Raw genomic sequence first — 56985 nt, forward strand, 5'->3', positions numbered from 1 at the left:
CGAAGTGACGGTCTATACCACCCGGCCGGACACGCTGTTCGGCGCCTCCTTCCTGGCGATCGCCGCCGATCATCCGCTGGCGAAGGATGCCGCCGCGAAGAACCCTGATATCGACGCCTTCTGCGACGAGTGCCGCCGCGCCGGCACCTCGCTCGCAGCACTCGAGACTGCCGAAAAGAAGGGCATGGATACCGGTATCCGCGTCAGGCATCCGCTTGATCCCTCCTGGGAGTTGCCGGTCTATATCGCCAATTTCGTCTTGATGGATTATGGCACGGGCGCGATCTTCGGCTGCCCCTCGGGCGACCAGCGCGACCTTGATTTTGCACGCAAGTATGACCTGCCGGTCGTGGCCGTCGTCATGCCGAGGGATGGCGATGCCGCAAGCTTCTCCGTCGGCGACACGGCCTATGACGGCGATGGCGTGATGATCAATTCGCGCTTCCTCGACGGCAAGACGACCGAGGAAGCCTTCAATATCGTTGCCGACCGGCTGTCGGCTGCTTCGCTCGGCAATGCGCCGCAAGGCGAGCGCAAGGTCAATTTCCGTCTGCGCGACTGGGGCATTTCCCGCCAGCGTTATTGGGGCTGCCCGATCCCGGTCATCCATTGCGACGATTGCGGTGTCGTGCCGGTGCCGAAGGCGGACCTGCCGGTCAAGCTGCCCGACGACGTCACCTTCGACCAGCCGGGCAATCCGCTCGACCGTCATCCGACCTGGCGCCATGTCTCTTGCCCGAACTGCGGCAAGGATGCCCGCCGCGAGACGGATACGATGGACACCTTCGTCGATTCGAGCTGGTATTTCACCCGCTTTACCGCGCCCTGGGAAGGAGAGCCGACCGATCCGGAGGCGGCAAACCGCTGGTTGCCGGTCGACCAGTATATCGGCGGCATCGAGCACGCGATCCTGCACTTGCTTTATTCCCGCTTCTTCACCCGCGCCATGCGCGAGACCGGTCACGTCGCCGCCACCGAGCCTTTTAAGGGTCTCTTCACCCAGGGCATGGTGGTCCACGAAACCTATAGCCGCGGCGCCGGCGCCAGCCGCGAATGGGTGGCACCCGCCGATATCCGCATCGACGAACTCGACGGCAAACGCCGAGCCTTCTTGTTGACGAACAATGAGGAAGTTGCGATCGGCTCGATCGAAAAGATGTCGAAATCGAAAAAGAACGTTGTCGATCCCGACGATATCATCGCCTCCTACGGCGCCGATACCGCCCGTTTCTTCGTTCTGTCCGACTCCCCACCCGAGCGTGACGTCATCTGGTCCGAAGCGGGCGTCGAAGGCGCTCATCGTTTCACTCAGCGTCTGTGGCGCTTGATTTCCGAAGCAGCCGACGCGCTCTCCGCCGTGGTACCTGCGCCGGCAACCGATGGGGAGGCGTTGTCGATCTCGCAGGCCGCCCACAAGACGCTGAAGGCTGTCGAGAACGACTATGACAAGCTCTGGTTCAACAAGGCCGTTGCCCGAATTTATGAACTCGTCAACGCACTGGCCGCCCCGATGACGAGGGTTGCGGCAGGTGAGGGTGATGCCACCTATCGCGCGGCGGTGCGCGATGCTGCCGAGATTCTGATTCAGCTCGTCTCTCCGATGACGCCGCATCTGGCTGAGGAATGCTGGGCCGCGCTCGGCAATGAAGGCCTGCTTGCCCGGACAAGCTGGCCGCGATACGACGAAACACTCGTCATCGAAAACGATGTCGTTATGCCGGTACAGATCAACGGCAAGAAACGCGCTGAATTGACAATTTCTCGCGATGCAGATCAGAATGCCGTCACCAACGCCGTCCTGGATCTGGATGCGGTGAAGAACGCGCTGAACGGACAGGCACCGAAGAAGATCGTCGTGGTTCCCCAAAGGATTGTAAACATTGTCGTTTGATATCGCTTGCAAGCTGGCCCGCAATGCCGGCATCGCCATGATCCTTGCCGCGGCGGCTTTTCTCTCCGCCTGCCAGGTCCGACCGCTTTATTCCGAGAATTCCGGTGTCGTCGAAAAGCTTTCCTCGGTCGGCTTTTCCCCAGCAAGCAGCCGCGTCGAGCAGCAGGTGCGCAATCGACTGATCTTCCTTGCGTCGCGCGGTGCCGGTGAAGCGGTAAACCCGCAATATCAGGTTGAGATTCGCGCTACCACGTCTGTTGCCGATACGCTCCTGAGGGATTCCTCGGACACGTCGCGCGCCGGCCGTGTGACCGTCAGCGTCACCTACACGCTGCGTTCGACGACCGACAATCACGTCATCAAGGCCGGCAGCCGCGCTACCACGGCGCTGGTGGATTTTTCCGAACAGGAATTCGCCAAGCAGCGGGCGATCCGTGATGCCGAGAACCGCGCGGCGGATCAGGTGGCGGAATTCGTGGGAGCCGATATCGCCGCTGCCCTCAGCCGCTGAGGGCGGGGATGTGGCAGAGATAAAATCCCACGAATTCGAGACATTCCTGCAGAAATCGGCACGGAATTATCGGATTTACGTCATCTACGGACCGGATCGCGGCCTTGTTTCCGAACGGGCAAGCCAGCTCGCCGACAAGAGCGGTGTTGCACTCGATGATCCCTTCTCGCTGACCAAGCTCGATATCGGCGACCTGCAGAAAGACCCCGGTCGGTTGGTCGACGAGGTCCAGTCGATCGGTCTGTTCGGCGGCGAGAAACTGATCTGGATCCGCGGTGCCGCCAACGAGAAATACCTCGTCGATTCCTTGGCGCTGCTGGCCGAAAAACCACTCGAAGCCGCCTATCTGATCATCGAGGCCGGTGACCTCAAGAAGGGTTCCCTGCTGCGCAAGGCCGCGGAAGCCGCCCGATCCGTCATGACGATCCCCTCCTACGCCGATGACAGCCGCGCCCTGAATGCATTGATCGATACAGAGCTCGGTGCAGAGAAGCTCGGCATTACGCCGGCCGCGCGACAAGCGCTGATCGCGTTGATCGGCGGTGACAGGATCGCTTCCCGAAACGAGGTGCGCAAGCTTGCTCTTTACTGCCGGGGCTTCGATACGGTCGAAGAACATCACGTTACCGAAATAATTGGCGACGCCAGCGCCATCTCGGTTGACGACGCCGTCGACGCCATCCTCGGCGGCGATCTCAACGCCTTTCTGCACGCCATGCAAAAGATCAGCAGTTCGAAAACCGCGATCTTTCTGGTTCTGCAGGCATGCCTGAAGCAATTCCAGCTTCTGGATGCGATGCGCGCCGAAATGGATGAAAAACGGCTGCAGCCACCTCAAATCATGCAGACAATGGGGCGGCATCTGCATTTCCGCCGCAAGCCGATCATCGAACAGGCGCTGCGCCAGTGGACAGCGGAAAGCATCGCCCGTGAATCCAATCGGCTACAGGCCGCTATTCTGCAAACTAGACGGCGGCAGGCGCTGGAAGACAGCGTTGCGATGCAAACGCTTCTGTCCACCACCCTTCAATCCGGCCGGAAATCCGCCTGACCAGCACAACGTCGGCCCAAAAAATCCTAACCGATTTTCGGAAAGAACGATGCGTTGTTTCAAGGAGTTAGAGCGTCGGTGCTCTGGAGCATGATGCCGAAAAGTGTGAGCGGTTTTCGGACGACATCATGCTCTGACTGTATAATGTAGAACAGGATTCAGATTTTAGGCCGACCCGGCCTAAAATCATCCTGTTCTAGCGCCTCTCGAGCAAGCGGCAGATTTCCTCGAGCTGCTCTAGCGACTTATAGGAAATTTTGATCTGGCCGCCGCTTGCCTTGTGATTGATCGCAACATCAAGGCCGAGCGCATCGGAAAGTGTCCGTTCCAGCGCCAGCGTGTCCGAATCTTTCTGATCTCGCCGCAAGGCCGCCTGCTGCGGCTCCGATTGGGCCTTGATATTGTTTTGCGCCAGCTTTTCCGCATCACGCACCGACATGCCCTTGGCAACGATCGTACGGGCAAGACTTGCCGGGTCGGATGTCGAAACCAGTGCGCGCGCGTGGCCAGCCGATAGGCTGCCGGCAGCAAGCAGATCGCGAACCGGATCAGGCAATTTCAACAGGCGCAACGAGTTGGCAACATGGCTGCGGCTCTTCCCGATGATTTCGCCGAGGTCGTTCTGGGTGTAGCCGTATTCCGCGATCAGCTGCTCATAACCCAAGGCCTCTTCGAGAGCATTGAGATCCGCGCGCTGCACGTTTTCGACAATGGCGATTTCCAGCGCGGTCTTATCATCCACATCACGGATAATGACAGGAATCTCGATCAGCCCGGCAAGCTGAGCTGCGCGCCAGCGTCGTTCACCGGCGATGATCTCATATCGATCCCGCGACATCGTCCGCACAACAATCGGCTGAACGATACCGTGTTGACGAATGGAGCTTGCGAGATCGTGCAGTTCGGAGTCATCGAAGAACCGACGGGGATTGCGGGGATTGCGGCTGACGAACTCGATCGGGATCATTCTGTCGGCGCTGATAGTCCGCTCGGCTTCCACCGGGACAGGCTGATCCATTTCACCAATCAGCGCCGCAAGGCCGCGGCCCAATCGCCTTTTTGATACATCGTCATTCATGATCTACACTCACCTACACCCCTAAAATGATATCACGCGGCCAGTCTTTGGCGTTCTCGCTGGATAACCTCGGAGGCCAGCTGCAGATAGGCCTGACTGCCCGCACACTTCAAGTCATAGAGAATAGCCGGCTTACCGTAGGACGGAGCCTCGGAAACCCGGACGTTGCGCGGAATTAGCGTGTGGTAAACCTTGTCTCCCAGATGCGTACGCACGTCATTGACAACCTGCTGGGCAAGATTGTTGCGCGCATCGAACATCGTCAAGACGATACCCTGAATATCCAGACGCGGGTTCACCGTCCGCCGAACCTGGCTCACGGTCTCAAGCAGCTGGCTCAGCCCCTCCAGCGCAAAGAATTCACATTGCAGCGGCACCAGGACCGAATGCGCCGCCGCCATAGCATTCATCGTCAGCAGATTGAACGACGGCGGGCAATCCAGAAGAATATAAGAAAACGCCATTGCTTCGGGCGAAGAGAGCGCCTTCCGCAATTTGAACACCCGATCGCTCTGCTGCGAGATTTCCATCTCGATGCCAAGAAGATCCATCGTCGACGGGACGATAAACAGATTAGGAACCGCTGTTTCGAGAGTCACTTCGGGAATCCCACGATCACCGACCATCAGATCGTAGGAAGACAGCTTGCGATCACGACGATCGATACCGAGGCCTGTGCTGGCATTGCCCTGCGGGTCGAGATCGACGATCAGGACGCGCTCGCCGATAGCAGCAAGCGCCGTTGCCAGATTGATTGCTGTGGTCGTTTTGCCAACGCCACCCTTCTGATTTGCGATGGTGATAATCCGATGTCGTTCGCCAGCCATTGCCGCAATATCCGATCTGTTAAACCAAGCGCCGGAGATTTGATATTTCCAGAATAACAGATTCCTGCTCGACGGCGCTCTTATGTTCTAACAGATCGAATTCCCACCGACCACGTGCTTTGTCAATTTCCCTCAGGTAATCCCGGCCTTTATGAAAGAAGCCACGACAATTTTCCTTGCCAAGCATCCAGGGGGATGAATAACCGATGAGCCCATCAAGATCCGTAAGGGCGCGCGCCGAAATCGCACCACATTCGCCAACCTCCGTATAAGCATCTTCGATTCGAATGCTATGGACGCTGCCGCGCGCATTTGTCTCCCGTAGCGCTGTCCGCAGAAACGCTGCCTTTTTATGGTTGCTTTCGACCAGATGGACCCATCCACCTCGCAGCTCGGCCAGAAAAATCGCCGTAATAACACCGGGAAAGCCGCCTCCGCTCCCGAGGTCAATCCAAGTAATCGGTCGAGGATGAATCTGGAAGACCTGGCTGCTATCAGCGATGTGCCGGTGCCACAGATCATCCAGTGTCGACGGCGCCACCAGATTGATTGCTTTTGCCCACTTCTGAAACAGCGCTGCAAAGTGTTGCAACCGCTCCTGTGTTTCACGTGAAACACGCAAACCGTTTAATTCCATTCTGAAAGACTCTCAAATCTTGTATCAAGCGCTATGGCGTTCGGCAGAGGATAGTCGACGCAAGTGCACGAGCAGCAACGCGATTGCCGCAGGCGTCATCCCTTCAACGATTGCGGCCTGGGCAATATTGAAAGGGCGAGCAGCGCTGAGCTTGACCTTCAGCTCGTTCGAGAGACCGGCCAGTGCATCATAGTTGAAATTTAGCGGTATCTGCCGCTCCTCGTCGCGTTGTTGATCGGCAATCGCCGAGGCTTGTCGATCGAGATAAACCGAATAGCCTGCCTCGATTTCCAACGCTTCCGCAACTTTCCGTCCAATCATGCCGAGCTTCTCCGGCCAAACCTGCCGAAGCGCGGCGAAATCATAATTCGGATAGGACAGTAAGTCATACGCGGTTCGGCGCTGCCCATCGAGATTGATATTCAAGCCCGCGCGGCGCGCCTCATTCGGTGTCACCACCAGCGACTGCAGCAGCGCCCGACTGGTTTCGATCTCTGCCTGATAGGATGTGAATCGCTGCACCCGCGCGTCACTGACGCATCCAAGCCGCATGGCCAGCGGCGTCAAGCGCATATCGGCGTTGTCAGCCCGCAAACTCAGCCGATACTCCGCGCGCGATGTAAACATTCGATACGGCTCCGTAACGCCTCGTGACGTGAGATCGTCGATCATGACGCCAATATAAGAACTCGTCCGGCTGAAATGGAACGGATCCGAATCGCTGCTTCGCAATGCGGCATTCAGCCCGGCTGCCAGTCCCTGCGCCGCCGCCTCTTCATATCCGGTGGTGCCATTGATCTGGCCGGCGAGAAACAAGCCTCTCAGCCGTTTGACCTCCAGCGATGGAGTAAGCTCTCTCGGATCCACATGATCATATTCGATCGCATAGCCCGGTTGCAGTATCCTTGCCGCTTCGAGGCCGGGGATCGTTTTGATGAAGTCTGCCTGCACCTCCGCCGGCAAGGAGGTAGAAATCCCGTTCGGATAGACCGTGTCATCATCCAGTCCCTCAGGTTCGAGAAAGACCTGATGTCCATCTCGCTCTCCGAATTTCACCAACTTGTCTTCGATAGACGGGCAATAACGAGGCCCGACACCTTCGATCTGCCCGGAATACATTGCCGAGCGCATAATGTTGTCGACAATGATGCGGTGGGTCGCTTCGGTCGTTCTGGTAACCCCGCATTCGATTTGTGGCGTGGTAATCGTGTCGGTCATGAAGGAGAAGGGGACAAGCTCCTCGTCAGCCCCCTGTCGACCGATGGATTGCCAGTCGATCGTCTTGCCGTCCAGCCGGGCGGGTGTGCCGGTTTTCAGACGTCCCAACCGCAGTCCCAGCCGGGCGAGGGTCGCAGATAATCCGATCGACGGCGCTTCACCGACACGTCCGGCCGGTGTCTTTTCCGACCCGATATGAATAAGACCGCGCAGAAAGGTTCCAGTGGTTAAAACCACCGCCGGCGCTTTCAGGGTCCGACCATCCTTCATGATCACGCCAGCGACGCAACCATCGACAACGTCCAGATCAAACGCATCGCCCTCGATGATATCCAGGTTCGGCGTCGCTTCGATCGCCGCCAGCATTGCTAGGCGATAAAGCTTTCGATCGGCCTGCGTCCGCGGTCCTCGGACAGCCGCGCCTTTCTTCTTGTTGAGCATCCTGAATTGAATGCCTGCAACATCGGCGATCCGACCCATCAGGCCATCCATCGCATCGATCTCCCGAACAAGATGGCCCTTGCCCAGCCCGCCAATTGCCGGATTACAGGACATGACTCCGATCGTGTCCCGCCTATGCGTAATCAGAGCGGTTTTTGCCCCCAGGCGCGCAGCTGCGCTGGCAGCCTCCGACCCCGCATGGCCGCCACCGATCACAATCACATCGAAGACATTATCCGTCATTCAAGACTCCATACCCGGTAGACGTTTCACGTGAAACCGTGCAGGGCCTTTGGCTCTAAAGGTTTCACGTGAATCATTTGCCAATACAAAATTCGGAGAAGATTACGCCGAGCAATTGTTCGACATCCACTCGACCAGTAATTCTGCCCAAATACTCAGCGGCAATTCGCAACTGCTCGGTCCGCAGTTCAAGATTCACATCCGGCTGCGATATGGCCGCATCAAGCGCCGCCAAGCATTTCGCGAGCGAATCCTTATGCCGCAGCCGGCTGGGAATTGCCATAGACAGGCCGGCAAAACGTCTCTCGACGATGTCGCCGATCAACCGCCGTAATTCCGATAGACCGTCACCCGTCGCCGTCGAAATCTGCAAATCATACCGACCCGAAGCGATTTCGGTCAGATCCTTCTTTGTCCCGACAGTAACATGCGGAGAGGACTGCTCCAAGTCGTCGGGAATCAGAGGATTCGTCATGTCGACCAGCAACAAGACAAGATCGGCATCACGGAGTGCTACGCGCGCGCGCCGCACACCTTCTATTTCGACTCTGTCGTCCGCCTCGCGAAGACCGGCAGTGTCATAGAGCTTGATCAGGTAACCATCAATGTCGAGATCAACCTGCAGGACGTCGCGGGTGGTTCCGGCAATCTCCGTCACGATGGCGACGTCTCGACGCGCCAAAGCGTTCAACAGGCTCGATTTTCCAGCATTCGGAGCACCGGCGATGACCACTTTGAAGCCGTCTCGGATAATCTCGCCGGCCGAAGCTGCTGCCAGGTGATCCCCGATATCGCTGCGAAGCTTCGCCATATCGGCCCAGACTGCATCCGATACCGACCCTGGAACGTCATCCTCGTCGGGGAAATCAAGTTCCGCCTCGATCAGCGCGCGGGCGCGCGTTAATCGTTCCGCCCACGAATCGTAAATTGCAGAAAGCCCGCCTGCGCTATGTTCGACCGCAAGGCGTCTCTGCATTTCGGTCTCGGCGCCGATGAGATCGGCCAGCCCTTCCACCTCGACGAGATCAAGCTTGCCGTTTTCGAAGGCCCGGCGGGAGAACTCACCCTCGACCGCCATCCGAACACCCGGAATATCGCCAAGGGTGTGAAACAGCGCCGCCAGCACGGCTCTGCTGCCGTGGATCTGCAGCTCGGCAACATCCTCGCCGGTAAACGAATTCGGAGCAGGAAAAAACAGCACCAGGCCGCTATCGATCGGCTGATTGTTACGAGTCCGAATCGTTCGGTGAGACGCAGACCGGGCTGCCGGAACGGATCCGACGAGCTTCACCAATATGTCTCTGGTCAGCGGGCCGCTGATTCGAACGACTGAAACACCCGAAGGCAGGGCGCCACTCGATAGTGCATATATCGTATCATTCAACATGGCCATATCGCCTGGTTCATCAGTTGGAATCGAAATCGATCCTCTCAAATAGAAAAGCTGGCGGCATCGCAAGATGCCGCCAGCTTCAAGGGGTGAATCCGGCTAAGGATTATGTGTTCATCGATTCGAAGAAGTCGGAATTATTCTTCGTCTGCTTGAGCTTGTCGATCAGGAATTCGACCGCATCGGTCGTGCCCATCGGCGCCAAGATACGGCGGAGCACGAAGATCTTCTGCAGATCCTGACGTGGGACCAGAAGGTCCTCCTTGCGCGTACCGGACTTCAGGATGTCCATTGCCGGGAAGATACGCTTGTCGGCGACCTTGCGGTCGAGGACGATTTCCGAGTTGCCGGTGCCCTTGAATTCTTCGAAGATGACTTCGTCCATGCGGCTGCCGGTATCGATCAGCGCCGTCGCGATGATCGTCAAAGAGCCGCCTTCCTCGATGTTACGCGCCGCGCCGAAGAACCGCTTCGGCCGCTGCAGAGCGTTGGCGTCCACACCGCCGGTCAGGACCTTGCCTGACGAGGGAACGACCGTGTTATAGGCACGGCCCAAGCGCGTGATCGAATCGAGCAGAATAACAACGTCGCGTCCGTGTTCGACAAGGCGCTTGGCCTTCTCGATGACCATCTCGGCCACCTGCACGTGACGCACCGCCGGTTCGTCGAAGGTCGAGGAGATTACCTCGCCGCGAACCGAACGCTGCATGTCGGTCACTTCTTCGGGGCGTTCATCGATCAGCAGGACGATCAGATAGCACTCCGGATGGTTGGCGGTGATCGAATGCGCGATGTTCTGCAACAACACGGTTTTACCGGTACGCGGCGGCGCGACGATCAATCCACGCTGGCCCTTGCCGAGCGGTGCCACCAGGTCGATCACACGTGGCGACAGATCCTTGGTGGTGGGAATATCCAGTTCCATCTTGAAGCGCTCATTCGGATAGAGCGGCGTCAGATTGTCGAAATGAACCTTGTGACGGATCTTTTCCGGATCGTCGAAATTGATGGTGTTGACCTTGAGCAGCGCGAAATAGCGCTCGCCTTCCTTCGGCCCACGGATGGGGCCTTCGACCGTATCACCGGTTTTCAGCGAGAAACGGCGGATCTGCGACGGGGAGATATAAATATCGTCCGGGCCCGGCAGGTAGTTCGCATTGGGCGACCGCAGGAAGCCGAAACCGTCCTGCAGCACTTCGACGACGCCTTCGCCGATGATTTCGACATCCTGGCTGGCAAGCATCTTGAGGATCGCAAACATCAGCTCCTGCTTGCGCATCGTGCTTGCATTCTCGACCTCGAGCGATTCGGCAAATGCCAGCAGATCCGTCGGGGATTTACTCTTAAGTTCCTGAAGCTTCATTTCAGCCATGAAGTGACCAATACTCTTTTCAATTTCAAAGGGGAAAGGCGATGTTGGGTCGTATTCGGTACCGCGAAAGGGCTCGCAGACGACTGAACTCTACACACATGCCACGTAGATGAGGTGCGCGGAAAATAGCGACTCGCAATCGCTGCCGCAAGAGGGCTGGTTAAAATGAAGCAAATTTAACCTGAGGACGATTTTCCTCAGAAAGGTTTCACCACGACGAGGATGACGATCAGGATCATCAGCACCGTCGGGGCTTCGTTCATGAACCGCCAATAGCGCGCCGAGCGGCGGTTTTCATCCCGATCGAAGGCCCTGACGGCGCGGCTGAAGAACATATGAACACCGGTCAGCAGTACGACGAGACCGATCTTGGCATGCAGCCAGCCGCCCTGGAATCCATAAACCGACCAGGCGAGATAGAGGCCAAAAATCCACGTCAGCATCATCGCCGGCGTCATGATGATTCGAAGCAGCCGACGCTCCATCACCTTGAAAGTTTCCGATTGCACCGAGCCGGGCTCCGCATCGGTGTGATAGATGAAAAGCCGCGGCATGTAGAACAGTCCTGCCATCCAGGAAATGACTGCAATGATATGCAGCGCCTTGATCCAGAGATAGAGATTATCGGGGTTCCAGGCAAAAAGCCCGACCGCCATCAGCGCAAAGAAGGCCAGCGCAAAATGAGCCCGGCGCCGGGCGTAGGCGCCGGATCTCCGATCGGTCTGCTTTTCCATCGTCACGCCCCGCCTCGCACGCGATCCACCAGCAGACGCACATGCTCTGGGTCGGCCTGCGGTGTAATGCCGTGACCGAGATTGAAGATCAGCGGACCATTGCCGAGATGCTGCAGAATATCATCGATGCCTTCCTCCAGCGCCCGGCCGCCGGCAACGACGCGCATCGGATCAAGGTTGCCCTGAACCGGTCCATCCTTTTGAAGTTCGGCTGCAAAGGCCAGCGGAACCGACCAGTCGAGGCCGATCGCATCAGCACCCGTCTTCTGGCGATAGGTCTTGAGCTGATAGCCGGCGCCCTTGGCAAAGGCGATGATGCGAGCATGCGGCCGTTGTGATTTGACGGAAGCGATCATCCGCGCAACCGGCTTGATCGCGAACGCCTCGAACTCCTTCTCGCCGAGAACACCTGCCCAGGAATCGAAGATCTGCACGGCATCGGCGCCGGCATCGATCTGGGCGACGAGATAATCGGCCGATACGTCGGCAAGCAGCATCAGCAGATGCTCGAAAGCGCGGGCATGCTTGTAGGCGAAGAGACGGGCAGGGGCCTGATCCGGCGTGCCGTGACCGGCAATCATGTAGGTGGCAACCGTCCATGGCGCGCCGCAGAAACCGAGCAGCGTCGTCTCCGCTGGCAGCTCTTCACGCAGCCGCCGTACCGTTTCCAGAACCGGCCTGAGATAATCGACAACCTCTTCGCCGTTCAAACTGCCGATCCCGGCTTCATCGATCGGATCCATCTCCGGGCCATGGCCCTCGGTGAACCGGACATTTCGCTTCATTGCGTCTGGAATGACCAGGATATCGGAAAACAGAATGGCCGCATCGAAGCCATAGCGGCGGATCGGCTGCAATGTCACTTCGACGGCGTGCTCAGGCGTGTAGCAGAGATCGAGAAAACTCCCTGCCTTTGCCCGTGTCTCCCGATATTCCGGAAGATAACGTCCTGCCTGTCTCATCAGCCAGAGAGGAGGAGGGGAGAGGCTTTCGCCACTCAAAACCCTCATGATCTTTCGCCGCGTATCGCTCAAGCGCTTCTTCCCTATAAAAAAACAAAGATCTTTTAAAAGGTTTCTATTTCTTAGAGTCGGTGACTATCAAGGATTAAAATCCATCCACCGCCGATGCCATTTATCGCGCGCCTGCAAAAGACCATCGGAAGGATTTGCCGATCTCCTCCGAATTTCGGGGAGAAGCCGAATCTGAAAGTGATTCCAGATCCTTCCAGCTCGGCGATTTTTCTCATAGCTGTGGATAGGCTGTGGACGAGCTTTCAGGAAATAGATCTCTTCCCCATCGTCCACAGGGCCAATCGAAACTGATCCGCAAAATCCGAAATGTGGATAAGGAGGCATGTTTTCCCTTGCCCGAGACTGCCTCGCCGCCGTAGCTCTGTTTCATCCAGTCTTTTCAACAGGCAGCGGAAAATAGCGTGGAGAACAGAACGAACTTCTTTCATCTGCATCTGATTTCTGACTCAACAGGAGAGACTCTGATCTCCGCCGGGCGCGCCGCGTCGGCGCAGTTCAGATCGGCGCAGCCGATCGAACATGTCTATCCGCTGATCCGCAATCGCAAGCAGCTGCTGCCGGTTCTACAGGCGATCGATGACGCCCCCGGCATCGTGCTCTACACTATTGTCGACCGGGAGCTTGCGAGCCTGATCGATGAACGCTGCATCGAGATGGGTGTCGCCTCGGTGAATGTGCTCGAGCCGGTGATGAATGCCTTCCAGATCTATCTCGGCGCCCCGTCTCGCCGCCGTGTCGGGGCCCAGCATGTGATGAATGCCGGCTACTTCGCGCGCATCGAAGCGCTGAATTTCACCATGGATCACGATGACGGCCAGATGCCCGACGATTACAACGAAGCCGATGTCGTGATCATCGGCATCAGCCGTACGTCGAAAACACCGACCAGCATCTACCTCGCCAACCGAGGCATCAAGACGGCGAACATTCCAATCGTCTATGGCGTGCCATTGCCCGAGAGCCTCTTCGTCGCGAGTAAACCGCTCATCGTCTGCCTGATCGCCACCACCGACCGTATTTCCCAGGTGCGAGAAAATCGTGTGCTCGGGGTGACGCAGGGCTTCGATCGCGAACACTACACCGATCGCGCCGCAATTTCCGAGGAGCTGAAATATGCCCGCTCCCTTTGCGCCCGTCACAACTGGCCGCTGATCGACGTCACCCGGCGCTCAATCGAGGAAACAGCCGCGGCAATCGTTGCCCTGCGGCCGAAGCTGCGCTAAGCGCTGACGAAAAGCCGGCACGCCGAGGAACCCATGACGCCGAAACTCATCCTTGCATCGCAGAGCCCCTTTCGCCGGATGCTGATGGAAAATGCCGGTCTGCCCTTCGAGGCGCATGCCGCAAGGATCGATGAACGGGCCATCGAAGCGCCGCTGGAAAAAGCCGGCGCTAAGCCTGATGCCGTGGCCCTCGTCCTGGCAAGAGCCAAGGCTGAGGAAGTCAGCCGCCGTTTTCCGGATAGCCTGGTCATCGGTTCGGATCAGACGATGTCGCTCGGCGACAGCGTCTTCCATAAGCCGAAGGACCTGGCCGACGCGGCTAGCCATCTTCAGGCACTTTCCGGCGTAACTCACCGATTGAACAGCGCCGTCGCCATCGTCAGCGATGGCGTGGTCTTGTGGGAACATCTCGCCCATACCGAACTGACGATGCGGCCGCTGACGGGGGAGTTCATCGCCAGACATCTGGCGCGGGTTGGCGAACGGGCGCTTTCCAGCGTCGGCGCCTATCAATTGGAGGGGGAGGGCATCCAGCTCTTCGAAAAGATCGAGGGTGATTATTTCACCATTCTCGGCCTGCCGATGCTGCCGCTCTTAAAAAAATTGCGAGAACTCGGAGCGATCGATGGGTGATTCACGTGAAACATTTGGGCCGAAAGCGTTTGTCACGGGCTTTCCCATCAAGCATTCGCGCTCGCCACTGATCCACGGATACTGGCTGAAGACGCTTGGCCTGCCGGGCAGTTATCGCGCTCATGAAGTGGCGCCCGGGGCCTTTGCCGATTTCATTCACTCGTTGAAGGATGGCAGTTCCGGCTTTACCGGGGGCAATGTCACCATTCCTCACAAGGAGTTGGCGTTCCGGCTCGCCGACAAACCGGACGCGCTATCGCAAGAGCTCGGCGCCGCGAACACGCTCTGGCTGGAGGACGGCGCTCTGCATGCGACGAATACCGACGGTCGCGGCTTCATCGCCAATCTTGATGAACGCCATCCGGGCTGGGACCGGCATGGCACGGCCGTCGTCTTTGGCGCCGGCGGCGCCAGCCGGGCGATCATCCAGGCGGTCCGTGATCGCGGTTTCAAGGAGATCCACGTCGTCAACCGCACCGTCGAACGCGCGCGTGAACTCGCGGATCGTTTTGGCCCGCGTGTTCGGGCCTACCCGATCGGGGCGCTTGCCGAAGTCATGAGCGGCGCCGGCCTCTTCATCAACACAACCTCGCTCGGCATGGACGGCGAGCCAGCGCCGCAACTCGATTTCTCGCCTCTTGCAGCCAATGCCGTCGTCACCGATATCGTTTATGTCCCCTTGAAGACCCCGATCCTGGAGCAGGCGGAAGAGCAAGGATTTCCCATCGTCGACGGTCTCGGCATGCTCTTGCACCAGGCCGTGCCCGGATTCGAGAAATGGTTCGGCCAGCGTCCCGTCGTCGATGCGCCGCTGCGCGCGCTGATCATCGCGGATATGGAAGCACACTGATGCTGAAGATCGGCCTTACCGGCTCCATCGGAATGGGAAAATCGACAGCGGCAAGGCTCTTCGCCGATGCCGGAATCCCGGCGAATGATTCGGATGCCGTGGTCCACGATCTCTATGCCGGCGAGGCTGCACCCCTGGTGAATGCTGCCTTCCCCGGCACGATGAAAGATGGAGCCGTCGACCGACATGAACTCGGCCGCCAGCTCGCTGTTGATCCTGCCGGCTTCAAACGCCTGGAAGCGATTGTCCATCCGCTGGTTCGCAAACGCGAGACGGAATTTCTGGAACGGCAACGCGCCGCCGGCGCCGACATGGTATTGCTCGATATTCCATTACTTTTCGAAACTGGCGCCGAGGCAAGAGTGGATGTCATCGTCGTCGTCAGCACTGATCCACAGATTCAGCGCCAAAGGGTGCTTGCGCGCGAAGGCATGACCGAGGAAAAATTCGAGATGATTCTCTCACGCCAGACGCCGGACACGGAAAAACGGCGCCGGGCCGATTATCTGGTCGATACCAGTCACAGTATCGCGACGACGAGGGAACGAGTGCTTGAGATCGTCGCCGACCTGAAAACGCGGATTGCCAAGGGAGATTTCCGGAATGCGTGAGATCATCTTCGATACGGAAACAACCGGCCTCGACAACCGCGCCGACCGCATCATCGAAATCGGCGGCATCGAGCTCTTCAATCATTTCCCCACGGGCAACACGATCCATATTTTCATCAATCCTGGAGATCAGAAGGTTCATCCGGATGCGCTCGCCGTGCACGGCATCACCGATGAATTCCTGAAGGACAAGCAGCCTTTCGCCGACATTGCCGAACAAATCCTTACCTTCTTCGGCGATGCGAAGTGGATTGCCCACAACGCCACCTTCGATATGGGCTTCATCAACGCGGAATTCGCGCGGATCGGTTTGCCGCCAATCCTGCCGGAACGGGTGCTCGACACGCTGTCAATGGCGCGGCGCAAACACCCGATGGGACCAAATTCGCTCGATGCGCTTTGCCGGCGCTACGGCATCGATAATTCGCACCGCACCAAACACGGCGCGCTGCTCGACTCTGAACTGCTTGCCGAAGTCTATATCGAGATGATCGGCGGCAGGCAGGCAGCCCTCGGTCTCGGCATGGTCGGCAAATCCAACCAGGCAGTGCGCGGTGACACGGGGATGGAAGACGACGTGGTGATTGCCGTGCTCGAGAGGCCCCGGCCGCTCGCCCCGCGCCTCAGCCAAACCGAGGAGCAGGCGCATGAGGCGCTCGTCGCCAAGCTCGGTGAAAAAAGCGTCTGGGCGAAATACGCCAACCTCGATTAAACCGGTCCTCAAATGAACCGGTCCTCAATTGAAGATGCCTGGGACCAGCCCGGGCATCCGCATTTCAGACAAGAAAGAGCCGGTCAGTTCGGGACGGCCTGAACCTTGGCGCGGGCCTGTTCTTCGGCAACGCGCTGAGCGAACATCTGCGTGAAGTCGATCGGGTCGATCATCAGCGGCGGGAAACCGCCGTTGCGGGTGACGTCGGCGATGATCTGACGGGCGAAGGGGAAAAGCATGCGCGGGCACTCGATGAACAGAACCGGCAGCATGTGTTCCTGCGGGAAACCGGCAACGCGGAAAACGCCGCCATAGGTGAGTTCGGCATGGAAAACCGTCTTGTCGCCGTCCTTGGCTTCGGCATTCAGCGACAGCACGACATCGAAATCCGTATCGGAAAGCGGGTTGGCATTGACGTTCACATTGATGTTGATCGTCGGCGCCTTGTCGCGGGCCTGCAGCGAACGCGGCGCACCGGGATTTTCGAAGGACAGATCCTTGGTATATTGCGCAAGGATCGAAAGGGTGGGGTTGGCCGCACCGTTGCTGTTGTTATCGTCTGCCATTGGCTTTTCCTCGAGGGGCATGGGAATGGTGCCGCCATCTAACATTTCAGGGAAGGGCTTACAACCCTGGGCGCTTGGCGCGGTTGATCAGCCGCAGTGCCTCAGTCGCCGAGATGCTTGCCGGACCAAGGCGAGTTGCGATCCGGCTCCCTATGATAGTCCTCCTCGTCGAGATCGACTACCTTCGAGTTCGGCTTGCGGTCGCGGAAATCGGGTTGCGGACCCGAGGAAGAGCCGCCCTTGGCATTGACGACGACGAAGCGTTTGGCGATCGCCCGCCAGACGAGATCACGCACCGGCGGAATGAGAATGAGGATCGCGATGATATCCGTGAGGAAGCCGGGAATGATCAGGAGCAGCGAGGCGATGACGTTCATCGCCGGCCGCAGCAGGTCGCGGCCCGGCATCACCCCATTTCGTCCTTCGCTCGACATGCGGCGCAAAATACCGATTCCCTGCCGGCGCAGCAGAACCACGCCGACAACGAAACCCAGCATGACCAGAACAAGCGTCAGCCACAATCCGATAGCCTGGCCGACGACGACGAAACCGGCAATTTCGGCGAACGGCAGCAGCAGAATGAAGGCTGGCAGTATCGAAAAACGCATGTCGGTCATGTCCCGGGCTCGCCGGTCTCCTCTTTGCGCCGGCGAAGATGCCAGCCATCATTTGAATCATCTGTATAGGCAGACTATATGGGAGTACAAATCAGAGATGTTAACGGCGGCTGCGATACGATATGAGTTCGAACGACTTCATCACATTATTTTTCCTGGTGGCGGCTGTGCTGATTTTCTTTCAGCTCCGCTCCGTGCTCGGGCGCCGTACAGGAAATGAGAAGCCGCCGCGCGACCTCTATACGCCGCGGGATGCGGCTCCGGCCGAAGCCGGCAAGGTCGTGACGCTGCCGCGGCGCGATGCGACGACGGAGGATGAGGATCGCTTCGCCGCCATCGATGCTTTCGCGGCGCCCGGAACGCCGCTCAACGAATCGCTGCGTGCGCTGAACAAGGCCGATCCCGCCTTCAGCCCGAAGGAGTTTCTGAACGGCGCCCGCATGGCTTATGAGATGATCGTCATGGCCTATGCGGATGGCGACCGGAAAACGCTGAAGAACTTGCTGTCTCGCGAAGTCTATGACGGCTTCGATGCGGCGATCGGCGAGCGTGAAGCCCGGGGCGAGAAGGTGAAGTCCACTTTCGTCGGCATCGACAAGGCCGAAATCACCCATGCGGAAACAAAGGGCAGCGAAGCGCAGATCTCCGTGCGCATCGTCAGCCAGCTGATATCGGCCACCTACGACAAGGCGGATGTGCTGATCGAAGGCGACGCCGAAAACGTCGCCGAGGTCAACGACCTCTGGACCTTTGCCCGCGACACCCGCTCGCGCGATCCGAACTGGAAACTCGTGGCGACCGAATCGGAACATGAGTGACCACGCATCGGACTTCGTCCTGCAGGCAATAAGCTTCGACACTCTGGAAGGCTGGAAGGATGATGATCCCTCCGGCCTTTTTGAAGTCATGCGAAGCTGCCAGCGGCAGATCACCGATGTCAAACCGTACCGCACCGGATCGCTGGGCCTGAGCTCGGAAGACCTGCTTCCGCTTCTCGCCGCCGCCGGAGATTTCATCCCGTCATCTCCGGCATCGGCACGCGCTTTTTTCGAGACGCACTGTCGGCCCTTTCTGATTCGCCGCAAGGACGGCAATGCCGGCTTCGTCACCGCCTTCTACGAACCTGATATCGACGTGTCGGAGCGGCCGGACGAAATTTTCCGTTTTCCCTTCTACCGGCGTCCGGACGATCTGATCGATCTCGACGACGCCAATCGCCCCGCCGAACTCGACAAGGCCTATGCTTTCGGCCGTCTGCATGAGGGCCACGTCACTGCCTATCCGGACCGCCGCGCCATCGATCAGGGATTTATCGAGGGCCGCGGCCTCGAAATCGCCTGGGCGAAGTCGAAGGTCGATGTCTTCTTCGTGCATGTGCAAGGCGCTGCCCGCCTGCGTTATGAGGATGGTCGTATCGGCCGCATCACCTATGCGGCGAAGGCCGGCCACGCTTTCTCGGCGATCGGCAAGCTGCTGATCGAGCGCGGCGAGATCGATCGGGCGGAGATTTCGATGCAGGCGATCCGTGCCTGGCTGGGGCGCAATCCCGAGCACGTCGATGAAGTGTTATGGCATAACCGCTCTTATATTTTCTTCCGTGAAGCGCCGGTTGCCGATCCGCAGGCAGGTCCGATCGCCGCCGCCAAGGTTCCGCTTCTCGCCGGGCGCGCGCTTGCGGTCGACCGGATGATCCATACCTTCGGCTTTCCCTTTTTCATTCGCGCCGAAAGCCTCACCCATCTCGACCAGGGCCGGCCGTTCCGCCGGCTGATGCTGGCGCTCGATACCGGTTCGGCGATCGTCGGGCCGGCGCGGGGTGATATCTTTACCGGTTCTGGGGATATGGCCGGGGAAAGTGCCGGCACCGTCCGCAACGAGGCCGATTTCGTCATCCTCATTCCCAATGCCGCCGCTGGACGATTCGACTGATGGCCAGGGATCGCAAGCTCAACACCGACGAGAGGATCCTCTGGGGCAAGGTCGCCCGCAGCACCCGGCCGATGCCCGGCAAGGCGGGGGCGTTGACCGAACTCGATGCTTTTCTTGCCGAAGCCGAGGCGGCGGCCGAACGGGAACAGGAAAAGCAGACGCCCGCCACACCCACGCCGCCGCAGCCGGCAGCACCGTCAATGGCGAAACCATCGGCCGGGGTGCATCATCCGCTGGAAAAGCCGGTCAAGCGGAAGATCGCCAAGGGCCGGCTGGCGCTCGAAGCGCGGATCGACCTGCACGGGCTAGTGCAGAGCCAGGCCCATGCCATCCTTCTCGATTTCCTGATCCGCGCCCATGAGCGCGGCATGCGCCATGTGCTGGTCATTACTGGCAAGGGCAGCTCCATGGGCAGCGACGGCGCGCTGAAGCGGGCTGTGCCTCTTTGGTTCTCGAAGCCGGAATTCCGCTACCTGATCTCCTCCTATGAACCGGCCGCACAGCATCATGGCGGTGAGGGCGCGCTCTACATTCGCCTGTCGCGGCGGCATGGGGAAAGGCCATGACACCCTTCGGAGAGGCGGTTCGCAGGCTGCGGGCGCGCAAGGGCGTCTCGCAGAAGGAGATGGCGGAGGCACTGAATGTCTCCCCTGCCTATCTCTCGGCGCTCGAACATGGAAAGCGTGGGCTGCCGACATTCGATCTGCTGCAGCGCATCGCCGGTTATTTCAACATCATCTGGGATGAGGCCGAGGAACTGTTTCTGCTCGCCCGTTCTTCGGACCCGCGCGTCGTGATCGACACCTCCGGCCTGCCCCCCGAATATACCGATTTTGCCAACCGGCTGGCCCGGCGAATCCGCAGCCTTGACAGCGCTGAGATAGGCCGGCTATCGGCTCTTCTCGAAAATGGCGGTAAAGGCGACGGAAAAGCGTCATAATCCCCTGTTTTATGCCTTGTTTTAGGGGCTTGCCATTGGGAAGTGGGTTCAAAAAACCTATATACGAGAGTGAAGAAAGCCGGTGATTCGCAAGGCGCACCGCAGCTTTACGACAACAGGGAAAATCTCGACAGAATGAGCGATACATCCGCGACGGAAAACGGCGTAAGCACCGAATATGGCGCAGATTCCATCAAGGTTCTGAAGGGCCTCGATGCCGTGCGCAAACGCCCCGGCATGTATATCGGCGATACCGACGACGGCTCCGGCCTGCATCACATGGTCTATGAAGTCGTCGACAACGCGATCGACGAAGCGCTTGCCGGCCATGCCGACATCGTCACCGTCACTCTCAATCCGGACGGTTCGGTGACCGTCACCGACAATGGTCGCGGCATCCCGACGGACATTCACACCGGCGAAGGCGTGTCGGCTGCCGAAGTCATCATGACGCAGCTCCATGCCGGCGGTAAGTTCGACCAGAATTCCTACAAGGTTTCCGGCGGCCTGCACGGCGTCGGCGTCTCCGTCGTCAACGCGCTGTCCGTCTGGCTGAAGCTGAAGATCCGCCGTCACGACAAGATCCATGAAATGAGCTTCACCCATGGCGTGGCCGATGCTCCGCTGAAGGTTACGGGCGACGCGCCGAATGAAACCGGCACGGAAGTGAGCTTCATGCCGAGCACCGGCACCTTCACCATGACGGAGTTCGACTACGGCACGCTGGAACATCGCCTTCGCGAGCTCGCCTTCCTGAATTCAGGCGTCCGCATCCTGCTGACCGACAAGCGCCACTCCGATATCAAGCAGGAAGAACTGCGTTATGACGGTGGCCTCGAGGCTTTCGTCGCCTATCTCGACCGCGCCAAGAAGTCGCTCGTCGACAAGCCGGTTGCCATCCACGGCGAAAAGGACGGCATCACCGTCGAAGTCGCGATGTGGTGGAACGACAGCTATCACGAGAACGTGCTGTGCTTCACCAACAACATCCCTCAGCGCGATGGCGGCACGCATATGGCCGGCTTCCGCGCGGCGCTGACGCGCCAGGTCGTTTCCTATGCCGACAGTTCCGGCATCACCAAAAGGGAAAAGGTGACGCTGCAGGGCGAAGATTGCCGCGAAGGCCTGACCGCGGTTCTGTCGGTCAAGGTGCCGGATCCGAAATTCTCCTCGCAGACCAAGGATAAGCTGGTTTCCTCGGAAGTCCGTCCTGTTGTCGAAAGTCTCGTCAACGAGGCGCTGAACACCTGGTTCGAAGAACATCCGAGCGAAGCCAAGATCCTCGTCGGCAAGGTCGTCGAGGCAGCCGCCGCCCGCGAAGCGGCCCGCAAGGCCCGCGAGTTGACCCGCCGCAAGGGCGCCCTCGATATCGCTTCGCTGCCGGGCAAACTCGCCGACTGCTCCGAGCGTGATCCGACAAAATCCGAAGTCTTCCTCGTCGAGGGCGATTCTGCCGGCGGTTCGGCCAAACAGGGCCGCTCGCGCGAGAACCAGGCGATCCTGCCGCTGCGCGGCAAGATCCTGAACGTCGAACGCGCCCGTTTCGACAAGATGCTGTCGAGCCAGGAAATCGGCACATTGATCACCGCGCTCGGTACCGGCATCGGCAAGGACGAGTTCAATGTCGAAAAGCTGCGCTACCACAAGATCATCATCATGACGGACGCTGACGTCGACGGCGCCCATATTCGCACCCTGCTGCTCACTTTCTTCTTCCGCCAGATGCCGCAACTGATCGAGCGCGGTCATCTCTATATCGCCCAGCCGCCGCTCTATAAGGTCTCGCGCGGCAAGTCGGTGCAGTATCTGAAGGATGAGAAGGCGCTCGAAGAATATCTCATCAGCCAGGGCCTGGAAGATGCTTCGCTGAGGCTCGGTAGCGGCGAAGTTCGCGCCGGCCAGGATCTGCGCGAGGTCATCCTCGATGCTCTGCGCATGCGCGCGCTGCTCGACAATCTCCATTCGCGCTACAATCGTTCCGCCGTCGAACAAGCGGCGATTGCCGGAGCGCTCAACGCCGAGCTCGCCAGCGACCCGGGGAGAGCGCTGGCGCTGGCAAACGAAGTGGCTGGGCGCCTCGACATCATCGCCGAGGAAACCGAGCGCGGCTGGCGGGGCGATGTCACAACCGATGGCGGCCTGCGCCTCGAGCGCATGGTCCGCGGCGTCAAGGAACTCGTTGTGCTCGACATGGCGCTGATCGGTTCCTCGGATGCCCGTCACATCGACCAGCTGACGGCACGCCTCAAGGAAATCTATCAGACGCCGCCATCGCTGCATCGCCGCGAAGGCGACGTCGAAATCTCCGGCCCGCGCGCCCTGCTCGATGCAATCTTCGCAAGCGGCCGCAAAGGCCTCACCATGCAGCGCTACAAGGGTCTTGGCGAGATGAATGCCGAGCAGCTCTGGGAAACGACGCTCGATCCGAACGTGCGCTCGCTGCTGCAGGTCAGGGTCAACGACGCCACCGACGCCGATGGTCTCTTCGCCCGCCTGATGGGGGACGAAGTCGAGCCGCGGCGCGAATTCATCCAGGACAATGCGCTAAGCGTCGCAAATCTCGATATCTAATTGATATTTCCGAAATAAATGGCCCCGCTATCTTTAGGATGGCGGGGCTTTCGTTTGCCCGATATCTGCTTGGCCTTTGGCTTCGCTCAATTCGCGACGAAGCGCCCGTTGAAGGCGACCTCGGAGAGCGGCTTGCGCTGGCTGGGGAATTCGCGCGCCTGATTGCGTTCGGAAAGAACGCTCTTGTCGGCCAGGCGGCCGATGGCGACGCCTGCTTCGACCCGGTATCCCTCGGGAATGGCGAAAGCCTGCCTGATCTCTTCATGCTTGATGCCGCCCATGCCATGGGCGTAAAGGTCGGAGAGGCGCGCCTGGATCGCCAGATGCCCCCATGCCGCACCGGCATCGAAGGAATGGGTGTAGCTCGGCTTTTCCTCAGCTGAGCCGGCAGCCCCGGTGAAGGCACGCGACACGACGAAGATCAGCGCCGACGCATTCCTGGCCCATTCCTGGTTGGCGTCGACGAGCAATGCGACGAATTTCTCCCAATGCCCTGAACCCTTGAGCGCATAAATGAAGCGCCATGGCTGGTGGTTGGCTGAGGACGGCGCCCAATGGGCAGCGTCGAGCAGACCGAGCAGCTGCGCCTCCTCGATGATTTCGCCGGTGAAGGCGCGCGGCGACCAGCGGTCGAGAAACATCGGATTGATCGGATAGTCGGATTCGCGGTGATTGCTCTTCGTCATGCTTGTTCCAGGGTTCGGGGCAGAAAATTTGGATCGGGGGCTGGGCTTAATCCGTCCAGACGATGTCGAGTTCTTCGCGGAAGGCAAAGCGCTTCAGATGATCGTCGATGACGTGCTGCATCCTTTCCTGTTGCGAGGGATCGGCGACGGAAAGTGTCATGGTCAGCGTCGCATCGTCGGCCGCAAACGTCACCTCGGCCGTATCGCTGAACGGCACCCGGCCCCTCAGAGGATCAAAATCGACGCTGAACTTGTGGCTCCAGTGTTTGCAGAGCTGCTGCAGGTAGCGGCTTGCATGTTCGGTCGGCACGACGGCCTTCGAGAGATGCATTTCGAACTCCACGTCATTTTGTATAGCAGAGACATATTTCCTGCTTCACCGGGCTTGGCAAGCGCAGCATCGTCGCAGTTTGGGTGTACAGACTGTCTTCATAAACGCGGCATCACGCCGGCGTCGAAGCAGGATAATGAACCATTTCGTCAATCGATCGGGGAGTTGCGCATGCTGGTGAACGGAAAATGGACGGAAGACTGGCAGCCCGTTCAGGCAAAGGACGAAAAGGGCGGCTTTATCCGCCAGACCTCGAGTTTCCGCAATTGGGTGACCCCGGGTGGCAGCGCCGGGCCGACCGGCGAAGCCGGCTTTGCCGCCAGCGCCGGCCGTTACCATCTCTATGTCGCCTATATCTGCCCCTGGGCCTCGCGCACCCTGATCGGCCGCAAGCTCAAGGGCCTGGAAGATATCATCTCGATCTCGGTCGTCGAGCCGCTGCTGGGCAAGCAGGGCTGGGGCTTCGGTGATTATCCCGGCGCGACGCAGGATCACGTCAACGGCGTAACCTATATGCATGAAATCTATACCAGGGCAGCACCGGATTTCACCGGCCGGGCCACCGTGCCGGTTCTCTGGGACAAACAGAAAAAGACCATCGTCAACAATGAATCCGCCGATATTCTGCGTATGCTGAACAGCGGCTTCGGCGGTCTGGCAAAAAATCCGATCGATCTTTACCCGGCGGAGAGGCGCACCGAGATCGATGCTTTCAACGATCGCATCTATCCTGCCCTCAACAACGGTGTCTACCGCGCCGGTTTCGCCACCACGCAGATCGCCTACGAAGAAGCCTTTGCCGATGTCTTTGCCTGCCTCGACTGGGTCGAGCAGCAGTTCGAGGGCCGGTCTTTTCTCTTCGCCGATCATCCCACCGAGAGCGATATCCGGCTTTTTGTAACGCTGGTGCGCTTCGACGTCGCCTATCACGGCATCTTCAAATGCAATCTGCGCCGGCTTTCCGACTATGCCAATCTGCGCGCCTTCTGCCGCCGAATGCTGGATTGGCCGGGCATCGGTGAAACGGTGAATCTCGATCATATCAAGCGCGGCTACTATTCGATCGAAAGCCTCAATCCGACGAAGATCATTCCCTCCGGCCCGGATCTGGCGGAAATTTTTAGAGCATGATGCCGGCAGGTACCGGCGGTTTTCGGCAGAAAATCATCCGAATCGCGGCAAAGCCGTACCGCTTCCTGGGAAAGCCGTAATGACACCGATGAATAATTCGTTCATAGGTGGCTGCAAATCCGTTTTCGATGAGGAGGAATTCCATGAAGCTGATGCGTGTTGGCGAAGCAGGCGGTGAAAAACCAGCACTTCTCGATGCCGATGGCAAGATCCGCGATCTCTCCGGTCATGTCGCCGATATCGGCGGTGAAGCGATCGGACCGGCAGGCCTTGCAAAGATTGCGGCCATCGATCCGAAGAGCCTTCCGGAAATCGCACCCGGCCGCATTGGCGCCTGCGTCGCGGGCACTGGCAAATTCATCTGCATCGGCTTGAATTATTCGGATCATGCTGCCGAAACAGGTGCGACCGTGCCGCCCGAGCCGATCATCTTCATGAAGGCAACATCCGCAATCGTCGGACCGAACGACAATGTCGTCATCCCCCGCGGTTCGGAAAAGACCGATTGGGAAGTCGAACTCGGCGTCGTCATCGGCAAAACCGCCAAATATGTGACGGAAGCCGAAGCGCTGGATTATGTCGCCGGTTATTGCGTTTCCAATGACGTTTCCGAGCGCGCTTTCCAGACCGAGCGTTCCGGTCAGTGGACCAAGGGCAAATCCTGCGACACGTTTGGCCCGATCGGCCCCTGGCTCGTGACCAAGGATGAAATTGCCGAGCCGCAAAACCTCGGCATGTGGCTGACGGTCAACGGTCAGAAGATGCAGAACGGTTCATCGAAGACGATGGTTTACGGCGTTGCTTTCCTCGTCTCCTACCTCAGCCAGTTCATGTCGCTGCGTCCCGGCGACGTGATCTCGACCGGTACGCCTCCGGGCGTCGGCATGGGCCTCAAGCCACCGCGCTATCTCAAGAACGGCGACGTGGTCGAACTCGGAATCGAAGGTCTCGGCACGCAGAAACAGACCTTCGTAGCGGATCGTTAACGACGCTTCCTGTTGAGAAACTTAAGTTTTCAGGTCAATTATGATGCCGGGGATCAATTCTCCGGCATTTCTTGTGCGGGTCTGGTGCGTCAATGTTGCTGTGCAACAAAAACCTGTTAGTCTGCGTTACGTGCCCGCGTTACGAAAAGAGTCGATGCCTCTCAATCGGTGTCATCTTTTCGATAGAGAAAGGTGGCGCCTTCCAATGTTTTATCAGCTTTATGAATTGAACCATGCCGCCATGGCGCCGTTTCGCGCCGCGGCCGATATCATGCGATTTGCCTATGCCAATCCGCTGAACCCGTTCTCCCATACGCCATTCGGCCGGACGATGGCGGCAAGTCTCGAAATGTTCGAACGCACGACGCGCCGCTACGGGAAACCGGAATTCGGACTGAAGCAGACGACGATCGGTGACAAGACGGTGTCCGTCCGCGAAGAGGTCGTCTGGTCGCGACCCTTCTGCAATCTTCTGCATTTCGCCCGCAGTATTCCAGCCGCCCGCGGCAATGATCCACGCATCCTGATCGTCGCGCCGATGTCCGGCCACTATGCCACGCTGCTGCGCGGCACGGTCGAGGCGCTGCTGCCGAGTGCCGATATCTACATCACCGACTGGATCGACGCCCGCATGGTGCCGATGACAGAAGGCACGTTCGATTTCGACGATTACGTCGACTACGTTATCGAGATGCTGCATTTCCTCGGTCAGGACACGCATGTCATCGCCGTCTGTCAGCCTTCCGTTCCGGTGCTGGCAGCCGCTGCCGTGATGGAACAAGCCAGGGATCCGCTTTCGCCGGCGTCGATGACGCTGATGGGCGGCCCGATCGACACACGCATCAATCCGACGGCGGTCAACAAGCTCGCCCAGGAGCGGTCGCTGCAGTGGTTCTCCGACAATGTCATCATGAACGTGCCCTGGCCGCAGCCGGGCTTCATGCGCCCGGTCTATCCAGGATTCCTGCAGCTTTCGGGCTTCATGTCGATGAATCTTGATCGCCATCTCGTCGCGCACAAGGAATTCTTCATGCATCTCGTGAAGAACGACGGCGAGCCGGAAAGACATCGCGATTTCTACGACGAATATCTCGCCGTCATGGATCTGACCGCCGAATTTTATCTGCAGACGGTGGAGGAGGTCTTCATCAAGCATTCGCTGCCGAAGGGCGAACTGATGCATCGCGGCAAACGCGTCGATCCGGCGGCCATTCGCAACGTGGCGCTGCTGACCGTCGAAGGTGAGAATGACGATATCTCAGGGGTCGGCCAGACGGAGGCGGCGCAGACCATCTGCGTGAACATTCCCGAAGATATGCGCATGCATTATCTTCAGCCGGATGTCGGCCATTATGGTGTTTTCAACGGCTCGCGTTTCCGCCGCGAGATCGCGCCGCGCATCATCGATTTCGTCCGCCAGCATTCCCGTTCCGCCGTCAAGCCTCCCATCCCGCGTGTCATCAAGGGCGGCCGGACGGGCTGAATCAGGGACAGCTGAATTAGCAAAACGGATTCAAAGCCTTGTCCGATTTCGTGGGCAATCGTCTTGAAGGCGGTTATTGTGGTAACCACATCGATTTCAGCGTTCGGTATTCTGCCGGGCGCGGAAAGCGAGGGATACCCGCACGATGAACCAGTCAGCATTGCTTCGACCGGATTGGACTCCGGCTACCATTGCCCTGATGATTCTCGGCTTCATGGTTTTCTGGCCTCTGGGTCTTGCCATGCTTGCCTACATCATCTTCGGCGACCGTCTGCGCGGCTTCAAGCGTGACGTCAACCAGGCGACCGATGGCTTCTTTGCCTCCTGCCGCCGCCCGCATGGCCGTCACCGCCCGCATTTTTCGACCGGCAACGTCGCCTTTGACGACTGGCGCAAGGCCGAACTCGACCGCATCGAGGAAGAGCGCCGCAAGCTTGACGAAATGCGCGAGGAATTCGACTCCTATCTTCGCGAACTCCGCCGCGCCAAGGATCAGGAAGAGTTCGATCGCTTCATGCGCGACCGCAGGAACGCCAAGCGCGATGACAACGGCCCGGTCGCTGAATATCAGACGCCGTAAACGCCTGAACGATGAAATGATGACCGGCATCTCTCGATGCCGGTTTTTCCATGTCTGCCCTTCCGGCGATCATTTAGATTTGCCGGCGAATCGTATAGAAAACACGCATGTTCTCGCTTCTGAAAACAAGGTCGAAGGCGCGAAAGCCGGCTCCGCCCGAAATGCGGACGCTCGATGTCGCCGGCCGGCTCATGCCGCTGACGATCAAGCAGCATGACCGGGCGACACGCATCACGCTGCGCATCGAACCGGGCGGTCGCGCCTTGAAGATGACGGTGCCGAAAGGCCTTGCGGCGCGTGAGGTCAATGCCTTCCTCGATCGTCACCAGGGCTGGCTCCTCACCAAGCTTGCTAAGTTTTCGACCGATACCGGCCTGCGTGATGGCGGCGAGATCCTCCTTCGCGGCGTTTCTCACCGCATCCAGCATAGCGGCAGCTTGCGCGGGCTGACGGAGGTGGTTTCCACAGGCGGCATCCCGGTGCTGCGCGTCAGCGGCATGCCGGAACATGTCGGACGGCGCATTGCGGCCTTTCTCAAGAAGGAGGCGCGCGCCGATCTCGCAAGACTGGCGACGATGCATGCCGCAACGATCCGGGCGCCGATCCGTTCGATCTCGATGAAGGATACCCGTAGCCGCTGGGGCTCCTGTTCGTCGGAGGGAAATCTGAGCTTTTCCTGGCGTATCGTCATGGCGCCGCCGTCGGTGATCGATTATCTCGCCGCCCATGAGGTAGCCCACCTCAAGGAAATGAATCACGGCCCGCACTTCTGGGCCCTCTGTGGCAAACTTTGCCCCGGTATGGACGAGGCGAAATCCTGGCTCAAGCGGCATGGCAGCCAGTTGCATGCCATCGATTTCGACTAGCGCGTAACCCCGAAATCGGAATCGATTTTTCGGAAAGCATTATGCGCAGATTTAAAGTGATAGAGCGTCCTTAGCGCGTCCTTTGGATGCGCGGCGCTCTAGCCGAGAGCCGCGCTAAATTCAGTGTTCGTCGCAAATTGGCTCGACTCTTTCCGCATTTCGTGTCACTTCGCTGCCATGAGACCGGATATCAAGATCTGTGGTTTGAAGACGCCTGAGGCTGTCGATCGTGCGCTGAAACGCGGCGCGACCCATATGGGTTTTATCTTCTTCGAAAAGAGCCCGCGCTATATCGAGCCGGACCTGGCGGCAAAACTGGCCGAACCTGCGCGCGGCAAGGCGAAGATCGTCGCCGTCGTCGTCGATCCGACCAATGACGAACTCGACGAGATCGTATCGTTGTTGAAGCCGGATATGCTCCAGCTTCATGGTAACGAGAGCCCTGAACATGTGCTGACCATAAAGGCGCTCTATGGTCTGCCTGTGATGAAGGTCTTTTCGGTCCGCACGGCAGACGACCTGAAGCGCGTCGAGGCCTATATCGGCATCGCCGACCGTTTCCTCTTCGACGCCAAAGCGCCGAAGGGTTCGGAACTGCCTGGCGGCAACGGTATTTCCTTCGATTGGAGCCTTCTCAGCTGGCTTGACGGCAGCGTCGATTACATGCTTTCCGGCGGGCTGAACAAGGACAATGTCGCCGAGGCGCTTTTCATCACCAAGGCACCGGGTATCGACGTCTCCTCGGGAGTCGAAACTGCGCCTGGCGTGAAGAGCGTCGCGAAGATCGATGAATTTTTTGACGCGGTCGAAAAGGCGAATGCGCCGATGATGGCCTCAGGGAGTTGAGAGTGAACGAGACGCCTAAACCGAATTCCTTCCGTTCCGGCCCCGATGAAGATGGCCGTTTCGGCATCTATGGCGGTCGTTTCGTGGCCGAAACATTGATGCCGTTGATCCTTGATCTGCAGGACGAGTGGAACAGGGCAAAGAACGATCCGGCGTTCCAGGCCGAATTGAAGCATCTCGGCGCGCATTATATCGGCCGCCCGAGCCCGCTCTATTTCGCCGAGCGGCTGACGGCCGAACTCGGCGGCGCCAAGATCTATTTCAAGCGCGAAGAGCTGAACCACACCGGCTCGCACAAGATCAACAACTGCATCGGCCAGATCCTGCTCGCCAAGCGCATGGGCAAGACCCGCATCATCGCCGAAACCGGTGCCGGTCAGCACGGCGTCGCCTCCGCAACCGTTGCCGCCCGCTTTGGCCTTCCCTGCGTCGTCTATATGGGCGCCACCGACGTCGAGCGTCAGGCGCCGAATGTTTTCCGCATGAAGCTGCTCGGCGCGGAAGTCAAGCCGGTCACGGCGGGCAGCGGCACGCTGAAGGACGCCATGAACGAGGCACTTCGCGACTGGGTCACCAATGTCGAGGATACCTATTACCTGATCGGAACGGCAGCCGGTCCGCATCCCTATCCGGAGATGGTCCGTGATTTCCAGTCGGTGATCGGCATCGAAGCGAAAGAGCAGATGCTGGCAGCCGAAGGCCGTCTTCCGGATCTGGTCATCGCTGCCGTCGGCGGCGGCTCGAACGCCATCGGCATTTTCCATCCTTTCCTGGATGATCCCTCTGTCAAGATGGTCGGCGTCGAAGCCGGCGGCAAGGGTCTGCAGGGCGACGAACATTGCGCCTCGATCACTGCCGGTTCGCCGGGCGTGCTGCACGGCAACCGCACCTATCTGCTGCAGGATGGCGACGGTCAGATCAAGGAAGGCCATTCGATTTCGGCCGGTCTCGATTATCCTGGCATCGGCCCCGAACATTCCTGGCTGAACGATACCGGCCGCGTCGACTATGTGCCGATCATGGATCACGAAGCGCTCGAGGCTTTCCAGACCTTGACCCGCCTCGAAGGCATCATCCCGGCGCTCGAGCCCTCGCACGCGATTGCCGAGGTGATCAAACGCGCACCGACGATGGGCAAGGACGAGATCATCCTGATGAACCTCTCCGGCCGCGGCGACAAGGATATCTTCACCGTCGGCAAGATTCTGGGAATGGGACTGTAAGACATGACCGCACGCATGGACAAACGCTTTGCCGAGCTGAAGGCCGAGGGCCGTCCGGCGCTTGTGACCTATTTCATGGGCGGCGATCCCGATTACGACACCTCGCTCGGCATCATGAAGGCGCTGCCGGAGGCAGGCTCCGACATCATCGAGCTCGGGATGCCCTTTTCCGATCCGATGGCCGACGGCCCGGCGATCCAGCTGGCCGGCCAACGGGCGCTGAAAGGCGGCCAGACGCTGAAGAAGACGCTGCAGCTGGCGGCCGATTTCCGCAAGACCAATGATGCGACGCCGATCGTGATGATGGGTTACTACAACCCGATCTATATTTATGGCGTCGAGAAATTCCTCGACGACGCGCTCGCCGCCGGCATCGACGGCCTGATCGTCGTCGACCTGCCGCCCGAGATGGATGACGAGCTCTGCATTCCGGCGATCCGCAAAGGCATCAATTTCATCCGCCTTGCGACGCCGACGACCGATGAAAAGCGCCTGCCGAAGGTCCTGAAGAACACCTCCGGCTTCGTCTACTACGTCTCGATGAATGGCATCACCGGTTCGGCGCTGCCCGATCCGTCGCTGGTTTCGGGCGCGGTCGAGCGCATCAAGCAGCATACCAAGCTGCCCGTCTGCGTCGGCTTCGGCGTCAAGACGGCGGAACATGCAAAGGTCATCGGCAGTTCGGCCGACGGCGTCGTCGTCGGCACCGCGATCGTCAATCAGGTTGCGACCAGCTTGACGCATGACGGAAAGGCAACGGCGGACACCGTTCAGGCGGTTGCCACGCTGGTGCGCGGCCTTTCCACGGGAACACGTTCGGCGCGCCTTGTTGCTGCCGAATAGTTTGCCCACATTGGCAATAAAGCATGTCGCGCAAAAGTGTGCAGCGGTTTTGCGGCAACGACATGCGGGAAACTAGGACCTAAAGCGTGGCAGCGCATCTGAAAGATCGCTACGCGCTTTAGACTATCAGGAGTATTCGAGTTGAACTGGATCACCAACTACGTTCGCCCGCGGATCAATTCCATGCTGGGCCGTCGCGAAGTGCCGGAGAACCTCTGGATCAAGTGCCCGGAAACGGGCGAGATGGTCTTCCACAAGGACCTGGAAGGCAACAAATGGGTCATTCCGGCGTCGGGTTATCACATGAAGATGCCGGCCAAGGCCCGGCTGGCCGATCTTTTCGATAATGGCGAGTTCGAATCGCTGCCGCAGCCGAAGGTCGCGCAGGACCCGCTGAAGTTCCGCGATTCGAAGAAATATAGCGATCGCCTGCGCGACAGCCGCCTGAAGACCGAACAGGAGGATACGATCCTCGCCGGTGTCGGAAAGGTGCAGGGACTGAAACTCGTGGCCGTTGTGCACGAATTCAACTTTATCGGCGGTTCGCTCGGCATGGCCGCCGGCGAGGCGATCGTCAAGGCTTTCGAGCGCGCGACGTCTGAAAAGTGCCCGCTGGTGATGTTCCCCGCTTCCGGCGGCGCGCGCATGCAGGAAGGCATCCTGTCGCTGATGCAGCTGCCGCGCACGACGGTTGCCGTCGACATGCTGAAAGAATCCGGCCAGCCCTATATCGTCGTGCTGACCAACCCGACGACGGGTGGCGTCACGGCCTCCTATGCCATGCTTGGCGATATTCATCTGGCCGAGCCCGGCGCCGAAATCGGCTTTGCCGGCAAGCGCGTGATCGAGCAGACGTTGCGTGAAAAACTGCCCGAAGGCTTCCAGACCGCCGAATACCTGCTGGAGCATGGTATGGTCGATATGGTCGTCAAGCGCCACGATATTCCGGAAACGCTGGCGCGCCTCTTGAAGATTCTGACGAAGAAGCCGGTTTCGGCGGCGAACGACATGAATGGCGGCGCCATCGCTCTGGCGGCGAGCGCCTGATAACTGACAAGCAGGCGGGGTGCCGAATTGATACCCAGAGGCCAAACCGCGGTGAGTGAGGCAGCGCAGGAGATCGACAAGCTCATGGGATTGCATCCCAAGGGCTTTGATCTGTCTCTCGATCGCATCACCCGTCTTCTCGATCAACTCGGCAATCCGCACAGGAAACTGCCGCCGGTGATTCATGTCGCCGGCACCAATGGCAAGGGGTCGGTCACCGCCTTCTGCCGCGCCCTGCTCGAAGTCGGCGGCTACAGCGCTCACGTCCACACCTCACCGCATCTCGTCAATTGGCACGAGCGTTATCGCATCGGCGTCAAGGGCGGACGCGGACAGCTTGTCGACGACGCCGTCTTTGCCGAGGCCGTGCGTCGCGTGGCCGATGCCAATGCAGGACAGCAGATCACCGTCTTCGAAATCCTGACGGCAGTCACCTTCATCCTGTTTTCCGAACATCCGGCCGATGCCGCGATCATCGAAGTCGGTCTCGGCGGCCGGTTCGACGCCACCAATGTCATTTCCGATCCGGCCGTCTCGGTGATCATGCCGATTTCGCTGGATCACCAGCCCTATCTCGGCGACAGGGTCGAGCTGATCGCGGCCGAAAAGGCCGGCATCATGAAACCGGGATTTCCCGTTGTCATCGGTCATCAGGAATATGACGCAGCGCTCGACGTGCTGATGTCGACGGCCGAACGGCTGCATTGCCCGAGCGCCGTCTTCGGGCAGGATTTCATGGCGCATGAGGAATATGGCCGGCTCGTCTACCAGGACGAGTTCGGCCTTGCCGACCTGCCGCTGCCGCGCCTTCCCGGCCGCCATCAATATGCCAATGCCGCCGCTGCCATTCGTGCCGTCAAGGCGGCGGGTTTCACCGTCACCGAGACGATGATGGAAAAGGCGATGAGTTCGGTCGAATGGCCGGGCCGGCTGCAGCGCCTGAGCGAGGGCCGGCTGCTGCCGCATGCACCCGCCGGCGCCGAGATCTGGATCGATGGCGGGCATAATCCCGGTGCCGGCGAAGTGATCGCCGAAGCCATGGCCACTTTCGAGGAGCGCCAGTCTCGGCCGCTTTTTCTGATTATCGGCATGATCAACACCAAGGATCCGGTCGGTTATTTCAAGGCCTTTGCCGGCTTGGTCGAGAAGGTTTTCTGCGTGCCGATCCGCGGCAGCGAAGCGATGGTCGACCCGGTGATATTGTCGAATGCCGCTTATGATGCCGGCTTGGTTGCCGAACCGATGTCGACGGTCGGCGATGCGCTGGAAGCGATAAAAGCCGTCGCCGACCCGGAGGCATTGCCGCCGCGCATCCTGGTCGGCGGCTCTCTCTATCTTGTCGGCGACGTGCTTGCCGACAACGGCACGCCGCCAAAATGAAGGCTGCGAAATGAAAAAAAGCCCGGTCGAGCCGGGCTTTTTCGTCAATGTGATATAAATTCGTCGATATTAATCAGGCAGCGCTCGAAATCCAGTTCGAAAGAGCCGTCTTCGGCTTTGCGCCGACCGAGATATCGGCAACTTCGCCGCCCTTGAAGATTGCAAGGGTCGGAATGGAGCGCACACCGAACTGTGCAGCGAGTTCCGGGTTCTCATCGATATTCAGCTTGGCGACCTTGACCTTGCCTTCCATCTCGACGGCGATTTCTTCGAGGCTCGGAGCAATCATCTTGCACGGGCCGCACCATTCGGCCCAGAAATCGACGACGACGGGTTCTGCGGATTCCAGAACTTCCGACTGGAAGTTATTGATATCGACTTTCACGGTAGCCATGGGCTGCTCCTTTAACGGAATTGGGTGTTGAACCACATGTGATGGTGCGGTGCCGAACTTTCAATGTCCGGTATTTCACTTTGTCTTGACCGCTGCAAGCGCCAAACCGAGCGCCTTTTCGCTCAGCGTGTAGAGCGAAGCGTTCTCGGTATAGACAAGCATGCAATCGATACGCTTGTGAGGATAGAGCGGCGCCAGGATCTCGCGATAGATCGCCAGCTGTGCCCGGTGCGCGAAGGGGATAGCTTCTTCTGTTGCTGGCGGTACCCGATTGGTCTTGTAGTCGAGAATGACGACGCGATCGGCAAGAACGGCAAGCCGGTCGATGCGGCCGGAGACGGCATAGCGCCGGTCTTCGAGCGTCAATGTTCCCATGATCGAGACTTCGGGCTGGGCCTGCGCACCGAGAACAGCCTGCAGGCCTTCCTCGTCCAATAGTTTCAGAACCGAATCGACAAGCTTGCGCCGTTCGGCTTCCGGCCAGAATCGAGCCGCCCTTTCGGCATAACGGCTCGCCGCGTCAGGCCGTTCGCCAAGCGGAATTTCGGGAAGCGCCTGCAGCATGCGATGGATCAGCCTGCCCTTTTCCAGCGAACGATCGCTGCGCTCCTTTTCGCCGAACAGCGGCGAGACAATCAGCAGACCGCCCTCGTCTTCATCGATGATCGTCCCGGCGCCGGAAGGACTGAGCGGCCGGGGCAGCTCAGCCTGCGGCGGCAATGGCCGCGACAGACCGTCGGGCAAGGTCTCCTCGCTGCCGCGCTCTTCGGTGCTATCGGTACGCTCGAAGCGTCGTTCCACCCGCGGCACGCGCCATTTGACGCCCGGCCATTCCCCATCGGGACCGGAGAATGTGGTCGCCTCCACATGCGGATGGTCGTCGCGCAGGGCCGTCGAGATCATCATATGCCAGGTGTCGTTATTCACACGCACGCCACGATAGCCGCAGACGACCAGCCGGTCGGCGGCGCGCGTCATAGCGACGTAGAGCAACCGGCGGTATTCCTCTTCCGCCAGCATCTGGATACGTGCGGCATCGTCCTGGGTCAGCGAATTGGCCAGATCGGAGACAGGAACCCAGACGGGCATCGGTGGTTCGTCGGGGCTGGTCTCGATCAGGCGAAGCTTCGGCAGATGGGTATGGGTGAAGGCCTTCGAACCGCCGTCGACAAGAAAAACGATCGGTGCTTCAAGACCCTTGGAGGCATGCACCGTCATGATCCGCACCTCGTTGCGCCCCTTGTCCTGCTCGCGCTTCATTACCGGGGCTTCGAGCTCCAGCGTCGAGATGAAGGATTGCAGCCCGGGAAGGCCGGAGCTCTCATGGTCGAGCGTGAAGGTCAGGAATTCGTCGAGAATATCGCTGACTTCGGTGCCGAGACGAGCAAGGAATTGCCGCCGCCCGCCATAGTTGCCCAGCACGCGCGCATAGAAATCATGGACCGACAGGCTCCTGGACTGCCGGAGAAACAGCTCCAGCCTCTCGACGGCAGCGCGGAAACGTTCGGTGCCGTCGGCGGCGAAGCTTTTGAGATGGCTCCAGACGCTTTCATTGTCGCCGCGCAACGCGGCGATCGCAAAGATGTCGTCCTCCGAGAGATCGAAAAGCGGGCTCTTCAGCACGGCGGCGAGCGAAAGATCGTCTTCCGGCAGAAGCAGGAAACGGCCGAGCGCCAGCAGATCCTGCACGGCGATATGGCTGGTCAGCACCAGCCTGTCCGCGCCGGCGACGGGAATATCGCCGCGGCGCTTCAACGCGCGCGTCAACGCATTGACGAAGGCATCGCGCTTGCGCACCAGCACCAGGATGTCGCCCGCCTCGATCAAGCGCTCCTTGCCTTTGTCGACGATCGTTTCCCGGCCAACAAGCGTGCCGATCGAATGGGCGATCCGCCGCGCGAGGATCGCGGCCGGCGCGCTTTCCGGCGTCGCATCGAAGGGCGCCGTCCAGTCCTCCTCCTTCACCACCGCTTCCGGCGCAACCATTTCCCAGAGATCGACGGCGCCGGGATGTCCGATGCGGCTTGAACGATGCACGACCGGTTCGCCGAGCGCGCTGAGGCCGCGCGCATTCTCGGCTGTCTTGAAAATGTGGTCAACCGCCTCGAGTACGTCTGAGGTCGAGCGGAACGACAGTGGCAGCCGCACGGAGGAAAAACTCTGCCCGCTATCGGAAACGCGCCGCCGCGTCCGGTCGCTCTCCTCGGAAAAACGCTCGGGCCGCGCCCCCTGGAAGGAATAGATCGACTGCTTTTCGTCGCCGACGGCAAACAGCGTGCGCACGGTCGGCCGGGCGCTTTCGCCGGAGAAGAAATCTTCGGCGAGCGACTGGATGACGCTCCACTGGATCGGGCTGGTATCCTGCGCCTCGTCGACGAGGATATGATCGATGCCGCGATCGAGCTTGTAGTGGATCCAGGGGCCGACGCCACTTTTGGTCAGCAGGTCGGCAGTGCGGGTGATCAGATCCTCGAAATCGAGCTGGCTGCGCTGCTTCTTCAACTCCTCATAGTCGTGATTCAGCCGATCGGCGAGCACGAGCGCTGCATGCGTGGCGCCGTACATCCGCATCAGCTTCAGCCGGTCGCGACTTGCTGCGACATGCGCGCGGGCAATGGCGATGGCCTCTGCCAGCTGCGGTGCCTCGGCAAGCATGGCCTTGACGAAGAATTGCGAGTCCGCCTTGGGCTCGCCCTTCACGGTCAGAAAGATCTTCTCGAGAAATTGCGCACGCCTTGCGTCATCGCGCTCCCGCCCGGCGAGCCTGAGGCCGTAAGCAACTTCCTGCGCCTTCGCGCCGCCCTTCTGGTCGGCAAGCGAGAGATAGAGCTCCAGTGTGCTGCCCGAAAGCTCCGGCAAAGGCCAATATTGCGCCGCGATCCTGTCTTCAGTGTCGCCGACGGCAAGGCCGAGCCTTTTGCGCAGAACCATTTCCACACCGCCCTGCTGTTCGGCCGTCGCGGTGAAACGACGAACGGCATTGCGGTTGGCGACGATGTCGCCGAGCAGGTTCTCCAGCCCGGATTCGTCGCCGAGATTGAGCACGTAGGCGAATGCCTCGGCAAGGGCGCTGTCTTCGTCAGGCGCCGTTGCCGTCAGCAGCGCCCGGCGCGCATCGGAAAGCAGCGTCAACGCCGCGCGATCGTCGAGAACCGAGAAATGTCCGGCAACGTTGGCCTCCAGCGGGAACTGATGCAGCAGTGCCTCGCAAAAGGCATGGATCGTCTGGATCTTCAGTCCGCCGGGCGTCTCCAGCGCCTTGGCAAACAGCCGACGAGCCTCGGCAAGCTTCAGTCCGTCGGGAGCCACGCCTTCGATCTGCGTGATGCGGCGGCCGAGGTCTTCATCGTCAAGCACCACCCATTCCGCCAGCCGTTCGAAAACGCGGTTCGACATTTCCGACGCCGCAGCCTTGGTGTAGGTGAGGCATAAAATGGCGGAGGGCCGCGCGCCTGATAGGAGCAGCCGGATGACGCGCTGCGTCAGCACATGCGTCTTGCCGGAACCGGCATTGGCCGAGACCCATGCCGACCGCAACGGATCGGAGGCTATCGCCTGCTGGATTGTCGTCCAGCCGATCCAGGCGCCCGGATCGTCATCGTTGGGAAGGGCGGTCACATCACTCATCGCCGCCCTCTTCGGTTTCGGCCGTCGACCATTCGGAGACGCGGGCGAGATGATCATAATCGCCGCCGAAATCGAACTGCTGGGCCGGGATCAGCCGCGAGGTAAAGCCTCTTTCGCTGGATTGCAGCAACCCCACGAATTTGACCAGCTGGTCGATCGATTCAGCGGCGAGATCCATCGCCGATTTGGCCTTGTCGCTGCGTGCAGAGCTCTCGTTGTTGACGGTATCGACTTGAAAGCGGCTTCCCGGTCGCAGACGCACATAGAGAAGGTCCTGCGGCACGAGGCTGCCGGCATCGCGAAAAGCGCCAGCGCTCAAGGCCGCTGCTTCAAGTGCCAGCTGCGGATCGAGAAGCACGCGTGCCTGCGCCGGCGAGGGATTGTAGCCGGTCTTGTAGTCGATGATATCGGCCGAGTGTGGTCCGGTGACGTCGATCCGGTCTGCGACGCCGGTGAGCCGGATATTGATCGGCTCCAGTTCCATGCCGCCTCGCACTTCCGTCAACGTTTTCAGGATGCCATGTCGCCGTCCGGCCTCCCATTCGAGGAAGACGCGGGCGACTGCGCGAAAACGCGGCCGCCACACGGCATCGATATGCGGCGGCAACTTTTCCATGTCGAAAAGCTCGGAAAGGACGTGCTCCATCGCCGCTGCTGCATCCGGCGTGCCGGCGATATGGGCTTCGCGGATGAAACGGTCGATGATCTTGTGGTAGAGCGTCCCGCGTTCGGCCGCACCCGGGTCGCGATTGAACGGGTCGACGGGGTCGAGCCGCAGGATGCGACGGGCATAGATGGCATAGGGATCTCGGCGCAGCCGGCCGACTTCGCTGAAGGAATAGGATTTCGGCTGCAGCGCCAGCGGCGGTTTCGGCGAGGGTCGTTGCGCCGGCGCCTGACTGTCGCCCCGATCGATGAGAGCGGTCCACTGCAGGAAACGATTGCCGGGTCCCTTCAATTCCGCTTCGAACGCCTCTCCGCCGAGCGCCAGCAGCCGCTGCAGCCAACGTGAGGCAACGGTCGGCGTCGAGCCCTGGCGCAGCGCGCGCGAATAGATCAGATGACGTGTGCCGTTTGCCATCTCGAAGTCATGTGCCAGCTGGCCGATGCGCCGCTCCGGCGGCTCGAGGCCGATTTCCGTCTTCATCATGCGCGGAATGAAGGGATTGTTGGCGGTCTGTCCCGGCCAGGTGCCTTCGTTCAGGCCGCCGAGGATCAACGTATCGACGCTCTGCAGGCGGGCTTCCAGCGTGCCGAAGATGAAAAGCCTCGGATGGCTGAGCGCCCGTGGCTTCACCGCATGACCGGCGGCGAGTGCTGCCATGATGTCGATCCATTGCGGTCCGTCGGCCTCCATCTGGCCGTCCGTGTCGATCACTTCACCGAGCAGGGCGGCGAGGGCATCTCCCGCTTCGTTCGACCAGAGATCGGCGAGATTGCCTTGCGGATCGACCGCGACCGCTTCAAGCGAACGGCCGGTGCGTTCCGCCCATTCGGACAATGTGAAGCGCGCTGTTCTTCCGCGATCTTCCGGCCGGTGCCGCATCAGCGCCGAAGCCAGAGGCTCGGTCGCCCGTGTGACCCGCCGGGCAAGGTCGTATGCGGCGTCGGCGGCCTCAGGCGAAAGCGCTTTTCGCCATTGCGGCGCGTGCCTGTCCAGGGCCTGTTCGGCAAGTTGGTGCGTGAGCAGCGGTTCCAGCGTACTGATATCCACCTCTGCCACGCCGCCGCGCAGTGCCAGCAGCTCGAGCGCCTCGGTAGCGGAAATCAAGGCGCCGCGCTCCAGGCCGAAGCGGGCAAGCGGATGTTTGAGCAGCGAGACGATGGCCACCGGATCGCCCGGCCGCAGCGCTGCCTCCAGCAGCAATTGCAGCAAGGTACCCTGCGGCATGGCCGAAAGCGGTGTGCCCGCCGAATCGTCTGCGAGGATGCCGAAGCGGGAAAGCTCGGCCATCACCCGCCGCGCGAGATTGCGGTCCGGAGTGATGAGTGCTGCCCGGCTCTCGCTGTCCTGTCCCGGCCTCTCCAACGCAAGCCGGAGCGCGATGGCAATTGCGGTTGCTTCCTCACGCTCATTGGCGGCTTCAATCAGCGAAATGTCAGAGAAGGCCGAAGACAGCGCGCCTGCCGGCAGGTCGTTTTTCCACGCTCCCCAGTCGCTGGTCGCCTCCGCCGGAGCAAGTGCCCGCGACAGGATTTCGGCACGCCGCTCAAGATCGGCCTCCGGTCTGTCGAGGAGCGTGACGTCGGCCCGCGTCAGCTTCAGCCGCTTGAGCAGAGACGACAGACCATATTGCGGATGGCTCCGGCTTGCCGGATTGGCATGTTGGCCTGGCGCCGGTTCCGGCGCGACCATCTGCCAGTGCCTTTCGGGCATGGAGAGATCGAGACCTGGAAGCACGATCACGCCTTCCGGCAGATGGGCGACGGCGGCAATGAGATCGGCGGTGGCGGGAACGGAACCCGTCGAACCGGCGATGATGATCGGCCCGGCGGGTTTCGTTGCCGAAAGCCGGCTTGCTTCGGCCCGGAGAATGGCGTTTCTGTGCCGCGCCGGCGAGGATTTGCCGAGCTCGGACAGCCGCTCGGGCCAGAAGGCGCTGGCGATCTGCAGGAACTCCGCCGTCAACTGCCACCAGGCGGCATAATCGCCAGTATCGAGTTTCGACAGCTCCGACCAGTCGAGATCCTCGGTCTCGATGGAATCGATCAGCTCCGCAAGGTTGCGGGCGAGCCAGATCGCATCGGCCGGGCTTGCCGGCGCGACGAGCGGCGAGTCCGAGTGAATGTGGCGGACGATCTCCGGCAGCTTGTTTCGCCAGGCGAGGATCAGACGCGCAAGCTCCAGCAGACGGGCGGTATTCGATAGCGGCTGAGCGAGATCGATCGTTGCCGGCAGCGCCTCGTCGAAATAGCCGCTATCGTCATCGGTTTCGCCGAGCGGGCGGATGACGGGGAGGATCGCCGAGCGGCCGCCGAGCAGGTCGACGAATTCGGAGCGCAGCACACGCACGGCGCGCCGGGTCGGCAGGTAGATCGTTACTTTGGCAAGCGATAGCGGATCATCGGCGTCGTGCCGGAAAATCGGGGTCAATCGGCCGTCGCAAAGTGTCGTTGCCAGCGTTTTCAGGAAGGAGAGGCCCGCCGGGATCGTCAGGATGCGTGGCTGGTGCCGCTCCGCCATGGCTTACGCAAACGTCCGCAATCGCCGGATCGTTTCCTCCGCCTCGCCGATCGCCTCGGGCGTGCCGACCGTCAGCCAGTGACCTTCGAGCACGATGCCGAAAAGCCGTCCACGCGCGATCGCCTTGTCGAAATAGATATTGAGGTTGAAGGCATCCTTCGGCGCATCGTCGAACAGCGACGGGTTCATGGCGATCGCGCCGGCATAGACGACCGGATTGGACGGATCGTCGCGATAACGCGTCAGCCGGCCATCGGCCGCAAGACTGAAGTCGTTCTTGCCATTGTGACCCGTCGTATCCTCGATCCCGACGCAAAGCAGCGCCATATCCATGCGTTCGGCATCGAAGAATCCGGCTAAGCGTTCTAGGTTCGTCGGCCGCCCCGGCTGTTCACCGATCCAGAAGAGATCGGCGTTCATGACGAAGATATTGTCGCGGCTAAGCAGCCTCAACCCCTTCGCCAGGCCGCCGCCGGAATTCATCAGTGCGTCCCGCTCGTCCGATATGACGATGTCGAGGCCGTGATAATTCCTGAGATGTTCGAGCATCTGGTCGGCGTGGTGGTGAACGTTGACGACGGCGCGTTCGATACTGGCCGCCACCAGGCAATCCAGCGCGTAATCGATCATCGGCTTGCCGTCGATCTTCACCAGCGGCTTCGGGATCGTGTCGGTGATCGGGCGCATGCGGGTTCCGAGACCCGCGGCCAGTACCATGGCTTGTCTGATGGTCATTCTGATCCGGAACTTATGATTCGCTCTGGCCTATTCCAGCCCTTGCGCACCAATCGCGCAAGGGGGCAAGCGCTTCATGCTCAAGCGCGACGCTCAGATAGGCGAGCGTGCGCGGCATGTGTTTCAGATAGCCCGGCTTGCCGTCGCGCTGCAACAGGCGCACCCAAAGACCGGCAAGCTTGCAATTGCGCTGCGCCGACATGATCGCCCAGGCTCTCATAAATCCGGCTTCGTCGAAACCGCGCTCTGCGCGGCGAAGCGTCAGATAATCATCCATCAGCTGCCGGAAGAGGTCCGGCTCGATCGTTACGCGCGCATCCTGGACGATCGAGGCAAGATCATAGGCCGTGGGACCGATCATCGCGTCCTGGAAATCGATGAGGCCGATCTTGCGAATACCGCTTTCATGTTCGCGCCAGATGATGTTCGGCGAGTGGAAGTCGCGCAGCAGCAGGTTCTTCTCGGCCGTTGCGAGCTCATCGATGAGCGCGTCCCAGATCGCCAGATATTCCGCCCGTTCGGCTTCCGTTGCAGGTGCGCCCTGGCGCTTCCAGGGCAGGTACCAGTCGAGCACCAGCCGCACCTCCATCTTCATCGCCGTGCGGTCGAAATCAGGAATATGATGGACATGCCCCTTTCCAACGGGGATGTCCTGCGGAATTTTCAGCGCGTGCAGTCTGGCCAGGCAGGCAACGCTTTCGCGATAGCGTTCGATAACCGGCTGTCCGTGGGCATCCAGCACGCCTTCGCTGCCAAGATCTTCGATCAGCAGGATACCCTTGTCATAATCCACCTTGTAGACTTCGGGCGCCGCAAAACCGTCCTTGCGCAACGCACCGGCGATCGCCACGAAGGGATAAGCGTTTTCGGCAAGATGCGCGACTTTGGGATAGGGTTTGCCGTCGAGAACCGGCGGGCCTTCGGCAAGCGGCGGCCAGTCCATCAGGATGATGCGCCGGTTCTCGGCCTTCGGATAGATCGCCTCATAGGCGCGCAGCGAGGCATCACCGGTCAGGAATCGGCGTTTCGCTGCGGGATAACCTGCACCGTCAAGGAAATCGCGGATCGCCAGGACGCGGTGGATGCGTGTATTTTGCGCGCCAGCAGCTTCGATCGTCGCCCGCCGGCCGCTGCCTTCATGCGCCAGCGTCAGGGTGATTCGCTCCGCGGGCAGTTCGCTCTTCGCCATCTCCGGCCATTCGACGAGACAGATGCCGTTCTGCAGGGCCTCGTCGAAGCCAAGCTCCGTCAGTTCGGCAGGGTCGCCGAGCCGGTAGAGATCGAAATGCGAAACGGCGATGCGCAGATCATAGGATTGCACCAGCGTGAAGGTCGGGCTCGGAACCTCGAGCCCCTCGTCATCGGCCATGGCGCGCAGGATCGCCCGGGCGAGCGAGGATTTCCCCGCGCCGAGATCGCCGGAAAGGGCAAGGCAATCGCCGGCCTTCAGGGCCAGCGCCAGGTCCTCGCCGAGGCGGATGGTAGCCGCCTCGTCCTTCAGGAAAAGCGAAATCGTATCACTGGTGGTCATTCGGCTGCGGCGGAATGCGGTACATCGACCGAAGGGATACGGCAGACGACGGTCGTGCCCTTGCCCGGCTCGCTGTCGATCGTCACATCGCCATGGTGCAGACTGACGAAGCTATCAACGATCGAGAGGCCGAGGCCGGCGCCGCCGCGTTTGCCGCTTTTCGCTCCCGTGGCAAAACGGTCGAAGACGGTCGCGATCATGTCGGGTGAGATGCCGGGGCCGCGATCACTGACGGCGAAGACGAAATCCGTGCCTTCGCGATGGCATTCCAGCGAGATCGACGTGCCTTCGGGCGAGAAATTCGCCGCATTGGACAGAAGCTTCAGAAGGATCTGTTTCAGCCGCTGCGGATCGGCAACGATCGAGCCGAGATAGGCAGGAGCGGTGATTTCAAGTGCGACGCCGCTTTCGTGGAGCCGATCGGCGATCTGCATCGAGACGTCGTCGAGTAGGCCGTTGAGATCGATATCCGCATAATTGAGGCGCATGATGCCGGCATCGACGGTCGCAAGGTCGAGAATATCGTTGACGAGCGTCAGGAGAACCGAGGACGAGGTGGAGATGTGGTCGATATATTCGGCCTGCCGTTCGGTCAGCGGCCCGACGCCCGGTGTGCGCAGGAGATCGGTGAAGCCGATAATGTTGGTCAGTGGCGAACGCAGTTCATAGGAAACGTGCTGGACGAAGTCGTTCTTCAGCTCGTCGGCCTTGCGCAACGCTTCGTTCTTCTCGGTCAGCGCGCGCTCGGCGCGCACGCTGTCCGTCATGTTGACGAAGGTCAGCATGGTCTGGGCGTTCGGCAGCGGGATGACGGCATAGTCGAGCACGAGGCCGGAGAAGAGTTCCAGCGTTCCCTGGCCCGAGCGGCGTTCGTCGTCGAAGCTGGTGATCAGTTCCGCGAAGGTCTTCCAGCCGTCCGGCCGGTCATAGGACGGGGCGCAGGCCTCGCCCAGCGCACGGATATGGGTGCCGGGCTTGGCTTCGGTTTCGGTGATCCCCCAAAGCGCGCGAAAGGCCGGGTTGGAAAGGCGGATGCGTCCGTCAGGACCGAACACCGCCACACCTTCGGAAAGATGGTCGATCGTTTCGCCCTGCACCTTGACCAGCGTGTTGTAGCGCGTTTCGAGATCGACCTGCTCGGTCAGGTTTTCGAACACCCAGGTGGCGCCGCCCTGCGGATGGGCGGTCGCAAAGACCCGCAACGTCTGCCCGTTCGGCAGGTGCCAGAGATCCGTTTGCGTGTCGAGCGCGCGATAGACGGAAAGCGCGGCTTCCTTCCAGCTTTTCCAGTTGAGCTGGTCCGGCAACTTCTTGGCGGCGCGCAACCGCTCGAGCAACTCGCTATTGTCCGGCCGGCCTTCGAGGAAGGCGATATCAAGCTCCCAGAGCGCGACGAAGGCCTGGTTGTAGAATTGCAGCCGGCGCTCGCCGTCGAAGATGGCAACCGGCGTGGCGAGATGGTCGAGCGTTTCGGCATGGCTCTTCAGCGTCCGTTCCAGCTCGGCACGCACGGCCTCTATGTCGGACACATCGATCGCGATGCCGGCCGAGCCGCCGGGAACCCTGACGTCGACGACGTCGAAGAATGTGCGGTTGCCGTGCACGACCGTCGAGATCTTGTCGTGGAAGGGCGATTCCGGCGTCGTCGTGGCGCGAATGCGTTCGCGCGCGACGGTCGTCAGCATCTCGCGGCCTTCATTGATCGCCTGCTGCGGTGATCGCGCTTCGACCGCCTCGCCATAAGCCTGGTTGACCCAGGTGAGGCGGCCCACCGGGTCGCGCTGCCAGGCCGGCATGTCGATCGCGTCGAGCATGGTCTGGAAGGCCGAGATCGAGGTCATCAGCCGGTCGCGCTCAATCCTGAGCTCTGCGAGCTCGGCGCGCAGATTGTTGAGCGCCACGAAACGGACGAAGGCACGCCCGCCGGAAACTCGGCCCTGCGCCTCGAGGATCTCGTCGCGGATGGTTTCGACCACCATGTCGAAGCTCTGCGCCTCGTCGCGCAGCCGGTCGATCGCCTTTTCCAGCTCGGAAGCCGAACGTGACTTCAGCCACAGGCCGAAGGCCAGGAATTCGCCGTCTTGCGGCGCGCCGGTCTCGGGCGGAAGCTGGCCGAGCAGTTCGGGCCGCGCATTGCCGTCCCAGATGACGATCCGCCGGTTCTTGTCGGCGATCAGAGCCTGGTATTGCGAAATGCGCTGCTGGGCATCGGAGAGCGCCGAGCGGATTTCCCGGCTCTCGTTTTCCAGGTTGCCGCGCTGGCGCACCAGCCACAGCGTCGACAGCAGGGCTGCCGATATGACGCCGATAACGACGGAAACACCGATCACCTGCGAGGATGTGAAGAGGTGAGCCGAGGCCGCCGCCTGCTGCTCCGCCTGTGCCAGAGCCGGCCGCGCCAGGGTGGCGAGCGCCGTCCCGGCCGCGCAGCTTTTCAGGAAGCGCGCCAATGGTCCGTGCTCTTGCTTTACGGCCTCGTGCGCCGTTGCAGATTGATATCCTTGGCCTGCCATGAGCGGGCGGCGATCGGCGCGAGCGCCATCATCCGCCTGACCGGGCAGGCTGCTTTTCATTTCCGACATCCGCGGTATGTCTCCGTCCTTCAATGTGCCGCATTACGACAAGACATCCCATTTTCGCAGCGGTCGGACAGGGTCCGGCGCCACGAATCAAGTCTTAAAACAATACTTCGGAAGGGAATCTGCGGGAAGGGAGCGTCCAAAAAATAAGCCGCGGCATTTGTCAATGCCGCGGCTTCTACATCTTGTGGATATTAACGATCAAATCAATATCTGTAGTGGTCGGACTTGAACGGGCCCTTCGGCGAGACGCCGATATAGGCAGCCTGTTCCGCAGAAAGCTCAGTCAGCTTCACGCCGAGCTTGTCGAGATGCAGGCGTGCGACCTTTTCATCGAGATGCTTCGGCAGGATATAGACCTGGTTGGAATACTGGTCGGGCTTGGTGAAGAGCTCGATCTGCGCCAGCGTCTGGTTGGTGAACGAAGCCGACATCACGAAGGACGGATGGCCGGTGGCGTTGCCGAGGTTGAGCAGACGTCCTTCGGACAGAAGGATGATGCGATTGCCCTTGGGGAATTCGATCAGGTCGACCTGCGGCTTGACGTTGGTCCACTTGAGATTGCGCAATGCAGCGACTTCGATTTCGTTGTCGAAGTGACCGATATTGCCGACGATCGCCATATCCTTCATCGCCCGCATATGGTCGATGCGGATGACGTCCTTGTTGCCGGTGGTGGTGATGAAGATATCGGCCGAGGAAACGACGTCCTCGAGCAGAACGACTTCGTAACCGTCCATCGCAGCCTGCAATGCGCAGATCGGATCGGCTTCGGTCACCTTGACGCGGGCGCCGGCACCGGAGAGCGAAGCGGCAGAACCCTTGCCGACGTCGCCGTATCCGCAGACGACGGCAACCTTGCCGGCCATCATGACGTCGGTGCCGCGGCGGATGCCGTCGACCAGCGATTCCTTGCAGCCATACTTGTTGTCGAACTTTGACTTGGTGACCGAGTCGTTGACGTTGATCGCCGGGAAGGGCAGCAGGCCCTTCTGGCTGAGCTGGTAAAGGCGGTTGACGCCGGTCGTCGTTTCCTCGGTGACGCCCTTGATCGCGTCGCGCTGCTTGGTGAACCAGCCAGGTGAAGCGGCAAGACGCTTCTTGATCTGTGCGAAGAGGATTTCCTCTTCTTCGGAATGCGGATGAGTGAGCACGTCCTCGCCGGCTTCTGCGCGGGCGCCAAGCAGGATGTACATGGTGGCGTCGCCGCCGTCATCGAGGATCATGTTGGAAAGGCCGCCATCGGCCCACTGGAAGATCTTGTCGGTGTAGACCCAGTAATCTTCGAGAGATTCGCCCTTGATGGCGAAGACAGGTACGCCTGAGGCGGCGATCGCGGCAGCGGCATGATCCTGCGTCGAGAAGATGTTGCACGAGGCCCAGCGGACTTCCGCGCCGAGCGCGACCAGCGTCTCGATGAGCACGGCCGTCTGAATAGTCATGTGCAGCGAGCCGGTGATGCGCGCGCCCTTCAGCGGCTTTGTCTGGCCGAATTCGGTGCGGCAGGACATCAGCCCCGGCATTTCGGTTTCGGCGATCGTAATTTCCTTGCGGCCGAAATCCGCAAGCCCGATATCGGCGACGACATAATCTTTTTCAGTGCTCATAGAGGCCTCCAGGCTGAAAAACGTCTCAAAATTGGCGCAGGCGCGAAGATGACCCACGTGCAAGCGCACGGCATGTCCGCCGTTTAGCAGGCTTCGCCGGTGATGGCAATAAGGATATAAAGAAGTCTTTATATGTTTATATGAACTCGATCCGAGCTCACATCTCCTCGCCGAACCTGTTCTGGATCAGCTGGTCCAGCGCCTCCAGCGCTTCCTCGGCCTGGCTGCCGCTTGCCGAGACGACGACGCTCGAGCCGGGGCTTGCCGCAAGCATCATCAGGCCCATGATGGAGGTACCGCCGACCGTCATTCCGTCCTTGGAAACGGTGATGGCGGCATCGAAGGTCTCGACCATCTGCACGAATTTGGCGGAAGCGCGCGCGTGAAGACCGCGCTTGTTGATGATAAGGAGTTCCCGGGAGAGCGACGTCATGAATGCCCGTTATTTTCCGCTGAGCACACGGCTGGCGACGTTGATATATTTCCGCCCGGCTTCGGAAGCCTCCACCAGCGCCTTCTCCATGTTGTTCTCGCCGCGCACCCCGGCAAGCTTGATCAACATCGGCAGGTTGACGCCGGCAATGACCTCGGTATGGCCGCTGCTCATGACTGATATGGCAAGATTGGACGGCGTGCCGCCGAACATGTCGGTCAGGATGACGACGCCGTGGCCATCATCGGCACCGGAAACGGCTTCCAGAATGTCCTGCCGTCTCTGGTCCATGTCGTCTTCGGGGCCAATACAGACCGTCTCGATGAATTTCTGAGGACCGACGACGTGCTCGACAGCATGACGAAACTCTTCAGCCAGCTTGCCATGAGTGACAAGCACAAGTCCGATCATGATATTACTGCTCCCATATACAAACGGTGGCCCCAATATCGCAATGCAGCATTTACGTCCACCGGTGGGGGCACATCTTGGCTATGAAAAGCCGAAGTGCAAGATAAAAATGCGAATATATAAGGCAGATTGACCAATCCGGAAGGCCTCAGCGCCCGATATCCGGCACTTTTGCCATCAGGATCGCAAGGGGTGAAGAAACGCCTGTGAGCAACCGCAATGCGGGAAGCGAAAAACCGGCGGCAAGGCTCACCATTTCGCCCTCGGGAGGCACCCGGTTTTCACCGGTAGCGCTGCCCGGAAGCACGGCATAATGCATGGCCGCCCTGGGAATATGGTCCTGACGAACGATGCCGGTGCCGCGAAGTTCGATCAGCCCGGTGATCGACGGCGGGCACGTGGCGATCACCGCGCCGGCCTCTCTTGAGAGAAGAACCTGGTCGTCCGCGACCAGCGCCGTGAAAAGACCGAGCCGGCGCGACTCGGTCATGCAGGTGAAGGCCAGCATCGATTTTCCCCAGCCGGAGGGGCCGCTGAACAGCAGCCCGGTCTTGCCGACGACGATCGCCGTCGCATGGACGTTGAAACCTGCCTCGGTCATGCTGCGGCGCCGATTGGCAAAGAGAGGATGAAGCGCGCGCCGAGTATATGCCCGCTCTCGGCATCGGTGATGTTTTCGGCTCTCAGCGAACCGCCATGCGCTTCGGCGATCTGCCGGCTGATCGACAGGCCGAGCCCCGAATTCTGGCCGAAGCCTTCCGCCTCCGGCCGGTCCGTATAGAAGCGCTCGAAGATACGGTCGATATTTTCCGCCTGGATGCCGGGGCCGTTGTCTTCGATCGTGGTGACGCAGCGCGAGCGTGTCCGCACCAGCCGCACGGTAATCTTGCCGCCCTTTTCCGGCACGAAAGAGCGGGCATTCTCGATCAGGTTGGCGATGATCTGGCCGATGCGTAGATCGTGGCCGTTGACGACGAAGCGCGTCTTGACGTTCGGCTTGCGTTCGATCGCATATTCGATTTCCACCTGCTTCTTGGTGCTCCTGACCTGGCGCGAAACCTCGATGAGGTCGCGCAGCAGCACTTCCATGTCGACGGAACCGGCATCGACGCGTGCGAGTTCGGCGTCGAGACGGGAGGCGTCGGAGATATCGCTGATCAGCCGGTCGAGGCGGCGGACATCATGCTGGATGACGTCCATCAGCCGCTTTTTGGAATCGTCGGATCGGGCAAGCGGCAGCGTTTCGACGGCGCTGCGCAGCGAGGTCAGCGGGTTCTTCAGCTCATGGCTGACATCGGCCGCGAAACTTTCGATCGCATCGATGCGGTCGTAGAGCGCCGTCGTCATCTCGCGCAATGCGATGGAAAGGTTGCCGATTTCATCCTGGCGGGCAGAGAAGTCGGGAATTTCCTCACGCGTCTTGGCGCCGCGGCGCACACGGATGGCAGCTGCAGAAAGACGGCGCAGCGGATTGGCGATGGTCGACGACAGCACCAGCGAAAGCAGCACGTTGACGAGCGTCGCCACGCCGAAGACGCGCATGATGGCAAGCCGCTCGGCGTGGACGATATTGTCGATGTCGCCCGCCTGTGTCGACAACAACAGCACGCCGAGCACGGCACGGAAGCGCTGGATCGGCACGGCGACGGAAACGATGAGCTCACCTTTTTCAGTGGTGCGCACGACTGCGCCGCGAACGCCGGTGAGCGCATTCATCACTTCGGGATAGATTGAGCCGTCGCCCCCCGGCGCTTCCTTATAGAGCGGCAGATTGCCGGGCTGTAACGCCTTGTTGAACAGGGTGGCGAACCACTCGCTCCAGGTCTGTTTCTCTTCCTCAACCGGCGGCAGGTCGAAGCGCAGCACCTGGCCGCGCGAATAGAGATGGCGCGAATCGAGCAGCAGGTTGGCATCGGCATCGAAGATGCGGGCGCGGGTGCGCGTCGGAGAGATCAGCCGGCGCAGGACCGGCGCGACCTTTTCGGGATCGATCGGGAATTCAAGGTCCTCGTCGTTCGGCACCGGGGTGATGCTCTGGCCGGCCTGCAGCTCGAGCAGCTTCTGCGGATCGATGGTAATCGAGTTCGTATCGACCGACGCGGAGGCCGAAACGGCGCCGGCGATGATTTCGCCCTGCGTCAACAGGCTTTCGGCGCGAGCGTCGATCAATCCCTCGCGGAACTGGTTAAGGTAGAGGATGCCGCCGACGAGCACCACCAGCGCGACGAGATTGAAGAACAGGATGCGCCGCGTCAGGCTCGAAAAGACGGCATTGCCGAAGATGCGGCGGATCAGCGTGAAGGGATGCGACCAACGGCGGCCTCGGACGCGACGGGTGCTCACGCCCTCCGCATCGTCGAGATCCCTTTCCTGCACCAACTGTGCCAATAACAGGCCCTTTCGAAGGGCGGGGCCGGATGGACCGGCCCGCAGCCCTCAACATTCTAACAGCGCCGCGCGTCTTTTCAGACGCGCAAAGGACGCTGTGACATTTTGAACTGCTGCATAATTTGATCCTTAAATCGATGCCGACTTAGGAGATTATGCAGGAGCGCGCTGCGCCGCTCGGGGCTCAGCCTGCTTCGCGGAAGCGGTATCCCACTCCGTAGAGTGTTTCAATCATATCAAAGTCGGTGTCGACCATCTTGAATTTCTTGCGCAGCCGCTTGATGTGGCTGTCGATGGTCCGATCATCGACATAGACCTGTTCGTCATAGGCTGCGTCCATCAGCGCGTCGCGGCTTTTGACGACGCCGGGGCGCTGCGCCAGCGAATGCAGGATCAGGAATTCGGTCACCGTCAGCGTCACGGCCTCGCCTTTCCAGGTGCAGGTATGGCGTTCCTGGTCCATGACCAGTTGCCCGCGCTCCAGCGAGCGGGCCTGCTGCACGGCGCCGGTCTTCGGCGCGCCGCTGGGGCCGGTGCCGGCGGCGGCGGCTTCGCGGCTTGACGCGCGGCGCAGGACGGCGCGTACGCGCTCTACCAGCAGACGCTGCGAAAAAGGTTTGGTGATGAAATCATCGGCGCCCATCTTCAGGCCGAAGAGTTCATCGATCTCCTCATCCTTGGAGGTGAGGAAGATGACGGGAATATCCGACTTCTGCCGCAGGCGGCGCAGCAGTTCCATGCCGTCCATGCGCGGCATCTTGATGTCGAAGATCGCCAGCTGCGGCGGTCGCGCCAGCAGGCCGTCGAGCGCCGAAGCACCGTCCGTATACGTCTCGACCTTATATCCTTCGGCCTCCAGTGCGATCGACACCGAGGTGAGGATGTTGCGGTCGTCATCAACGAGCGCGATTGTCGGCATGGTGTTGGTCTCCGTCATCAGTGCGCAATCTCCCGGATTTGCTCTCCCCAGGCGGTCTCAGTGACCGGATGCGCTTATGGAGGATAAAGGTGGAACAAATTGTGGCAAAGATAAAGGGGAGGATTGTCGTAAAATTCGTTAGCAATCTTAGGTGGCGCATTCGAAAGTTTAAACGTGATCTATTCAAACGATTTAAAATTGAGGCGATAAATTTAAATCGATTAATTGTTTGATATCACTGCATTTTCTCCAGTTTTCCATCTTGTGTTTTAAAATTTCTGCCCGTATTTTCGCGATTAGTTTTAATCGGCAACGAGCCTGAGCGAAGGGAACTAGCCAATGGAAATGTTCGGAGTTCATAACCCGGCGATAGAGCTGGCAACGGTTGGATTGGGCGGCGCAGCCAGCGTTCGCTACAACTTTTCCGCCGCTGCGCTCTATGAAGAAGCGATCCGCCGGGGCGAAGCCGAACTGACCGCTCAAGGCGCACTGCGGGCTATTACCGGCCAGCACACGGGCCGTTCGCCGCGCGACAAGTTCGTCGTTCGCGATATCAACACCGATGGCGAAATCTGGTGGGACAATAACAAGCCGATCTCTCCGGAGCATTTCGCCGTGCTGCGCGACGATATGCTGGCGCATGCCGCGGGCAAGGAGCTTTTCGTCCAGGATCTCGTCGGCGGCGCCGAGGAGGGCCATGCCCTGCCGACCCGCGTCGTGACCGAATTCGCCTGGCATTCGCTGTTCATCCGCAATCTGCTGATCCGCCCTGACACCGCAGCGCTGTCCAGCTTCGTGCCGAAGCTGACGATCATCGATCTGCCGAGCTTCAAGGCCGATCCGGCCCGCCACGGCTGCCGTTCGGAAACGGTGATCGCCTGCGATCTCACCAACGGCCTCGTCCTCATCGGCGGCACCTCCTATGCCGGCGAAATGAAGAAATCGGTCTTCACCGTGCTCAACTACCTGCTGCCGGCCAAGGGCGTGATGCCGATGCACTGCTCGGCCAACGTCGGCCCGGACGGTGACGCGGCGGTTTTCTTCGGCCTTTCCGGCACGGGCAAGACGACGCTTTCGGCCGATCCGGCCCGGACGCTGATCGGCGATGACGAACATGGCTGGAGCGAAAACGGCATCTTCAACTTCGAAGGCGGCTGCTATGCCAAGACCATCCGCCTATCGGCCGAAGCCGAGCCGGAAATCTATGCGACAACGCAGCGCTTCGGCACCGTGCTGGAAAACGTCGTGCTGAACGAAAGCCGCGAGCCGGATTTCGACGACGGGTCGCTGACCGAGAACACCCGTTGCGCCTATCCGATGGACTTCATCCCGAATGCTTCGGAAACGGGCCGTGCCGGACATCCAAAGACGATCATCATGCTGACCGCCGATGCCTTTGGCGTCATGCCGCCGATCGCCCGATTGACGCCTGATCAGGCGATGTATCACTTCCTCTCCGGCTACACCGCCAAGGTGGCCGGCACCGAAAAGGGTGTCGTCGAGCCGGAAGCGACCTTCTCCACCTGCTTCGGCGCTCCTTTCATGCCCCGGCATCCGGCCGAATATGGCAATCTGCTCAAGGAGTTGATCGGCCGTCATGGCGTCCAATGCTGGCTTGTCAACACCGGCTGGACCGGCGGCGCCTACGGCACCGGCAAGCGCATGCCGATCAAGGCGACGCGTGCGCTTCTCGCTGCCGCCCTGAGCGGCGAACTTGGACAGGCGGAATTCCGCGCTGACACGAACTTCGGCTTCGCCGTGCCGGTCTCCGTCGACGGTGTCGATGGCGGCATTCTCGATCCGCGCTCGACCTGGGCCGACAAGGCAGCCTATGACGCGCAGGCCGAAAAGCTGGTCTCGATGTTCATTGCGAATTTTGCCAAGTTCGAGAACCACGTCGACGGCGGCGTCCGTGATGCGGCCCCCGGCGTAAAGGTCGCTGCCGAATAAGCAGATCAAACCTCTGACTCACGTGAAACCCGGCATCGCAAGATCGCCGGGTTTTCCATGTCACAGCCGATATTTTCAATTCGCCGCCGATGTGAGATAGAACGCCGATGGCCAGCGACGCACTCTATATCGATGACAGGATCACCATCGCGGGATGGGAGCTGACGGAACAGTTCGTTCTGGCGGGCGGTCCCGGCGGGCAGAATGTCAACAAGGTCTCGACCGCGGTCCAGCTGTTCTTCAACATCGCGAATTCGCCGTCCCTCAATGATCGTGTCAAAACCAATGCGATCAAGCTCGCCGGCCGGCGTTTGTCGAAGGATGGCGTGTTGATGATCGAGGCGAGCCGGTTTCGCAGCCAGGACCGCAACCGCGAGGATGCGCGCGACCGGCTGAAGGAACTGATCCTCGAGGCCGCCAAGCCGCCGCCGCCGCCGCGCAAGAAGACCAGGCCGACCAAGGGTTCGGTCGAACGCCGCCTGAAGGAAAAATCCGGTCGCTCGGAAGTCAAGAAAATGCGCGGCCGCCCCGGCGGCGGCAGCGGTGAGTGACATGCCGGAGCTCTTGAGCGGCATCCGCCATCTCCCCGGTTACCTCGACCGAGCGCGTCAGGAGGCATTGGTCGAGATAATCCGCTCCGTCGTCGCCGAAGTGCCGCTTTATGTGCCCGCCATGCCCGGTACCGGCAAGCCGATGTCCGTGCGCATGACCAATTGCGGGCCGCTCGGCTGGGTGACGGACAAAGAGCGCGGCTATCGCTACCAGCCGACGCACCCGGCAACCGGCAGACCCTGGCCTGATATGCCGCAGCAATTGCTCGATATCTGGAATGACGTTTCGGGTTACGACAAGCCGCCGGAAGCCTGCCTCGTCAATTTCTACTCCGACGAAGCGCGCATGGGCTTGCATCAGGACAAGGACGAACAGGATCTCAAAGCCCCGGTCGTCTCGATCTCGCTCGGCAACAGCTGCCTCTTTCGCGTCGGCGGTCTCAGCCGCAATGATCGCACGCTATCTTTCAAGCTTTCGAGCGGTGATCTGGTCGTGCTGGGCGGCGAGGGGAGGCTGTGTTTCCACGGCGTCGACCGTATCCATCCGGCGACGTCGACGCTGCTGAAGAATGGCGGCCGCATCAATCTGACGCTGCGCCGCGTCAATCCCTGACTAGAGCAATTCCAGCAAAAGTGTGCAGCGGTTTTGCGTCCGGAATTGCGTAAAAACAAAGCGATAGAGCGTTTCCGTGATTCGGAGAAAAACGGAAAGGCTCTAACGACCGCCGCTATAGTTTTCGCAGCGCAACCTGTTCGATCAGGTGATCCTTGCCCTTTTTCAGGATGAGATCGGCGCGTGGACGCGTCGGCAGAATGTTCTGCCGCAGGTTCTTCAGGTTGATGTTTGCCCAAAGATCCTCGGCGATTTCGAGCGCTTCCGCGTCTGATATCGAGGCATAGCGATGGAAATAGGAATTCGGATCGCGGAAGGCGGTCTCGCGCAGCCGCATGAAGCGCGTGACATACCAGTTGTGGATCTCGTCTTCGGCGGCATCGATATAGATCGAGAAGTCGAAGAAGTCGGAGACCATCGGCACGATCTTGCCGCCGGCCGGCAGGTCGCGCGATTGCAGCACGTTGATGCCCTCGAAGATCAGGATGTCGGGCCGGTCGACGATCTTGTATTCGTCCGGCAGCACGTCGTAGACGAGGTGCGAATAGCTGGGCGCCTTCACATCCGGTCGTCCGGCCTTGATCGCCGACAGGAAGCGCAGGATCGCACCCGTGTCGTAGCTTTCCGGAAAACCTTTGCGCTGCATCAGCTTTTCCCGCTGCAGCACGGCGTTCGGATGCAGGAAGCCGTCGGTGGTGACGAGATCGACCTTCGGGCTGGAAGGCCAGCGCCCCAGGAGCTCCTTGAGGATACGGGCGGTGGTCGATTTTCCGACAGCGACCGAGCCGGCGATGCCGATGACGAAGGGCGTCTTCGTCACATCGGACAGGCTGAGGAAGCGGTTGCGCTGTTCAAACAGCATCTGCGAGGATTCGACATGTGCCGAGAGCAGGCGCGACAGCGACAGATAGATGCGCCGGACCTCATCGAGATCGATCGGATCGCCCATCGAACGCAGCCGTTTGACTTCGTCGCCCGTCAGCGTCAACGGCGTGTCAGCGCGGAATTTCGACCATTGTTCGGAAGAGAAGAAGTGGTAGGGCGAATAGGATTCCGACTGGAAGTGATCCAACGTTTCCGGCACCCCGATAATCTCAGTCGCGATACTCATGAACTCTGCCGGCTGGCCTTTTCCTTGAGGCCGGACTGCGCGGTTCTGCGCTCGAGCTCGGCCATGACATTCTCTAACGGTATTTCAGCAATCTTCAATACGACCAATAGGTGATAGAGCACATCGCCAGCCTCATAGGTCAGATTGTCACGGTCGCCGGTCACCGCCGCCATCACGGCTTCGATCGCCTCTTCACCGAGCTTCTTTGCCGCTTTCGGCTGGCCGGCGGCCACGAGCTTGGCTGTCCAGGATTGCTCCGGCGAGGCTTTCGATCGTTCTGCGACGATGCTTTCGAGATCGGAAAGGGAAAATCCGCTCATAGGTCCGCTTTCAAAGTTCAGTCGAGACGCATGTCGATGCCGCACTTCGACATATAGTGCTTCGCCTCGCTGACGGAATAGGTGCCGAAGTGGAAGATCGACGCGGCGAGCACCGCATTGGCATGGCCTTCCTTCACCCCGGCGACGAGAT

Annotated in this window: 53 protein-coding genes (2 of these 53 running past the window's edge); 26 read left to right on the forward strand and 27 right to left on the reverse strand. The window is 60.2% G+C overall.

All coding sequences use genetic code 11. The features are described 5' to 3' along the window. The 3 genes in view from leuS to holA are tightly spaced (at most 10 nt apart) and all read left to right on the forward strand, a layout consistent with a single transcriptional unit that may run on beyond the window. Positions 1 to 1891 carry the 3' portion of a leucine--tRNA ligase gene (gene leuS, locus RWK44_RS04250; protein WP_316028401.1) on the forward strand. It extends 740 nt beyond the left edge of the window, so only the last 1891 of its 2631 coding nucleotides appear in the window; the start codon falls outside the window, past its left edge; its stop codon occupies positions 1889 to 1891. Further along, positions 1881 to 2402, forward strand: a complete 522-nt coding sequence (gene lptE / locus RWK44_RS04255) for an LPS assembly lipoprotein LptE (RefSeq protein ID WP_316028402.1) — start codon at positions 1881 to 1883, stop codon at positions 2400 to 2402. The genes leuS and lptE overlap by 11 nt, the downstream gene beginning before the upstream one ends. A gap of 10 nt (positions 2403 to 2412) precedes the next feature. Next, the gene (gene holA, locus RWK44_RS04260; protein ID WP_131665092.1) at positions 2413 to 3453 is read left to right on the forward strand and encodes a DNA polymerase III subunit delta; all 1041 of its coding nucleotides are present in this window, start codon (positions 2413 to 2415) and stop codon (positions 3451 to 3453) included. Between the two features lie 196 nt (positions 3454 to 3649). Here holA and RWK44_RS04265 read toward each other — a convergent pair whose 3' ends face one another. From RWK44_RS04265 to hemE, 8 genes are all read right to left on the reverse strand, one after another. Further along, entirely contained in the window at positions 3650 to 4531 is an 882-nt protein-coding gene (locus RWK44_RS04265; protein WP_017962618.1) for a ParB/RepB/Spo0J family partition protein, read from the reverse strand. 32 nt (positions 4532 to 4563) lie between these two features. Beyond that, positions 4564 to 5358 carry a ParA family protein gene (locus RWK44_RS04270; RefSeq protein WP_011654065.1) on the reverse strand — a complete coding sequence of 265 codons (795 nt, stop codon included), beginning with the start codon at positions 5356 to 5358 and terminating at the stop codon, positions 4564 to 4566. Positions 5359 to 5377: 19 nt separating this feature from the next. Continuing rightward, positions 5378 to 5995 carry a 16S rRNA (guanine(527)-N(7))-methyltransferase RsmG gene (rsmG, locus tag RWK44_RS04275; RefSeq protein ID WP_316028403.1) on the reverse strand — a complete coding sequence of 206 codons (618 nt, stop codon included), beginning with the start codon at positions 5993 to 5995 and terminating at the stop codon, positions 5378 to 5380. Positions 5996 to 6019: 24 nt separating this feature from the next. Further along, on the reverse strand, positions 6020 to 7897 hold the full coding sequence (gene mnmG / locus RWK44_RS04280; RefSeq protein ID WP_316028404.1) for a tRNA uridine-5-carboxymethylaminomethyl(34) synthesis enzyme MnmG: 1878 nt from the start codon (positions 7895 to 7897) through the stop codon (positions 6020 to 6022). Between the two features lie 73 nt (positions 7898 to 7970). Further along, positions 7971 to 9290, reverse strand: a complete 1320-nt coding sequence (gene mnmE / locus RWK44_RS04285) for a tRNA uridine-5-carboxymethylaminomethyl(34) synthesis GTPase MnmE (RefSeq protein ID WP_316028405.1) — start codon at positions 9288 to 9290, stop codon at positions 7971 to 7973. Positions 9291 to 9393: 103 nt separating this feature from the next. Continuing rightward, the gene (gene rho / locus RWK44_RS04290) at positions 9394 to 10659 is read right to left on the reverse strand and encodes a transcription termination factor Rho (RefSeq protein ID WP_020052216.1); all 1266 of its coding nucleotides are present in this window, start codon (positions 10657 to 10659) and stop codon (positions 9394 to 9396) included. Positions 10660 to 10856: 197 nt separating this feature from the next. Beyond that, entirely contained in the window at positions 10857 to 11393 is a 537-nt protein-coding gene (hemJ, locus tag RWK44_RS04295) for a protoporphyrinogen oxidase HemJ (RefSeq protein ID WP_168284792.1), read from the reverse strand. A 2-nt stretch (positions 11394 to 11395) separates the two neighbouring features. After that, positions 11396 to 12427 carry a uroporphyrinogen decarboxylase gene (gene hemE, locus RWK44_RS04300; RefSeq protein WP_131665088.1) on the reverse strand — a complete coding sequence of 344 codons (1032 nt, stop codon included), beginning with the start codon at positions 12425 to 12427 and terminating at the stop codon, positions 11396 to 11398. Between the two features lie 401 nt (positions 12428 to 12828). On the opposite strand from hemE, the gene RWK44_RS04305 reads away from it, so the two are divergent. Genes RWK44_RS04305 through dnaQ form a run of 5 tightly spaced genes read left to right on the forward strand, consistent with a single transcriptional unit; the run spans position 12829 to position 16456 of the window. Next, entirely contained in the window at positions 12829 to 13650 is an 822-nt protein-coding gene (locus RWK44_RS04305) for a pyruvate, water dikinase regulatory protein (RefSeq protein WP_316028406.1), read from the forward strand. Between the two features lie 33 nt (positions 13651 to 13683). Next, positions 13684 to 14283 (forward strand): Maf-like protein, encoded by a 600-nt coding sequence (locus RWK44_RS04310; protein ID WP_131665087.1) that lies wholly within the window; start codon positions 13684 to 13686, stop codon positions 14281 to 14283. After that, positions 14276 to 15133: a shikimate dehydrogenase gene (locus tag RWK44_RS04315; RefSeq protein ID WP_168284790.1), complete on the forward strand. Its 858-nt coding sequence runs from the start codon at positions 14276 to 14278 to the stop codon at positions 15131 to 15133. The genes RWK44_RS04310 and RWK44_RS04315 overlap by 8 nt, the downstream gene beginning before the upstream one ends. Then, the gene (gene coaE, locus RWK44_RS04320; protein ID WP_168284789.1) at positions 15133 to 15744 is read left to right on the forward strand and encodes a dephospho-CoA kinase; all 612 of its coding nucleotides are present in this window, start codon (positions 15133 to 15135) and stop codon (positions 15742 to 15744) included. The genes RWK44_RS04315 and coaE overlap by 1 nt, the downstream gene beginning before the upstream one ends. Next, on the forward strand, positions 15737 to 16456 hold the full coding sequence (dnaQ, locus tag RWK44_RS04325; protein ID WP_131665084.1) for a DNA polymerase III subunit epsilon: 720 nt from the start codon (positions 15737 to 15739) through the stop codon (positions 16454 to 16456). The genes coaE and dnaQ overlap by 8 nt, the downstream gene beginning before the upstream one ends. 83 nt (positions 16457 to 16539) lie before the next feature. On the opposite strand, the gene secB is transcribed toward dnaQ, so the two are convergent. Continuing rightward, the gene (gene secB / locus RWK44_RS04330; RefSeq protein ID WP_003544086.1) at positions 16540 to 17022 is read right to left on the reverse strand and encodes a protein-export chaperone SecB; all 483 of its coding nucleotides are present in this window, start codon (positions 17020 to 17022) and stop codon (positions 16540 to 16542) included. A 101-nt stretch (positions 17023 to 17123) separates the two neighbouring features. Continuing rightward, positions 17124 to 17630 carry an FxsA family protein gene (locus RWK44_RS04335; RefSeq protein ID WP_032999562.1) on the reverse strand — a complete coding sequence of 169 codons (507 nt, stop codon included), beginning with the start codon at positions 17628 to 17630 and terminating at the stop codon, positions 17124 to 17126. Between the two features lie 131 nt (positions 17631 to 17761). Here RWK44_RS04335 and RWK44_RS04340 point away from each other — a divergent pair, with 131 nt between their 5' ends. The 5 genes from RWK44_RS04340 to gyrB all read left to right on the forward strand — a co-directional run bounded on the left by RWK44_RS04340 (position 17762) and on the right by gyrB (position 23079). Beyond that, a complete protein-coding gene (locus RWK44_RS04340; protein WP_020052224.1) occupies positions 17762 to 18457 on the forward strand; it encodes a Tim44/TimA family putative adaptor protein in 696 nt (231 codons plus the stop codon). After that, a complete protein-coding gene (mltA, locus tag RWK44_RS04345) occupies positions 18450 to 19568 on the forward strand; it encodes a murein transglycosylase A (RefSeq protein WP_168284787.1) in 1119 nt (372 codons plus the stop codon). The genes RWK44_RS04340 and mltA overlap by 8 nt, the downstream gene beginning before the upstream one ends. Further along, on the forward strand, positions 19568 to 20134 hold the full coding sequence (locus tag RWK44_RS04350; RefSeq protein ID WP_168284786.1) for a Smr/MutS family protein: 567 nt from the start codon (positions 19568 to 19570) through the stop codon (positions 20132 to 20134). Before mltA ends, RWK44_RS04350 begins: the two co-directional genes overlap by 1 nt. Beyond that, entirely contained in the window at positions 20131 to 20508 is a 378-nt protein-coding gene (locus tag RWK44_RS04355; protein WP_131665081.1) for a helix-turn-helix domain-containing protein, read from the forward strand. Before RWK44_RS04350 ends, RWK44_RS04355 begins: the two co-directional genes overlap by 4 nt. A gap of 135 nt (positions 20509 to 20643) precedes the next feature. Further along, positions 20644 to 23079 carry a DNA topoisomerase (ATP-hydrolyzing) subunit B gene (gene gyrB / locus RWK44_RS04360; protein WP_316028407.1) on the forward strand — a complete coding sequence of 812 codons (2436 nt, stop codon included), beginning with the start codon at positions 20644 to 20646 and terminating at the stop codon, positions 23077 to 23079. An 86-nt stretch (positions 23080 to 23165) separates the two neighbouring features. Here gyrB and RWK44_RS04365 read toward each other — a convergent pair whose 3' ends face one another. Both RWK44_RS04365 and RWK44_RS04370 read right to left on the reverse strand, forming a co-directional pair. Then, entirely contained in the window at positions 23166 to 23765 is a 600-nt protein-coding gene (locus RWK44_RS04365; protein WP_131665079.1) for a nitroreductase family protein, read from the reverse strand. Between the two features lie 46 nt (positions 23766 to 23811). Next, positions 23812 to 24096 carry a DUF2218 domain-containing protein gene (locus tag RWK44_RS04370; RefSeq protein WP_131665078.1) on the reverse strand — a complete coding sequence of 95 codons (285 nt, stop codon included), beginning with the start codon at positions 24094 to 24096 and terminating at the stop codon, positions 23812 to 23814. A 171-nt stretch (positions 24097 to 24267) separates the two neighbouring features. On the opposite strand from RWK44_RS04370, the gene RWK44_RS04375 reads away from it, so the two are divergent. The 10 genes from RWK44_RS04375 (at position 24268) to RWK44_RS04420 (ending at position 34481) form a co-directional block, all read left to right on the forward strand. Then, positions 24268 to 25227, forward strand: a complete 960-nt coding sequence (locus tag RWK44_RS04375) for a glutathione S-transferase family protein (protein WP_316028408.1) — start codon at positions 24268 to 24270, stop codon at positions 25225 to 25227. Positions 25228 to 25370: 143 nt separating this feature from the next. Continuing rightward, positions 25371 to 26213 carry a fumarylacetoacetate hydrolase family protein gene (locus RWK44_RS04380; protein WP_131665076.1) on the forward strand — a complete coding sequence of 281 codons (843 nt, stop codon included), beginning with the start codon at positions 25371 to 25373 and terminating at the stop codon, positions 26211 to 26213. A 205-nt stretch (positions 26214 to 26418) separates the two neighbouring features. Further along, on the forward strand, positions 26419 to 27696 hold the full coding sequence (locus RWK44_RS04385) for a polyhydroxyalkanoate depolymerase (protein WP_131665075.1): 1278 nt from the start codon (positions 26419 to 26421) through the stop codon (positions 27694 to 27696). A gap of 145 nt (positions 27697 to 27841) precedes the next feature. Next, entirely contained in the window at positions 27842 to 28276 is a 435-nt protein-coding gene (locus RWK44_RS04390; protein ID WP_017965993.1) for a DUF2852 domain-containing protein, read from the forward strand. Positions 28277 to 28383: 107 nt separating this feature from the next. Beyond that, entirely contained in the window at positions 28384 to 29142 is a 759-nt protein-coding gene (locus RWK44_RS04395; RefSeq protein ID WP_168284782.1) for a M48 family metallopeptidase, read from the forward strand. 177 nt (positions 29143 to 29319) lie between these two features. Continuing rightward, positions 29320 to 29988, forward strand: a complete 669-nt coding sequence (locus RWK44_RS04400) for a phosphoribosylanthranilate isomerase (RefSeq protein ID WP_316028409.1) — start codon at positions 29320 to 29322, stop codon at positions 29986 to 29988. Positions 29989 to 29990: 2 nt separating this feature from the next. Continuing rightward, complete coding sequence (gene trpB, locus RWK44_RS04405; RefSeq protein ID WP_020052236.1) at positions 29991 to 31211, forward strand: tryptophan synthase subunit beta; 1221 nt, start codon at positions 29991 to 29993, stop codon at positions 31209 to 31211. Positions 31212 to 31214: 3 nt separating this feature from the next. Beyond that, a complete protein-coding gene (trpA, locus tag RWK44_RS04410) occupies positions 31215 to 32054 on the forward strand; it encodes a tryptophan synthase subunit alpha (RefSeq protein WP_168284780.1) in 840 nt (279 codons plus the stop codon). A gap of 141 nt (positions 32055 to 32195) precedes the next feature. Continuing rightward, complete coding sequence (gene accD, locus RWK44_RS04415; RefSeq protein WP_033182047.1) at positions 32196 to 33101, forward strand: acetyl-CoA carboxylase, carboxyltransferase subunit beta; 906 nt, start codon at positions 32196 to 32198, stop codon at positions 33099 to 33101. Positions 33102 to 33128: 27 nt separating this feature from the next. After that, positions 33129 to 34481 (forward strand): bifunctional folylpolyglutamate synthase/dihydrofolate synthase, encoded by a 1353-nt coding sequence (locus RWK44_RS04420; RefSeq protein WP_316028410.1) that lies wholly within the window; start codon positions 33129 to 33131, stop codon positions 34479 to 34481. Between the two features lie 73 nt (positions 34482 to 34554). Here the strand turns inward: RWK44_RS04420 and trxA are convergent, their stop codons facing one another. From trxA to RWK44_RS04480, 12 genes are all read right to left on the reverse strand, one after another. After that, a complete protein-coding gene (gene trxA / locus RWK44_RS04425; protein ID WP_003544118.1) occupies positions 34555 to 34875 on the reverse strand; it encodes a thioredoxin in 321 nt (106 codons plus the stop codon). Between the two features lie 75 nt (positions 34876 to 34950). Continuing rightward, positions 34951 to 38502 (reverse strand): double-strand break repair helicase AddA, encoded by a 3552-nt coding sequence (gene addA / locus RWK44_RS04430; RefSeq protein WP_316028411.1) that lies wholly within the window; start codon positions 38500 to 38502, stop codon positions 34951 to 34953. Further along, on the reverse strand, positions 38495 to 41686 hold the full coding sequence (gene addB / locus RWK44_RS04435; protein ID WP_221999514.1) for a double-strand break repair protein AddB: 3192 nt from the start codon (positions 41684 to 41686) through the stop codon (positions 38495 to 38497). The genes addA and addB overlap by 8 nt, the downstream gene beginning before the upstream one ends. Before the next feature lie 3 nt (positions 41687 to 41689). After that, entirely contained in the window at positions 41690 to 42421 is a 732-nt protein-coding gene (locus RWK44_RS04440; RefSeq protein ID WP_316028412.1) for a nucleotidyltransferase family protein, read from the reverse strand. A 13-nt stretch (positions 42422 to 42434) separates the two neighbouring features. Continuing rightward, positions 42435 to 43952: a tRNA (adenosine(37)-N6)-threonylcarbamoyltransferase complex ATPase subunit type 1 TsaE gene (gene tsaE, locus RWK44_RS04445; protein ID WP_316028413.1), complete on the reverse strand. Its 1518-nt coding sequence runs from the start codon at positions 43950 to 43952 to the stop codon at positions 42435 to 42437. Then, positions 43949 to 46534 (reverse strand): sensor histidine kinase, encoded by a 2586-nt coding sequence (locus RWK44_RS04450; RefSeq protein WP_316028414.1) that lies wholly within the window; start codon positions 46532 to 46534, stop codon positions 43949 to 43951. Before RWK44_RS04450 ends, tsaE begins: the two co-directional genes overlap by 4 nt. A 203-nt stretch (positions 46535 to 46737) precedes the next feature. Beyond that, positions 46738 to 48138 (reverse strand): adenosylhomocysteinase, encoded by a 1401-nt coding sequence (gene ahcY / locus RWK44_RS04455; protein WP_025396524.1) that lies wholly within the window; start codon positions 48136 to 48138, stop codon positions 46738 to 46740. A gap of 157 nt (positions 48139 to 48295) precedes the next feature. After that, entirely contained in the window at positions 48296 to 48571 is a 276-nt protein-coding gene (locus RWK44_RS04460) for an HPr family phosphocarrier protein (protein WP_003544133.1), read from the reverse strand. 9 nt (positions 48572 to 48580) lie between these two features. Next, positions 48581 to 48982, reverse strand: a complete 402-nt coding sequence (locus tag RWK44_RS04465; protein WP_003544139.1) for a PTS sugar transporter subunit IIA — start codon at positions 48980 to 48982, stop codon at positions 48581 to 48583. Between the two features lie 148 nt (positions 48983 to 49130). Then, the gene (locus tag RWK44_RS04470) at positions 49131 to 49583 is read right to left on the reverse strand and encodes an HPr kinase/phosphorylase (protein ID WP_168284774.1); all 453 of its coding nucleotides are present in this window, start codon (positions 49581 to 49583) and stop codon (positions 49131 to 49133) included. Next, positions 49580 to 51370: a sensor histidine kinase gene (locus RWK44_RS04475; protein ID WP_011649861.1), complete on the reverse strand. Its 1791-nt coding sequence runs from the start codon at positions 51368 to 51370 to the stop codon at positions 49580 to 49582. The genes RWK44_RS04470 and RWK44_RS04475 overlap by 4 nt, the downstream gene beginning before the upstream one ends. Positions 51371 to 51554: 184 nt before the next feature. Next, positions 51555 to 52289, reverse strand: a complete 735-nt coding sequence (locus RWK44_RS04480; RefSeq protein WP_206102978.1) for a response regulator transcription factor — start codon at positions 52287 to 52289, stop codon at positions 51555 to 51557. 339 nt (positions 52290 to 52628) lie between these two features. Between RWK44_RS04480 and RWK44_RS04485 the strand changes: the two genes are divergently transcribed. The 3 genes from RWK44_RS04485 to RWK44_RS04495 all read left to right on the forward strand — a co-directional run bounded on the left by RWK44_RS04485 (position 52629) and on the right by RWK44_RS04495 (position 55403). Then, positions 52629 to 54239, forward strand: a complete 1611-nt coding sequence (locus tag RWK44_RS04485; protein WP_027667951.1) for a phosphoenolpyruvate carboxykinase — start codon at positions 52629 to 52631, stop codon at positions 54237 to 54239. A 107-nt stretch (positions 54240 to 54346) separates the two neighbouring features. Then, positions 54347 to 54790 carry an alternative ribosome rescue aminoacyl-tRNA hydrolase ArfB gene (gene arfB / locus RWK44_RS04490; RefSeq protein ID WP_011649864.1) on the forward strand — a complete coding sequence of 148 codons (444 nt, stop codon included), beginning with the start codon at positions 54347 to 54349 and terminating at the stop codon, positions 54788 to 54790. A 1-nt stretch (position 54791) separates the two neighbouring features. Next, positions 54792 to 55403 carry an alpha-ketoglutarate-dependent dioxygenase AlkB gene (locus tag RWK44_RS04495; protein WP_168284773.1) on the forward strand — a complete coding sequence of 204 codons (612 nt, stop codon included), beginning with the start codon at positions 54792 to 54794 and terminating at the stop codon, positions 55401 to 55403. A 115-nt stretch (positions 55404 to 55518) separates the two neighbouring features. Here the strand turns inward: RWK44_RS04495 and coaA are convergent, their stop codons facing one another. The 3 genes in view from coaA to hisF are tightly spaced (at most 17 nt apart) and all read right to left on the reverse strand, a layout consistent with a single transcriptional unit that may run on beyond the window. Further along, a complete protein-coding gene (gene coaA / locus RWK44_RS04500) occupies positions 55519 to 56514 on the reverse strand; it encodes a type I pantothenate kinase (RefSeq protein WP_168284772.1) in 996 nt (331 codons plus the stop codon). Beyond that, positions 56511 to 56834 carry a phosphoribosyl-ATP diphosphatase gene (locus tag RWK44_RS04505; RefSeq protein ID WP_316028415.1) on the reverse strand — a complete coding sequence of 108 codons (324 nt, stop codon included), beginning with the start codon at positions 56832 to 56834 and terminating at the stop codon, positions 56511 to 56513. Before RWK44_RS04505 ends, coaA begins: the two co-directional genes overlap by 4 nt. A gap of 17 nt (positions 56835 to 56851) precedes the next feature. Beyond that, a protein-coding gene (gene hisF / locus RWK44_RS04510) for an imidazole glycerol phosphate synthase subunit HisF (RefSeq protein ID WP_017962660.1) crosses the window boundary here: on the reverse strand, positions 56852 to 56985 show its 3' portion. The gene runs 655 nt beyond the window's last position; the window shows 134 of its 789 coding nt (coding positions 656-789); the start codon falls outside the window, past its right edge; its stop codon occupies positions 56852 to 56854.

It is taken from the genome of Rhizobium sp. 25PS6, assembly GCF_032464655.1.
GTDB classification, from domain to species: domain Bacteria; phylum Pseudomonadota; class Alphaproteobacteria; order Rhizobiales; family Rhizobiaceae; genus Rhizobium; species Rhizobium laguerreae.

What these genes read in the sequence shown, in the direction of transcription:
- RWK44_RS04265 (WP_017962618.1), bottom strand. Translation starts at nt 4,531, where the DNA reads ATGAATGACGATGTATCAAAAAGGCGATTGGGCCGCGGCCTTGCGGCG.
- RWK44_RS04270 (WP_011654065.1), bottom strand. Translation starts at nt 5,358, where the DNA reads ATGGCTGGCGAACGACATCGGATTATCACCATCGCAAATCAGAAGGGT.
- rsmG (WP_316028403.1), bottom strand. Translation starts at nt 5,995, where the DNA reads ATGGAATTAAACGGTTTGCGTGTTTCACGTGAAACACAGGAGCGGTTG.
- mnmG (WP_316028404.1), bottom strand. Translation starts at nt 7,897, where the DNA reads ATGACGGATAATGTCTTCGATGTGATTGTGATCGGTGGCGGCCATGCG.
- mnmE (WP_316028405.1), bottom strand. Translation starts at nt 9,290, where the DNA reads ATGGCCATGTTGAATGATACGATATATGCACTATCGAGTGGCGCCCTG.
- rho (WP_020052216.1), bottom strand. Translation starts at nt 10,659, where the DNA reads ATGGCTGAAATGAAGCTTCAGGAACTTAAGAGTAAATCCCCGACGGAT.
- hemJ (WP_168284792.1), bottom strand. Translation starts at nt 11,393, where the DNA reads ATGGAAAAGCAGACCGATCGGAGATCCGGCGCCTACGCCCGGCGCCGG.
- RWK44_RS04310 (WP_131665087.1), top strand. Translation starts at nt 13,684, where the DNA reads ATGACGCCGAAACTCATCCTTGCATCGCAGAGCCCCTTTCGCCGGATG.
- RWK44_RS04315 (WP_168284790.1), top strand. Translation starts at nt 14,276, where the DNA reads ATGGGTGATTCACGTGAAACATTTGGGCCGAAAGCGTTTGTCACGGGC.
- coaE (WP_168284789.1), top strand. Translation starts at nt 15,133, where the DNA reads ATGCTGAAGATCGGCCTTACCGGCTCCATCGGAATGGGAAAATCGACA.
- dnaQ (WP_131665084.1), top strand. Translation starts at nt 15,737, where the DNA reads ATGCGTGAGATCATCTTCGATACGGAAACAACCGGCCTCGACAACCGC.
- secB (WP_003544086.1), bottom strand. Translation starts at nt 17,022, where the DNA reads ATGGCAGACGATAACAACAGCAACGGTGCGGCCAACCCCACCCTTTCG.
- RWK44_RS04335 (WP_032999562.1), bottom strand. Translation starts at nt 17,630, where the DNA reads ATGCGTTTTTCGATACTGCCAGCCTTCATTCTGCTGCTGCCGTTCGCC.
- RWK44_RS04340 (WP_020052224.1), top strand. Translation starts at nt 17,762, where the DNA reads ATGAGTTCGAACGACTTCATCACATTATTTTTCCTGGTGGCGGCTGTG.
- mltA (WP_168284787.1), top strand. Translation starts at nt 18,450, where the DNA reads ATGAGTGACCACGCATCGGACTTCGTCCTGCAGGCAATAAGCTTCGAC.
- RWK44_RS04350 (WP_168284786.1), top strand. Translation starts at nt 19,568, where the DNA reads ATGGCCAGGGATCGCAAGCTCAACACCGACGAGAGGATCCTCTGGGGC.
- RWK44_RS04355 (WP_131665081.1), top strand. Translation starts at nt 20,131, where the DNA reads ATGACACCCTTCGGAGAGGCGGTTCGCAGGCTGCGGGCGCGCAAGGGC.
- gyrB (WP_316028407.1), top strand. Translation starts at nt 20,644, where the DNA reads ATGAGCGATACATCCGCGACGGAAAACGGCGTAAGCACCGAATATGGC.
- RWK44_RS04365 (WP_131665079.1), bottom strand. Translation starts at nt 23,765, where the DNA reads ATGACGAAGAGCAATCACCGCGAATCCGACTATCCGATCAATCCGATG.
- RWK44_RS04370 (WP_131665078.1), bottom strand. Translation starts at nt 24,096, where the DNA reads ATGCATCTCTCGAAGGCCGTCGTGCCGACCGAACATGCAAGCCGCTAC.
- RWK44_RS04375 (WP_316028408.1), top strand. Translation starts at nt 24,268, where the DNA reads ATGCTGGTGAACGGAAAATGGACGGAAGACTGGCAGCCCGTTCAGGCA.
- RWK44_RS04380 (WP_131665076.1), top strand. Translation starts at nt 25,371, where the DNA reads ATGAAGCTGATGCGTGTTGGCGAAGCAGGCGGTGAAAAACCAGCACTT.
- RWK44_RS04385 (WP_131665075.1), top strand. Translation starts at nt 26,419, where the DNA reads ATGTTTTATCAGCTTTATGAATTGAACCATGCCGCCATGGCGCCGTTT.
- RWK44_RS04390 (WP_017965993.1), top strand. Translation starts at nt 27,842, where the DNA reads ATGAACCAGTCAGCATTGCTTCGACCGGATTGGACTCCGGCTACCATT.
- RWK44_RS04395 (WP_168284782.1), top strand. Translation starts at nt 28,384, where the DNA reads ATGTTCTCGCTTCTGAAAACAAGGTCGAAGGCGCGAAAGCCGGCTCCG.
- RWK44_RS04400 (WP_316028409.1), top strand. Translation starts at nt 29,320, where the DNA reads ATGAGACCGGATATCAAGATCTGTGGTTTGAAGACGCCTGAGGCTGTC.
- trpA (WP_168284780.1), top strand. Translation starts at nt 31,215, where the DNA reads ATGACCGCACGCATGGACAAACGCTTTGCCGAGCTGAAGGCCGAGGGC.
- trxA (WP_003544118.1), bottom strand. Translation starts at nt 34,875, where the DNA reads ATGGCTACCGTGAAAGTCGATATCAATAACTTCCAGTCGGAAGTTCTG.
- addA (WP_316028411.1), bottom strand. Translation starts at nt 38,502, where the DNA reads ATGAGTGATGTGACCGCCCTTCCCAACGATGACGATCCGGGCGCCTGG.
- addB (WP_221999514.1), bottom strand. Translation starts at nt 41,686, where the DNA reads ATGGCGGAGCGGCACCAGCCACGCATCCTGACGATCCCGGCGGGCCTC.
- RWK44_RS04440 (WP_316028412.1), bottom strand. Translation starts at nt 42,421, where the DNA reads ATGACCATCAGACAAGCCATGGTACTGGCCGCGGGTCTCGGAACCCGC.
- tsaE (WP_316028413.1), bottom strand. Translation starts at nt 43,952, where the DNA reads ATGACCACCAGTGATACGATTTCGCTTTTCCTGAAGGACGAGGCGGCT.
- RWK44_RS04450 (WP_316028414.1), bottom strand. Translation starts at nt 46,534, where the DNA reads ATGTCGGAAATGAAAAGCAGCCTGCCCGGTCAGGCGGATGATGGCGCT.
- ahcY (WP_025396524.1), bottom strand. Translation starts at nt 48,138, where the DNA reads ATGAGCACTGAAAAAGATTATGTCGTCGCCGATATCGGGCTTGCGGAT.
- RWK44_RS04460 (WP_003544133.1), bottom strand. Translation starts at nt 48,571, where the DNA reads ATGACGTCGCTCTCCCGGGAACTCCTTATCATCAACAAGCGCGGTCTT.
- RWK44_RS04465 (WP_003544139.1), bottom strand. Translation starts at nt 48,982, where the DNA reads ATGATCGGACTTGTGCTTGTCACTCATGGCAAGCTGGCTGAAGAGTTT.
- RWK44_RS04470 (WP_168284774.1), bottom strand. Translation starts at nt 49,583, where the DNA reads ATGACCGAGGCAGGTTTCAACGTCCATGCGACGGCGATCGTCGTCGGC.
- RWK44_RS04480 (WP_206102978.1), bottom strand. Translation starts at nt 52,289, where the DNA reads ATGCCGACAATCGCGCTCGTTGATGACGACCGCAACATCCTCACCTCG.
- RWK44_RS04485 (WP_027667951.1), top strand. Translation starts at nt 52,629, where the DNA reads ATGGAAATGTTCGGAGTTCATAACCCGGCGATAGAGCTGGCAACGGTT.
- arfB (WP_011649864.1), top strand. Translation starts at nt 54,347, where the DNA reads ATGGCCAGCGACGCACTCTATATCGATGACAGGATCACCATCGCGGGA.
- RWK44_RS04495 (WP_168284773.1), top strand. Translation starts at nt 54,792, where the DNA reads ATGCCGGAGCTCTTGAGCGGCATCCGCCATCTCCCCGGTTACCTCGAC.
- coaA (WP_168284772.1), bottom strand. Translation starts at nt 56,514, where the DNA reads ATGAGTATCGCGACTGAGATTATCGGGGTGCCGGAAACGTTGGATCAC.
- RWK44_RS04505 (WP_316028415.1), bottom strand. Translation starts at nt 56,834, where the DNA reads ATGAGCGGATTTTCCCTTTCCGATCTCGAAAGCATCGTCGCAGAACGA.